This is a genomic window from Campylobacter concisus (assembly GCF_002165775.1).
Lineage (GTDB): Bacteria > Campylobacterota > Campylobacteria > Campylobacterales > Campylobacteraceae > Campylobacter_A > Campylobacter_A concisus_E.
Map to the genome: position 1 here is coordinate 57,672 of NZ_NDYP01000003.1, position 57,671 is coordinate 115,342.

The 57,671-nt window shown below is 37.8% G+C and carries 58 protein-coding genes and 3 pseudogenes (2 of these 61 cut by a window edge); 47 read left to right on the top strand and 14 right to left on the bottom strand.

Going from position 1 to position 57,671, the window contains the following annotated elements; translation table 11 throughout:
• Positions 1-129 carry the 5' portion of a uracil-DNA glycosylase family protein gene (locus B9N66_RS03585; protein ID WP_087579924.1) on the bottom strand. The gene continues 525 nt to the left of window position 1, outside the view, so only the first 129 of its 654 coding nucleotides appear in the window; its start codon is at positions 127-129; its stop codon lies off the left edge, out of view.
• Positions 130-251: 122 nt separating this feature from the next.
• Here B9N66_RS03585 and rpmH point away from each other — a divergent pair, with 122 nt between their 5' ends.
• From rpmH to B9N66_RS03680, 19 genes are all read left to right on the top strand, one after another.
• Entirely contained in the window at positions 252-386 is a 135-nt protein-coding gene (rpmH, locus tag B9N66_RS03590; protein ID WP_002940373.1) for a 50S ribosomal protein L34, read from the top strand.
• The gene (rnpA, locus tag B9N66_RS03595; RefSeq protein ID WP_072594909.1) at positions 374-709 is read left to right on the top strand and encodes a ribonuclease P protein component; all 336 of its coding nucleotides are present in this window, start codon (positions 374-376) and stop codon (positions 707-709) included. Before rpmH ends, rnpA begins: the two co-directional genes overlap by 13 nt.
• Complete coding sequence (gene yidD / locus B9N66_RS03600; RefSeq protein WP_087579925.1) at positions 706-1,047, top strand: membrane protein insertion efficiency factor YidD; 342 nt, start codon at positions 706-708, stop codon at positions 1,045-1,047. Before rnpA ends, yidD begins: the two co-directional genes overlap by 4 nt.
• Before the next feature lies 1 nt (position 1,048).
• On the top strand, positions 1,049-2,602 hold the full coding sequence (gene yidC, locus B9N66_RS03605) for a membrane protein insertase YidC (RefSeq protein ID WP_087579926.1): 1,554 nt from the start codon (positions 1,049-1,051) through the stop codon (positions 2,600-2,602).
• Positions 2,602-3,663, top strand: a complete 1,062-nt coding sequence (locus B9N66_RS03610; RefSeq protein WP_087579927.1) for a Jag N-terminal domain-containing protein — start codon at positions 2,602-2,604, stop codon at positions 3,661-3,663. Before yidC ends, B9N66_RS03610 begins: the two co-directional genes overlap by 1 nt.
• Positions 3,660-4,985, top strand: a complete 1,326-nt coding sequence (gene mnmE / locus B9N66_RS03615) for a tRNA uridine-5-carboxymethylaminomethyl(34) synthesis GTPase MnmE (protein WP_087579928.1) — start codon at positions 3,660-3,662, stop codon at positions 4,983-4,985. Before B9N66_RS03610 ends, mnmE begins: the two co-directional genes overlap by 4 nt.
• Positions 4,986-5,016: 31 nt before the next feature.
• A complete protein-coding gene (locus B9N66_RS03620) occupies positions 5,017-5,754 on the top strand; it encodes a hypothetical protein (protein ID WP_257639764.1) in 738 nt (245 codons plus the stop codon).
• 32 nt (positions 5,755-5,786) lie between these two features.
• On the top strand, positions 5,787-6,524 hold the full coding sequence (locus tag B9N66_RS03625; RefSeq protein WP_087579929.1) for a hypothetical protein: 738 nt from the start codon (positions 5,787-5,789) through the stop codon (positions 6,522-6,524).
• An 11-nt stretch (positions 6,525-6,535) separates the two neighbouring features.
• Positions 6,536-7,288 carry a hypothetical protein gene (locus B9N66_RS03630; RefSeq protein ID WP_087579930.1) on the top strand — a complete coding sequence of 251 codons (753 nt, stop codon included), beginning with the start codon at positions 6,536-6,538 and terminating at the stop codon, positions 7,286-7,288.
• Between the two features lie 343 nt (positions 7,289-7,631).
• Complete coding sequence (purL, locus tag B9N66_RS03635) at positions 7,632-9,821, top strand: phosphoribosylformylglycinamidine synthase subunit PurL (protein WP_087579931.1); 2,190 nt, start codon at positions 7,632-7,634, stop codon at positions 9,819-9,821.
• Positions 9,822-9,824: 3 nt separating this feature from the next.
• A complete protein-coding gene (locus tag B9N66_RS03640; RefSeq protein WP_087579932.1) occupies positions 9,825-10,886 on the top strand; it encodes an SDH family Clp fold serine proteinase in 1,062 nt (353 codons plus the stop codon).
• A gap of 1 nt (position 10,887) precedes the next feature.
• A complete protein-coding gene (locus B9N66_RS03645; protein WP_087579933.1) occupies positions 10,888-11,622 on the top strand; it encodes a TerB family tellurite resistance protein in 735 nt (244 codons plus the stop codon).
• A complete protein-coding gene (locus B9N66_RS03650) occupies positions 11,623-12,189 on the top strand; it encodes a hypothetical protein (protein ID WP_087579934.1) in 567 nt (188 codons plus the stop codon).
• A 30-nt stretch (positions 12,190-12,219) separates the two neighbouring features.
• Positions 12,220-12,822 (top strand): hypothetical protein, encoded by a 603-nt coding sequence (locus B9N66_RS03655; protein WP_087579935.1) that lies wholly within the window; start codon positions 12,220-12,222, stop codon positions 12,820-12,822.
• Positions 12,823-12,845: 23 nt separating this feature from the next.
• Positions 12,846-14,378, top strand: coding sequence for a bifunctional phosphoribosylaminoimidazolecarboxamide formyltransferase/IMP cyclohydrolase (purH, locus tag B9N66_RS03660; RefSeq protein ID WP_087580187.1), 1,533 nt, complete (start codon positions 12,846-12,848; stop codon positions 14,376-14,378).
• 80 nt (positions 14,379-14,458) lie between these two features.
• Positions 14,459-15,499: a peptide-methionine (R)-S-oxide reductase MsrB gene (gene msrB / locus B9N66_RS03665; RefSeq protein ID WP_087579936.1), complete on the top strand. Its 1,041-nt coding sequence runs from the start codon at positions 14,459-14,461 to the stop codon at positions 15,497-15,499.
• A 72-nt stretch (positions 15,500-15,571) separates the two neighbouring features.
• Positions 15,572-15,910, top strand: coding sequence for a hypothetical protein (locus B9N66_RS03670; protein WP_087576898.1), 339 nt, complete (start codon positions 15,572-15,574; stop codon positions 15,908-15,910).
• A 1-nt stretch (position 15,911) separates the two neighbouring features.
• Complete coding sequence (locus B9N66_RS03675) at positions 15,912-17,102, top strand: peptidase M50 (RefSeq protein ID WP_087579937.1); 1,191 nt, start codon at positions 15,912-15,914, stop codon at positions 17,100-17,102.
• 3 nt (positions 17,103-17,105) lie between these two features.
• Positions 17,106-17,399 (top strand): metal-sulfur cluster assembly factor, encoded by a 294-nt coding sequence (locus tag B9N66_RS03680; protein WP_021091019.1) that lies wholly within the window; start codon positions 17,106-17,108, stop codon positions 17,397-17,399.
• A gap of 90 nt (positions 17,400-17,489) precedes the next feature.
• Here the strand turns inward: B9N66_RS03680 and ftsZ are convergent, their stop codons facing one another.
• The 4 genes from ftsZ to B9N66_RS03700 form a co-directional block, all read right to left on the bottom strand.
• On the bottom strand, positions 17,490-18,629 hold the full coding sequence (ftsZ, locus tag B9N66_RS03685; protein ID WP_087579938.1) for a cell division protein FtsZ: 1,140 nt from the start codon (positions 18,627-18,629) through the stop codon (positions 17,490-17,492).
• Positions 18,630-18,643: 14 nt separating this feature from the next.
• On the bottom strand, positions 18,644-20,071 hold the full coding sequence (gene ftsA, locus B9N66_RS03690) for a cell division protein FtsA (protein WP_087579939.1): 1,428 nt from the start codon (positions 20,069-20,071) through the stop codon (positions 18,644-18,646).
• Between the two features lie 6 nt (positions 20,072-20,077).
• Positions 20,078-21,535 carry a peptidylprolyl isomerase gene (locus B9N66_RS03695; protein WP_087579940.1) on the bottom strand — a complete coding sequence of 486 codons (1,458 nt, stop codon included), beginning with the start codon at positions 21,533-21,535 and terminating at the stop codon, positions 20,078-20,080.
• Between the two features lie 139 nt (positions 21,536-21,674).
• The gene (locus B9N66_RS03700; RefSeq protein ID WP_084108231.1) at positions 21,675-22,262 is read right to left on the bottom strand and encodes a class II aldolase and adducin N-terminal domain-containing protein; all 588 of its coding nucleotides are present in this window, start codon (positions 22,260-22,262) and stop codon (positions 21,675-21,677) included.
• A gap of 127 nt (positions 22,263-22,389) precedes the next feature.
• Here B9N66_RS03700 and rsmH point away from each other — a divergent pair, with 127 nt between their 5' ends.
• Complete coding sequence (rsmH, locus tag B9N66_RS03705; RefSeq protein WP_087579941.1) at positions 22,390-23,313, top strand: 16S rRNA (cytosine(1402)-N(4))-methyltransferase RsmH; 924 nt, start codon at positions 22,390-22,392, stop codon at positions 23,311-23,313.
• 2 nt (positions 23,314-23,315) lie between these two features.
• The gene (locus B9N66_RS03710; protein ID WP_087579942.1) at positions 23,316-23,609 is read left to right on the top strand and encodes a hypothetical protein; all 294 of its coding nucleotides are present in this window, start codon (positions 23,316-23,318) and stop codon (positions 23,607-23,609) included.
• A 134-nt stretch (positions 23,610-23,743) separates the two neighbouring features.
• On the opposite strand, the gene B9N66_RS03715 is transcribed toward B9N66_RS03710, so the two are convergent.
• Positions 23,744-24,247, bottom strand: a complete 504-nt coding sequence (locus tag B9N66_RS03715; protein WP_021090515.1) for a hypothetical protein — start codon at positions 24,245-24,247, stop codon at positions 23,744-23,746.
• Positions 24,248-24,351: 104 nt separating this feature from the next.
• Here B9N66_RS03715 and B9N66_RS03720 point away from each other — a divergent pair, with 104 nt between their 5' ends.
• Genes B9N66_RS03720 through B9N66_RS03745 form a run of 6 tightly spaced genes read left to right on the top strand, consistent with a single transcriptional unit; the run spans position 24,352 to position 30,010 of the window.
• The gene (locus tag B9N66_RS03720) at positions 24,352-25,218 is read left to right on the top strand and encodes a D-amino-acid transaminase (RefSeq protein ID WP_087579943.1); all 867 of its coding nucleotides are present in this window, start codon (positions 24,352-24,354) and stop codon (positions 25,216-25,218) included.
• Positions 25,215-25,661 carry a DUF523 domain-containing protein gene (locus tag B9N66_RS03725; protein ID WP_087579944.1) on the top strand — a complete coding sequence of 149 codons (447 nt, stop codon included), beginning with the start codon at positions 25,215-25,217 and terminating at the stop codon, positions 25,659-25,661. The genes B9N66_RS03720 and B9N66_RS03725 overlap by 4 nt, the downstream gene beginning before the upstream one ends.
• Complete coding sequence (locus B9N66_RS03730) at positions 25,654-26,148, top strand: chemotaxis protein (protein ID WP_087579945.1); 495 nt, start codon at positions 25,654-25,656, stop codon at positions 26,146-26,148. Before B9N66_RS03725 ends, B9N66_RS03730 begins: the two co-directional genes overlap by 8 nt.
• Positions 26,145-28,154 (top strand): bifunctional C40 family peptidase/M15 family metallopeptidase, encoded by a 2,010-nt coding sequence (locus B9N66_RS03735; protein WP_087579946.1) that lies wholly within the window; start codon positions 26,145-26,147, stop codon positions 28,152-28,154. Before B9N66_RS03730 ends, B9N66_RS03735 begins: the two co-directional genes overlap by 4 nt.
• The gene (locus tag B9N66_RS03740) at positions 28,155-29,474 is read left to right on the top strand and encodes an ATP-dependent DNA helicase (RefSeq protein WP_087579947.1); all 1,320 of its coding nucleotides are present in this window, start codon (positions 28,155-28,157) and stop codon (positions 29,472-29,474) included.
• Complete coding sequence (locus B9N66_RS03745; RefSeq protein WP_087579948.1) at positions 29,471-30,010, top strand: hypothetical protein; 540 nt, start codon at positions 29,471-29,473, stop codon at positions 30,008-30,010. The genes B9N66_RS03740 and B9N66_RS03745 overlap by 4 nt, the downstream gene beginning before the upstream one ends.
• 26 nt (positions 30,011-30,036) lie before the next feature.
• On the opposite strand, the gene lolA is transcribed toward B9N66_RS03745, so the two are convergent.
• Complete coding sequence (gene lolA, locus B9N66_RS03750) at positions 30,037-30,549, bottom strand: LolA-like outer membrane lipoprotein chaperone (protein ID WP_054196481.1); 513 nt, start codon at positions 30,547-30,549, stop codon at positions 30,037-30,039.
• A gap of 97 nt (positions 30,550-30,646) precedes the next feature.
• On the opposite strand from lolA, the pseudogene secA reads away from it, so the two are divergent.
• From secA to B9N66_RS03760, 3 genes and pseudogenes are all read left to right on the top strand, one after another.
• Positions 30,647-33,043: pseudogene (gene secA, locus B9N66_RS03755) on the top strand (preprotein translocase subunit SecA); the annotation flags it as partial.
• A gap of 102 nt (positions 33,044-33,145) precedes the next feature.
• Positions 33,146-33,247, top strand: a pseudogene (locus B9N66_RS10080) (SEC-C metal-binding domain-containing protein); the annotation flags it as partial.
• A 55-nt stretch (positions 33,248-33,302) separates the two neighbouring features.
• Positions 33,303-34,502: an ABC transporter permease gene (locus tag B9N66_RS03760; protein ID WP_087579950.1), complete on the top strand. Its 1,200-nt coding sequence runs from the start codon at positions 33,303-33,305 to the stop codon at positions 34,500-34,502.
• Positions 34,503-34,604: 102 nt separating this feature from the next.
• Here the strand turns inward: B9N66_RS03760 and B9N66_RS03765 are convergent, their stop codons facing one another.
• Genes B9N66_RS03765 through B9N66_RS03775 form a run of 3 tightly spaced genes read right to left on the bottom strand, consistent with a single transcriptional unit; the run spans position 34,605 to position 37,508 of the window.
• Complete coding sequence (locus tag B9N66_RS03765; RefSeq protein WP_087579951.1) at positions 34,605-36,230, bottom strand: cation:proton antiporter; 1,626 nt, start codon at positions 36,228-36,230, stop codon at positions 34,605-34,607.
• A gap of 3 nt (positions 36,231-36,233) precedes the next feature.
• Positions 36,234-36,608: a heat shock protein transcriptional repressor HspR gene (locus B9N66_RS03770; protein WP_084041465.1), complete on the bottom strand. Its 375-nt coding sequence runs from the start codon at positions 36,606-36,608 to the stop codon at positions 36,234-36,236.
• A gap of 3 nt (positions 36,609-36,611) precedes the next feature.
• The gene (locus B9N66_RS03775) at positions 36,612-37,508 is read right to left on the bottom strand and encodes a DnaJ C-terminal domain-containing protein (protein ID WP_087579952.1); all 897 of its coding nucleotides are present in this window, start codon (positions 37,506-37,508) and stop codon (positions 36,612-36,614) included.
• 155 nt (positions 37,509-37,663) lie between these two features.
• Here B9N66_RS03775 and B9N66_RS03780 point away from each other — a divergent pair, with 155 nt between their 5' ends.
• From B9N66_RS03780 to B9N66_RS03800, 5 genes are all read left to right on the top strand, one after another.
• On the top strand, positions 37,664-39,067 hold the full coding sequence (locus B9N66_RS03780; RefSeq protein WP_087579953.1) for a Do family serine endopeptidase: 1,404 nt from the start codon (positions 37,664-37,666) through the stop codon (positions 39,065-39,067).
• A gap of 97 nt (positions 39,068-39,164) precedes the next feature.
• The gene (locus tag B9N66_RS03785) at positions 39,165-39,842 is read left to right on the top strand and encodes a response regulator transcription factor (protein WP_087578684.1); all 678 of its coding nucleotides are present in this window, start codon (positions 39,165-39,167) and stop codon (positions 39,840-39,842) included.
• A complete protein-coding gene (locus B9N66_RS03790; protein WP_087579954.1) occupies positions 39,842-41,083 on the top strand; it encodes an ArsS family sensor histidine kinase in 1,242 nt (413 codons plus the stop codon). The genes B9N66_RS03785 and B9N66_RS03790 overlap by 1 nt, the downstream gene beginning before the upstream one ends.
• 31 nt (positions 41,084-41,114) lie before the next feature.
• Positions 41,115-41,552, top strand: a complete 438-nt coding sequence (locus tag B9N66_RS03795) for a pyridoxal-5'-phosphate-dependent protein (RefSeq protein WP_087579955.1) — start codon at positions 41,115-41,117, stop codon at positions 41,550-41,552.
• 20 nt (positions 41,553-41,572) lie between these two features.
• Positions 41,573-43,015 carry a potassium/proton antiporter gene (locus tag B9N66_RS03800; protein WP_087579956.1) on the top strand — a complete coding sequence of 481 codons (1,443 nt, stop codon included), beginning with the start codon at positions 41,573-41,575 and terminating at the stop codon, positions 43,013-43,015.
• Positions 43,016-43,258: 243 nt separating this feature from the next.
• Here the strand turns inward: B9N66_RS03800 and B9N66_RS03805 are convergent, their stop codons facing one another.
• A complete protein-coding gene (locus tag B9N66_RS03805) occupies positions 43,259-44,530 on the bottom strand; it encodes an O-acetylhomoserine aminocarboxypropyltransferase/cysteine synthase family protein (protein ID WP_087579957.1) in 1,272 nt (423 codons plus the stop codon).
• A gap of 105 nt (positions 44,531-44,635) precedes the next feature.
• Here B9N66_RS03805 and B9N66_RS03810 point away from each other — a divergent pair, with 105 nt between their 5' ends.
• The 12 genes from B9N66_RS03810 to B9N66_RS03860 all read left to right on the top strand — a co-directional run bounded on the left by B9N66_RS03810 (position 44,636) and on the right by B9N66_RS03860 (position 54,066).
• Positions 44,636-44,968: a hypothetical protein gene (locus tag B9N66_RS03810; RefSeq protein WP_002940272.1), complete on the top strand. Its 333-nt coding sequence runs from the start codon at positions 44,636-44,638 to the stop codon at positions 44,966-44,968.
• Entirely contained in the window at positions 44,965-45,588 is a 624-nt protein-coding gene (locus B9N66_RS03815; RefSeq protein WP_087579958.1) for an HAD family hydrolase, read from the top strand. Before B9N66_RS03810 ends, B9N66_RS03815 begins: the two co-directional genes overlap by 4 nt.
• 48 nt (positions 45,589-45,636) lie before the next feature.
• A complete protein-coding gene (locus tag B9N66_RS03820) occupies positions 45,637-45,891 on the top strand; it encodes a DUF2018 family protein (protein ID WP_087579959.1) in 255 nt (84 codons plus the stop codon).
• Entirely contained in the window at positions 45,884-46,315 is a 432-nt protein-coding gene (locus tag B9N66_RS03825; protein ID WP_087579960.1) for a hypothetical protein, read from the top strand. The genes B9N66_RS03820 and B9N66_RS03825 overlap by 8 nt, the downstream gene beginning before the upstream one ends.
• 10 nt (positions 46,316-46,325) lie before the next feature.
• Entirely contained in the window at positions 46,326-47,219 is an 894-nt protein-coding gene (locus B9N66_RS03830; RefSeq protein ID WP_087579961.1) for a polyprenyl synthetase family protein, read from the top strand.
• The gene (hemA, locus tag B9N66_RS03835) at positions 47,219-48,502 is read left to right on the top strand and encodes a glutamyl-tRNA reductase (protein WP_087579962.1); all 1,284 of its coding nucleotides are present in this window, start codon (positions 47,219-47,221) and stop codon (positions 48,500-48,502) included. Before B9N66_RS03830 ends, hemA begins: the two co-directional genes overlap by 1 nt.
• On the top strand, positions 48,492-50,192 hold the full coding sequence (locus B9N66_RS03840) for a proline--tRNA ligase (protein ID WP_087579963.1): 1,701 nt from the start codon (positions 48,492-48,494) through the stop codon (positions 50,190-50,192). The genes hemA and B9N66_RS03840 overlap by 11 nt, the downstream gene beginning before the upstream one ends.
• Complete coding sequence (locus tag B9N66_RS03845; RefSeq protein WP_087579964.1) at positions 50,189-50,620, top strand: FxsA family protein; 432 nt, start codon at positions 50,189-50,191, stop codon at positions 50,618-50,620. The genes B9N66_RS03840 and B9N66_RS03845 overlap by 4 nt, the downstream gene beginning before the upstream one ends.
• An 8-nt stretch (positions 50,621-50,628) precedes the next feature.
• Positions 50,629-51,558, top strand: a complete 930-nt coding sequence (hemC, locus tag B9N66_RS03850; protein ID WP_087579965.1) for a hydroxymethylbilane synthase — start codon at positions 50,629-50,631, stop codon at positions 51,556-51,558.
• 2 nt (positions 51,559-51,560) lie between these two features.
• Positions 51,561-51,926: an Imm10 family immunity protein gene (locus B9N66_RS03855; protein WP_084108151.1), complete on the top strand. Its 366-nt coding sequence runs from the start codon at positions 51,561-51,563 to the stop codon at positions 51,924-51,926.
• A gap of 77 nt (positions 51,927-52,003) precedes the next feature.
• Positions 52,004-52,144: a hypothetical protein gene (locus B9N66_RS09665; RefSeq protein WP_180382062.1), complete on the top strand. Its 141-nt coding sequence runs from the start codon at positions 52,004-52,006 to the stop codon at positions 52,142-52,144.
• A gap of 113 nt (positions 52,145-52,257) precedes the next feature.
• Positions 52,258-54,066, top strand: a complete 1,809-nt coding sequence (locus tag B9N66_RS03860) for a menaquinone biosynthesis decarboxylase (protein ID WP_087579966.1) — start codon at positions 52,258-52,260, stop codon at positions 54,064-54,066.
• Positions 54,067-54,212: 146 nt separating this feature from the next.
• Here B9N66_RS03860 and B9N66_RS03865 read toward each other — a convergent pair.
• The 3 genes and pseudogenes from B9N66_RS03865 to mgtE all read right to left on the bottom strand — a co-directional run.
• Positions 54,213-56,318 (bottom strand): annotated as a pseudogene (locus B9N66_RS03865) (RNA degradosome polyphosphate kinase); the annotation flags it as partial.
• A gap of 178 nt (positions 56,319-56,496) precedes the next feature.
• Positions 56,497-57,081, bottom strand: coding sequence for an NUDIX domain-containing protein (locus B9N66_RS03870; RefSeq protein WP_087579968.1), 585 nt, complete (start codon positions 57,079-57,081; stop codon positions 56,497-56,499).
• Positions 57,066-57,671 carry the 3' portion of a magnesium transporter gene (mgtE, locus tag B9N66_RS03875; protein ID WP_087579969.1) on the bottom strand. 762 nt of this gene lie beyond the right edge of the window, so 606 of the gene's 1,368 nt are visible here — the last part of the coding sequence; its start codon lies beyond the right edge, outside the window; it ends in the stop codon at positions 57,066-57,068. Before mgtE ends, B9N66_RS03870 begins: the two co-directional genes overlap by 16 nt.

Below are 57,671 nucleotides of genomic sequence, written 5' to 3' on the forward strand. Positions count from 1 at the left end.
TAGCTCATCAATATTGTTGTAATCATGATAATTGCTTAGACTAAGAAAATTTTTATCAATAAACTTATAGCCAATTAGTTTTAAGAAAAATAATTTTTTTAAAAGCCTATTGTCTTTATTAAAATTCATTTTTGGATTATAACTTGATTTGCTTAAAGTTTTAGTTGTGGCTTTTTAAGCTAAGTTATTCAAAGGAATTTAAGTATTGCTTTGATAAAATCCCACTTTTTATATTAACTTTAAGGATAGAAATGAAAAGGACTTATCAACCTCATAAAACCCCTAAAAAACGCACTCATGGCTTTCGCTTAAGAATGAAAACTAAAAATGGCCGAAAGGTAATAAACGCTAGACGTGCCAAAGGTAGAAAAAGATTGGCTGCTTAGCTGGTTTTGAGTCGTTAAGCGGCTCAAAAGAATTCTCTCAAGTTTATAAAGAGGCTAGCAAGTGGCATTGTGATGCTTGCATTGTTTTTTATAAACCAACAAATGAAAAAAAAATAGCAGTAGTTGCTAGTAAAAAAGTAGGAAAAGCGGTAGTTAGAAATAGAGCTAAAAGACTTTTGAGAGCCGCTTTTTTTAACATTTCTAGTGAATTAAAAGATGGCACATATATTATGATCGCAAAAAATGGAATTACAGAAATTTCATTTGAAAAAATTTGTAAAAATTTAAGTTGGTCTACAAAAAAAATGGGATGTTTAAAATGAAAAAAATTGCGATTAAAACTATCGCTTTTTATCAAAAATATATTTCCATACTTCTACCAAAAAGCTGTCGTTATTATCCGACTTGCTCACAATACGCGATTTGGGAATTTCAAACAAATAGTTTTTTTTCTGCTTTTTTTGCAACCTTCATGCGAATTTTAAAATGTAATCAGCTTTTTAAAGGCGGTATCAACTACCCAATCATCTACAAAAAATTTAACTTATGTTTTATATCTCAAAAAAGTGATACCAGAAATGTAAATTTTTGGTTTGTCCCTTGTCAGAATAGTAAATTTTATGTCGTAAAAGTATTAGATAAATTAAAGGAAAAAAATTAAAATGGAACAGATGTCTATGCAAAAAAGGTTGCTTCTTGCAGCGCTTTTATCTATTGTTTTTTTTATAGTGTATGATTTTTTTATGCCAAAAAGAGTGATACCTGAGCAAAACCAAACTACAATGTCTCAAACAATAGATCAAAATAAAGCTCCAAATATAAATCAAAATACACCAAAATCAAATGAAAATTTGGCTTCAAATGAGATAATTGCTACGATCAAAGGCCAAAGCTACGAAGCGAAGATAGATAAACTAGGAAGAATTTCAAAATTCTATCTAACTGAAGATAAGTATAAAACAGAAGATGGCAACAAAATCGAGCTTGTTTCACAAAATCCATTGCCACTTGAGCTTAGATTTAACGATAATACGCTAAATGCCGATGCTTTTAAGGTTGCATATAGCAGTGACGCTAGAGAGATAGATTCCAGCAGCGAGCCTAAAACTATAAAACTTACTCAAAGCTTAGACGGCGTTATAGTCACAAAAAATATCAAATTTTATCCAAATGGTCGTTATGAGGTTGAAGTAAATTTAAGTAAAAGCGTTGATTATTTTATCACTCCTGGCTTTAGGCCAAACATCGCAGTAGATAGCTACACAGTTCATGGCGTGATGCTTAGAAATACAGATGATAGCCTAAACATCATAGAAGATGGTGACGCCAAAGAGGTTAAAAACTATGCAAATACTACAATAGCAGCCGCATCTGATAGATACTATACAACGCTATTTTACTCATTTGAAAAGCCATTTGAAGTAGCCGTAGATAAAGATTCTAACAACAATCCTATTCTTTTTGTAAAGGCAAATGATAATTTAAAATTAGGTGCATATATCGGACCAAAAGAGCATAAAATTTTAAGTTCGATGGATGAGAGACTAAACGACGTTATTGAGTATGGTTGGTTTACATTTATAGCAAAACCGATGTTTGCATTTTTAAATTTCTTGCATAACTACATTGGCAACTGGGGCTGGGCAATAGTTGTGCTAACGCTTGTTATAAGGATAGTTTTATTCCCGCTTACATATAAGGGTATGCTGTCTATGAATAAGCTTAAAGAGCTTGCTCCAAAGGTAAAAGAGCTTCAGGCAAAATATAAAGATGATAAGCAAAAAATGCAAGTTCATATGATGGAGCTTTATAAAAAGCATGGTGCAAATCCTATGGGTGGCTGCTTGCCGATCTTGCTTCAAATTCCAGTATTTTTTGCGATCTACCGTGTCTTACTAAATGCGATCGAGCTAAAAGGTGCTCCTTGGGTACTTTGGATACACGATCTTTCAGTAATGGATCCATATTTTGTGTTACCTATCTTGATGGGGCTAACGATGTTTTTACAGCAAAAGCTTACACCAACGACATTTACTGATCCTATGCAAGAAAAGGTGATGAAATTCTTACCTCTTATATTTACATTTTTCTTCGTGACATTCCCAGCTGGTCTTACACTTTACTGGTTTGTAAATAACGTTTGCTCAGTTGTTCAGCAAGTATTTGTAAATAAACTTTTTGAAAAACATAAAAAAGCTACGGAGGTAAAGGCTTAATGAAAATAGAAGCAAATACCCTTCAAGAGGCGTTTCAAAAGGCAGCTGAGCAGCTTAACTGCTCAGTAACTCAGCTTGATATAAAAGTTTTACAGCATCCAAGCAGTGGTTTTTTTGGATTTTTTAAAAGAAGTGCGATCATCGAAGCAAATTTAGAAAATCAGTCAAAACCACAACACAAGTCAAAAAATGATAAAAATTTTGTTAAAAAAAATGATGAGAACGAGGCCGTAAAAGAAGATAAAAAGCAAGCTAAAAAACACGATCATAGTGATAAAAAGCGAGGCCCTAAAAAACATAGAGATGAAAAATGTGAAACTAAATTTGAGCAAAAAGAGCATAAAAATGAAAAGTCAAATTTAAGTGAAAAAAATGAAGCTCTAGCTAAAGATGCGTTTGCTCAAAAGAGTGAAGAAGAAGCTGAACCGAGATATGTGATAAAGAGACTTGACGAGCCAAAAGAAATAAAGGAGCCACAAGCTAGCAAAAATGCTCCTAAAAATATTTTAGATAATTCTATTATTGAAAATTTTAACCAAACTGATGAAGAGAGTGCAACTCAAGCTTTACAAAAAGAAAAAAAAGAAAAAGCAGCAATCGACTTTGATAAAATTTTACCTGAGATCAAAGATGGCATGAACCGTCTTTTTAAGGCAAGTTGTTTTGATATTAGTAAAATTGAAGTTAGCAAATTTGACGATGAAACGGTGCTTATAGAGCTTGACGGAGCTGATGCAGCGCTACTTATCGGCAAAGAGGGCTATAGATATAAAGCGATCTCTTACATGCTTTATAACTGGCTAAATTCAAAATACAACCTCGCTATCCGCCTAGAGATCGCGCAATTTTTGCAAAATCAAGAAGCGATGATGGATCAATATCTAAATGGCGTGATCGAGCGTGTGCAAAATAGCGGTAGAGCTCAAACTAAGCCACTTGATGGGGTTTTGGTTAAGATCGCGCTTGAAAAGCTTCGCGAGAAATTCCCAGATAAATATGTCGGCATAAAAAGTGGCAATGACGGCAAATTTGTCGTCGTAAATGACTTTTTTAAAAAATGAGTGAAACTATCGTAGCCCTTGCCACAGCTTATGGCATCGGCTCAGTTTCTATTGTAAGGCTTAGTGGCAAGGACGCTCTAAGTATTGCCTTGAGACTTCTTAAACTACAAAAATTAGAACCAAGATACGCAAAATTAGCAAAAATTTATTCACTTGATAATGAAATTTTAGACGAAAGTATTGTTATTTATTTTAAGGCTCCAGCAAGTTTTACGGGTGAAGATATAGTCGAGTTTCAAACACACGGCGGTATCGTAGTTAGTGAAAGAATTTTAAACGAACTAATTAAAGCAGGTGCAAGACTTGCCGCCCCAGGAGAGTTTAGCAAACGCGCCTTTTTAAATGGCAAAATGGATCTTTCTCGTATCGAAGCAATGCAAGGTTTAATTACTTCAAAAAGTGAGATCGCTGCTAAAATTTTGACCCGTCAAATGCAAGGTGATCTTAGTAAATTTGTAGGAGAGATAAGGGGCGAAGTGGTCAAAACTCTTGCTTTTGTTGAGACGATGATCGATTATGCTGATGATGATCTGCCCACAAATTTGCTAGATCAAACCAAAGATATGCTTTTAAAAAATAGCGAAAAGTTAGAGCATATAGCCACTCTTAGTGAGCAAAGAAGAGGACTAATAGATGGCTTTAAGATCGCTATCGTTGGTAAGCCAAATGTTGGCAAAAGCTCCATTTTAAACTCGTTTTTGGCATACGAGAGAGCGATCGTTAGCGACGAGGCTGGCACGACCAGAGATAGGATAGAAGAAAATTTCAAGATCGGCTCGCATCTAGTTCGTATAATAGACACCGCAGGCATCAGAAAAGATGCTGGAAGGATCGAGCAAATTGGCATAAACTACTCGATTTCTGCCATAAATGAAGCTGACATCATCCTAGCTATCTTTGATGGCTCAAATATAAGCGACGAGCAAGACAAAGAGATAATTAGACTCGTTTCTAACTCAAGTAAAAAAGCCTTTTTTATCCTAAACAAAAGTGATCTGGCGTTTAAATTTGACATAGAGCTAGAGAGCGCTATCAAAATTTCAGCAAAAACCGATACGAGTGTAGTTTTAAAAGAGCTTGAGGGTTACCTCAAGACGCAAGACACCGACGAGATCATGCTAAGCTCAAACCGCCAAATTTTAAGCTGCAAAGAGGCGAGTGAAGCTTTAAAAAGAGCGTTAAATTTGCTTGTCGAGTCTGAGCTTGAGCTTTTTGCTTATGAGCTAAATGTGGCGATAGAGCAAATCTCGTCGATCACAAAGCCGTTTGAGAGAAGCGAAATTTTAGACGAAATGTTTAGCAACTTTTGCCTCGGCAAATAACGAAATTTACTCTATAAAAAAGGAAAAAATAGTGAAAAAAATCTTATCTATAGCCGCTCTAGCTGCGTTGCTGGGCGGTTGCATGCCTTCACAGGATCATATAGCGGCTAACGTAGTATCGCCTGCGCCGGACTGGATCAAATATCTAGAAAATGACGGCAGCGTCGGCAATATAGCATTTTTCTCGGAAAATTTGGGCGCAACTTATGCGCAAAAAAACGGCGATATCATCGGTATGGCGCTCATAAAAAAAGATGGTCAAAACTTGAAGCTTGGCGATATGTACGCGCAAAACGGAACTTCTTTTATAGTTTTGGAGCTTAACGATAAAGAGCAATTCGGTTACCAGTACATAAATATGCGCGATAAAAACGAGCTTACGACTCTAAGAGGGGCTAGAAAGGTCAAATTTTATCAGTTTGGCGGCGGCATATTAGAGAGCGTGGTTTTTAGCTCGGACTCGGGTGCGGTGTGCGAGAGTTTTGCGGCGGGTAAGGCGGTAAAAGCTCGTGCGGTGACTAATTATTACGATAAAGAAAGCGCCGACAATAGCGAGTTTTTCGCGACTTTGATGGATATCGGAGTGAAAAAGGGCAAAAGCGCCGAGATCAAAAATCTAGACTTTAAATTTTTCGTTAGCGACGGTAAGCTGGCCAGCACTCAGACGCGGGCTCGATCTGTGGAATTTAGGAGTAAAGTCATAGACGCCGACGCTAAAAAACAGGAGCGAATCCTATCAAACATCGTTTGCGCCGCTCCTAAAAACTGATCTTTTTTATCAAATTTAAACGCGAGCGCGAGATGAAAAAATTATTTCTAGCAGCCGTCGCAGCCTTGGCATTTAGCGGTTGCGCGAGCATTACTAGCAGCGCAAACAAAGCCGAGCGCGACGTCTCAAATATCGACGTTCCGGAGGATGGCTGGACGAGATATCTGGGTACTGATGGTACCGTTAGGGAGGTCGCCTTTTTGACGGCGTTTTTCTCGCGCGATTTTCGTACTCAGCCTGAAGACGGCGAGACTACAGGCTTTGCTCTTACTAAAAAAGAGGGCAGCAGGCTGCCTTTTAGGCTCGGGGCCGTCCATAAAAGCGGAGATAGAGCGTTTATGCTAAAAGATGCCGATACCGAGGCGGAGTTTGATCTAAAGGACGAAGCGAGCGTGACCGAGCTTTGGGACGCTCGGCGGATCAAATTTTATGAATTTAGCTCAAATTTGACGACGGTAGCGGTTTTTGAGGCGCCGATTTCGGTTTGCGAGGCATTTAAAAAAGGCGGCGACGTTAGCGTGAAATCCGTATCTAGCTACTATGATACGCAAAATTTAGAAAAACGGTATTTTACGGCCGTTATAACGCAGGCAAAAATTTCGTCCAAAGGCGGCGCGCTACTTTTAAAATCTCATATAGAAAATTTTACAAATCCAGACAGTCCGCGAGAAGTAGCCGAAAAAACGCCTAAATTTGAGGAAAAAATCCAAAACGAGTTGCGCGGGTATGAGCCGAGGCTTAATCAAATTTGCTCTTTGAGCGAGAAGTAAGGAGGATAAAAATGAAAAATACGATGATTTTTAAGACGGCGGCAGCGGCTGCTATGGCATTAGCGTTTAGCGGTTGCGCGGCCATTACAGGCGAGATGGGCGGCGAGAGAGCGTGGCGTACATATATGGAAAACGACGCTAGCATACAGCAGATCGGATTTATAACCGAGACTACGGTCTACGAGATGAGCGGCGGCAAAAAAGAGGAAAAATTCGGCGACTACATGGGTAGGGCCGAGGTGAAATCGCCGGGCGAGAGCGACTTGGCGAGCCAAAATCTAGGCTGGGTTTATGCAAGCGGCGACGGCGTAAAAACTCTGATAGTGATTGATCTGGATAGTGGTAAAAATGTAGATTTGAGTGATAAAGACGAGATAAAAAAGCTACAAAACTCAAAGAAATTTAAGTTTTACGAATTTGGCGGCGGGATCCTTGAGAGCGTGGTTTATAGTGCGCAAAAATCTCCCGTTTGCAAGGCGTTTTTTAGCGGCGAACCTATAAGCGCTAGAAGCGTGACAAACTACTACGTGGGCGCGTTTGACGAGTTTTTTGCCACTGTGATCGACGCGAAGATAGTCGGAAACAAAGGCTTTGAGATAAAAAATTTAGACTTTAAATTTCACCTGCCCGGCAGCAAGTTAGCCCAGACTAAAGAGCAGGCGACCTCTGCTAAATTTAGACAAGACGTCATCGAGCAAGACCTCAAAAAGCAAGGACGCATCCTGCTAAACATACTTTGCTACGATAGCATGCCGAGCAAGTAGGCATTTGCGGCGGGTAATCGCCTGCTGAATTTGACGGAGTATCGGACTTTCTTGCGTCAAATTTAGGGTTCTAGTATGCTTAAATTTTTATTTTCCACAGCTAGTTCAAATTTGGCATTTGTCTAAAATTTGAGCCGTTCACCAAGACCCGTACCGCAAAAATGCTAATTTTTCGGTTGAATTTATAGCCGAATCAATAACTACAAATATAACATTTTAGCTTGCTATATGAAGTTTAGACTCTTATTTTATTCGTCAAATTTGTTCTGTTTTCGCTCCTTTGGTTTATCATCTTTTTATGCAAATTTAAGTAAAATCAACCAAAATTTTTTAAAGGCTAAAAATGGACAAAGCTACCGTAAAAGCGCACAAGATCAGCGACGACGAATACGAAAATATACTTAAAATCCTAGGCAGAGAGCCCAATTTGCTCGAGCTTGGGATATTTTCCGCGATGTGGAGCGAGCACTGCAGCTACAAGTCGAGTAAAAAGTACCTAAACGGCTTTCCGACAAAGGCACCGTGGGTCATCCAAGGACCTGGCGAAAACGCTGGTGTCATCGACGTTGGCGATGGGATCGCAGCTGTGTTTAAGATGGAGAGTCACAATCACCCAAGCTTTATCGAGCCATTTCAGGGTGCTGCCACTGGCGTTGGTGGAATTTTAAGAGATGTCTTTACGATGGGTGCAAGAGTCGTTGCAAACATGAACTCGCTTCGTTTTGGTGAGATAAGAGGCGATGGCGAGCTAGCCAAAAAGCATAGATATCTACTAAAAGGAAGCGTCGCTGGCATAGGACACTATGGCAACTGCATGGGTATTCCAACAGTTGGCGGCGAAACTACGTTTGATCCTAGCTTTAATGGCAATATCCTAATCAATGCTTTTGCGCTTGGCCTTTGCAAAAGTGATGAAATTTTCTATGGTAAGGCTGAAGGTGTGGGCAACCCAGTCATTTACGTGGGCTCAAAGACCGGTAGAGACGGACTTGGAGGCGCTGTGATGGCGAGTGATAGCTTTAACGACGAGAACAAATCGCTTCGTCCAACGGTGCAAGTGGGCGACCCATTTGCTGAGAAGCTACTTATGGAAGCTTGCTTAGAGCTCTTTAAAAAAGACTATATCATCGGCATCCAAGATATGGGTGCAGCAGGGCTAACAAGCTCTAGCTTTGAGATGGCTGGCAGAAGTGGCAGTGGCATGAAGATGTATCTAGACCGCGTGCCTATGCGCGAAGTTGGCATGACGCCTTATGAGCTAATGCTAAGCGAGTCTCAAGAGCGTATGTTAATATGCGCAAAAAAAGGTTATGAACAAAAAGTGCTTGAAATTTTTAGAAAATGGGATCTTGATGCTGAGATCATCGGCGAGGTCACAAGTAGTGGCGTGATGCAGCTTTACTGGCATGGTGAGCTTTCAGGTGAAATCCCTATCGGCCCACTTAGCGAGGCAGCTCCAGTGCTTGATCGCCCAGTTGCACGTCCAAAATACCTTGATGAGATAGCAAATTTAAAAATCCCAAATAATGTTGATAACAAAACCGCATTTTTCAAGCTTTTAAAAGAGCCAGAAGTGCTAAATAAAAGCTTTATCTACGACCAATACGACGCAAATATCCAGACAAATACTATAAAACAGCCTGGTCACTTAGGTGCCGCAAGTATCAGAGTAAAGGGCACTAAAAAGGCCGTCTCTATGGCCGCACAGTGCGATCCTAGAGCAAATTTTGTTGATCCTAAAATTGGTGCTGCAAGAGCCGTTGCTGCAGCTGGTAGAAAGGTGGCTATGAGCGGCGCTGTGCCACTTGCGATCACTGACTGCCTAAACTACGGCAATCCACAAAATCCAGAGGTAATGTGGCAGTTTAAAGAGGGGTGCGAAGGCATAAAAGAGGCTTGTCGTGAGCTAAATACACCAGTAGTTAGCGGTAACGTGAGCCTTTATAACGACACAGATGGCGTGAGCGTCTATCCAACGCCAGCCATCGTCACAGTTGGCGTAAATGAAGATGCAAATTTAAACCTAAAAAGCACATTTTTAAGCGAGGACAGGGCGATTTACCTGCTTGGTGAGACAAGCGGGGAATTTGCTGCCTCACTTTACGCAAAGGCGCTATTTGATGTGGTCGGCGGCAAGCTAAAAGAGGTTGATTATAAAGCTGAGCGAGCTCTTTGGGACCTAGTGATCGAGGCAAATAAAGAGCAAATTTTAGAATTTGCTAATAGCGTAGGCGTAGGCGGTCTTGCTATTACGCTAGTAAAAATGGCTAGCATATCAAACATCGGCATAAACTGCGAAGCGAAATTTAAAGAGTCAAATTTTATCTTTGATGAAAGCTTTTCAAGAGCAGTTGTGGGTGTGAAAGACGAGGCTAAATTTGAAGCGCTTGCTGCTAAATTTGGTGTGAAATTTGAAAAGATCGGCGTTAGTGGCGGCAGGAGATTTAAGCTAAATGATATTGATGAGAACATGGACGAGATAAGAGAAATTTATCTAAATGAGTTTGCAAAAATCGTTAGAAAAGAGGATTAAAAAATGGCTTTGAAAAAGGGCAAGGTCACTGAGGCTGAAAATGAGCAAAAGGAAGCAGAACAAGTTGAAAAACGAGGCGTAGCAAAGCCGCCAGTACTTTTTAGTAAGACACAAAATTTAATAAAATCAATCGAAAAAAGACTAAACGCTACCTTGATAACTTACTATAATTCAAACGCTGGTAGTGTTTGCGGCAATGATGCAAGTGCTATGTATGAAATTTTAAAGGGTAAAAAGATAGATACTGCTTATCTTTTTATAAAAAGCGACGGCGGAAGCGGTATCGCCGCTCTTAGGATTATCACTACACTTAGAAATTACTGCAAAAATTTAATAGCTCTAATACCTGCAAACTGCGCCTCAGCTGCTACCATGATGGCACTTGGCGCAAATGAGATCGTCATGGGCCCACTTGCCTATCTAACGCCTGTTGATACCTCACTAAAACACGAGCTTAGCCCGACAAATAAAGGCAATGAGCTTGTGAGCGTTTCGATGGACGAACTTAGTCGTGTTGTTAAGCTTTGGAAAGAGCAAGACAAAGATAGGCCAAACGATACAAACCCTTATAATTCGCTTTATGAGTATATTCATCCGCTAGTCTTTGGTGCGGTTGATCGTGCTAGCTCGCTATCGCTTAAGATTTGCACCGAGCTTCTTAGGTACCACATCGATGATGATAAAAAGATCGCAGAAATTTCTGAAAGGCTAAATGGCGACTACCCAGCTCACGAATATCCGATCCTCTTTAGAGAGGCGCACGAGATCGGTCTTCATGTAAAAAAGATGGATGATGATCTAAATGAAATGCTTCAAGAGTTAACGCTGCTTTACTCTGAGATGGGACAGCGAGCTTTTACTGACTATGATGAAAATAGCTACCACGATAACAATATCGCAAACATCATCGAGACAAACGGCAAACAAATTTACTATCAGATCGATAAAGACTGGTTTTATCGCCCTGAGGAGCGCCGCTGGAACGTGATGAACGACGAGAGCTCATGGCGCAAAAACGAGCTAGTAAATGGCAAGATAAAAAATACGATCTATCACTTGTGGTAATATGTCTGGAGTTTTGTTTTTACTGATATTAGGCGGTGCGATATTTTTCTTTATGAGCGTGCAAATAGGCAACAACCGCAAGAAACAAGCAAATGTAGATGAGGCTAAATTTCTAGTCTCACTGCTTGCAAAAGTCGCTAAAAGTGACGGCAGGGTTAGCGAGCTAGAGGCTAGGCTGATCACTCAAGTGCTAGATGATCTAAGCCAGAAAGTTAGCGGCGTTAGTGGCGTGCGTGAGTATCTAAAAGAGGTCTATAAGAGCCAAAAAGAAAATGTAGATAATGCCCATGAAACCGCCAGAAACTACAAGCACGCGTTTAATCTAAACTACGATACCTGCGTAGCTAGGCTCACTTTTTTTCTAAATTTAGCCTATATAGATGGAGAATTTAACAAAAGCGAGCAAGATGTTATAAGAAACATTGCTTATGGATTTGGCATAGATAAAGAGACGCTTGATGAGATTATCTTAAAATTTGATAATTTTTATAGTTCAAGATTTAAGACAAATTCCAATGCCAGCATAGTAAAAAATGATCCATTTGAGGTTTTAGGACTTAGCAAGAGTGCAAATTTTGATGAGATAAAGCTTCGATATAAAGAGCTTGTTAGGCAGTATCATCCTGATATTTTGATGGGTAGGGGAGAGAGTAAAGAGGTTATAGAGAGTTCAACCAAAAAGCTTCAAGAGATAAATGAGGCTTATGGGCGTTTGAAAGAGAAATTTGGAGCTTAGATGAAGAAAATTGCTATTTTGCTTTTGGCGGCGGTTGCCTTTTGTAAAGAGCTAAGCGTGACCGATCTTAATGGCAATGAGATCAAATTTGAACTAAAAGATAACGCACTTTTTGAAAATAGTAAAAAAATAGGCGACTACAACAAAACAAGTAGTGTTAGTATTATTCTCGCCAGCTATAGTGGCATGGAGAGTAGTTTTAAGGCTGTAAAGACTAAAAATTTAAATGAATTTAAAGAGTATATATTTTCAGATGAAGGTGGCATAAAGGTCGTCAAATTTAGCTCAAAAAGCCCTATATGTGAGGCTTTTAGCAAAGGTGAAGCGATAAATTTAAGCGTGCTAAATTCTAGCTACTTTAATGGCAGACAAATTTCAAGATATGTTTTTAGTGTTGATATCGTTGATGGCAAGCTAGAAAATTTAAATAAAAATAGTCATTTTGCAATAAAATCAAGCGATGAAAATTTAAAAAAACTTGAAAGTATAACGGAACAAAATATCAAAAAAGATACAGCTATGGGGCTACTTGTGCTTGAAAAGGCGATGTGTTTGGCGGAGAAATAAAATAAATTTAATCAATCTAAAGGAGAAAAAATGAGAGAAATTTTGCTAGCAGTTATTATAGCGATAGGATTAAGTGGGTGTTTTGCTCCTCCAGAACCTATGTATTTTAAGACGCAAGACAAGGTTGTCGAATATAGTTTTGACGACAAAGGTAAATTATATGAAGATGGAAAATTACTCGGAGACTACACTGATGTCTCACGGGAAACACAGGTGTTACTTAGAGATGATAGTGGCAAATCCTATGTAAATTTCAATATTTATAAAACAAAAGGCGTGAAGTCGGCAACTATATATCTGTTTCAGCGAGAATCGGAATTTGCTGCTATCACAACAAAGGGTAGTGGTGATAGCATTTGTTACGCTTATATGGCAGGAGAGAATTTAGATATTAGTGGATTTGCAAGTGTTTATAACAAAGAAGATATACTTTTTTCATACACTTTTGAGGGCACGTTAGACAAAAAAGAGTCCAAAATGCAAAAAATTAATGAATTGTATGTTAGTAGAAGTTTCTTGGATGCTAATGGTGGCGAGGAAAAATCAAAAGTGATTAGTGGAGAGATAATCAAGCTATATGGTTCTCATAAGCTAAAATTTATAAGAGATATTTTGAGTAAAGAGTGTAGATGATAAAATTTAATAAAGGAGAAAAAATGAGAGCGTTGCTTAGCGTTAGCGATAAAGAGGGCATTGTAGAGTTTGCAAAGGGGCTGGAAGAGCTTGGCTGGCAGATACTTTCAACCGGTGGCACATTTAAGCTTTTAAAAGAAAATGGCATAAAAGCGACTGAGGTTAGTGAATTTACAGCTTCACCGGAGATGTTTGAGGGCAGGGTAAAGACGCTTCATCCAAAGATACATGGCGGTATCTTACACAAACGTGACGACGCTACACATGTGGCTCAGGCAAAAGAGCATGGCATCGAGGGTATTGACCTAGTTTGCGTAAATTTATATCCATTTAAAGAGACTACCATCAGGACTGATGACTTTGCTGAGATCATCGAAAATATCGATATCGGCGGCCCAGCTATGGTAAGAAGTGCTGCTAAAAACTTTAAAGACGTACTTATCGTTACAAGTGTGCTTGATTATGACGAAATTTTAAAGCGCCTAAGAGAAAAAAGTGATGATTTTGAGTTTAGAAGATCGCTGATGATAAAGGCTTACGAGCACACAGCGGCCTATGACAGCACGATCGCAAACTATATGAATGATAGATTTAATAGCGGTTTTGGCGATGCTAGATTTATTGTTGGCAACAAGGTTTTTGATACAAGATACGGCGAAAACCCTCACCAAAAAGGTGCGCTTTATGAGTTTAACTACTTCTTTTCAAACAACTTTAGAGCCCTAAAAGGCGAAGCTAGCTTTAACAACATGACTGATATAAATGGCGCTTTAATGCTTGCAACTAGTTTTGAAGACGCGCCAGCAGTGGCTATCATCAAGCACGCGAATCCTTGCGGCTTTGCGGTAAAAGATACTCTGCTTGAAAGCTACGTGGCAGCGCTTAAATGTGATCCGATATCAGCATATGGCGGTGTGGTAGCGATAAATGGTACGCTTGATGAGGAGCTAGCTAAAAAGATAAATGAAATTTACGTTGAAGTAATCATCGCTGCAAATGTTGATGAAGCAGCGCTTAAAGTCTTTGAGAGCAAAAAACGTATCAAAATTTTCACTCAAGATAATAAATTTTTAGTACGTGCAGATGATAAATTTGACTTTAAACATATTGATGGTGGCTTTGTATTTCAAGAAAGAGACTTCGTAAAAGACGAAGAGCTTGAAAATATGAAGCAAATGAGTAAAAAACATGCAAGTGGCAGCGAGCTAAAAGACGCTCAGATCGCGTGGAAAGTCGCTGCACTAACAAAGAGCAACTGCGTAGTTTATGTAAAAGATGGTGCGATGGTGGCTATTGGTATGGGTATGACAAGCCGTGTGGATGCTGCACGTGCAGCCGTGGCAAAGGCAAAAGAGCTCGAGATCGACCTAAATGGTTGCGTACTTGCGAGTGAGGCATTCTTTCCATTTAGAGATAGTATCGACATCGCTAGTAAGGTCGGTGTAAAATGCGTCATTGAACCAGGTGGTAGCATCAGAGATGATGAGGTGATAGAGGCCGCTGATGAGCATGGCATGTCGCTATATTTCACTGGCGTTAGACACTTCTTACACTAAAATTTAGGGGCGTTTGCCCCTTACTTCACACTTTATAACTTTAATTTTCGTATAATCTTTCAAAAGCGAAAGGAGATAGAATGAAAAAGATCTTAAAATTTATCTTAATGGCGGCAGTGTTTTTTGGTCTAAATTTGATGGCAAAAGATGAGCTTATAAAGGAGCAGACGATGGCAGGACAAAATTTAAAAGAAATTTATCTAGCGGGTGGTTGCTTTTGGGGTATGCAAGGATATTTTAAAAAGATATTTGGTGTAGTGGATACAAAGGTAGGCTACGCAAATGGCAAGAGCAAAAATACTAGCTACCGCGAGCTTCATGAGAGCGATCATGCTGAGACACTTTATATAAAATATGATGAAAACAGAGTCGCTTTGGCTGAAATTTTGGCTCACTTTTTTAGAGTGATCGATCCGACCTCATTAAACAAACAAGGCAATGACGTAGGTAGGCAGTATAGAAGCGGGATTTACTATGTTAGCAAGGACGATCTGTCAGTCATTGAGAGCTTTATAAAGATAGAGCAAAAGAAATTTAAAGACAAGATCGTGGTTGAGGTAGCGCCGCTTAAAAATTTCGTCATAGGCGAGGAGTATCACCAAGACTATCTTGATAAAAATCCTTTTGGATACTGCCATATCGATCTAGGTTTAGCCGATAAACCGCTTTACGATGAGACAAAATTTAAGCCACTTAGTAAAGATGAGCTAAAGAAAAATTTAAGTAGCGAGCAGTATGCCGTGACGCAAGAAGCAGCGACTGAGAGGCCATTTAGCAGTGAGTATGATAAATTTGATCAAAAAGGCATTTATGTAGATATAACGAGTGGAAAGCCACTTTTCTCAAGTGCAGATAAATTTGATGCAGGATGTGGCTGGCCAAGCTTTACAAAGCCTATAACGACAACAGCTCTTTCATATAAGGAGGACAACTCGTTTATGATGAAAAGAGTCGAAGTTAAGTCGCAAAATAGCGATGCGCACCTTGGGCATGTTTTTGACGATGGCCCAAGCGATAAGGGTGGGCTAAGATATTGTATAAACGGTGCGAGCCTTAAATTTATACCGCTTGAAGATATGGCTAGGCTTGGATACGAGGAATTTATACCTTACGTAAAATAGCTTTTGTTGAAGCAAATCAATAGTTTAAAAAGTTTAATCAGAGTATAATTCTCCAAAATCAAAGGAGAAAAAATGAGTGATTTTTTCAAAAATGCGGAGCAATTTAGTGTTGATGGTGCAACTGTACCATTTTATAAATTTAATGAAAATGGTGTAAATTTTGTTGGCTTTGACTCACGTCCTTGCGTGCCGCCAGAGCCAATGGTTAATGCATTAATCGCTATTAAATTTGCTGATAAAAATACAAAAATTATGATGCTAAATCATAAATTTCCAGCTGGTCTTATACCAAAGATAGATAAGAGCTTTGACATAGAGCGTGAAGATATAGATGGTGGGGCTGTAAAGATGATTTTTAGCCTAAAAGACGGTGCAAACATAGAAGACGTAGATACGAGTCTTTGCCACTAAGATGCTTTTAAATACTTATGCACCACCATTTAAGCTAGTCGGTGGATATTTTATTGCTGGAATTTTGTTTTTGGCATTAAGTGTGCCGGCATTCTTTTATGCAGATTTTGATGCGATTAGCTCACTAAACACAGCTGGTTTTTTGCATATATTTTTTGTTGGCTTTGTTATGAGCATTATCATCGGAGCGCTCTATCAGCTAACCTCAGTCATCTTAGAAAAGCCGTTTTTTACTGCAAAAGGTGCTATTTTAAATTTGGCTATTTTTTGTCTATCATTGTTGGGCATGTGCTACGGGATGTTATTTGCTGAGGCTAAAATTTTACAAATTAGTGGAGTTTTGCTTTTTTGCTCGCTCGCTTTTTTTGCTACGACTTATGCATTAAGCTTTATGGATAATGAAAAAAGGAGCTTTGCAGCCTTTGCACTTTTTGTTTCAGCTATCTTTTTGATAATTGGAATAACGCTTGGTTTTTGCTTGCTTATGATACTTAGTGGCACGCTGATGCTTGATTTTGAGATGACACTAAAATTTCACGTTTATTTTGTGCTGGGATTTGTGTTTCTTGTGATACTTGGAGCTGCTAGTGTACTCTTACCTATGTTTGCACTAGCTCATGATCTAAAATTTACACTTAGTAAAGCCTCACTAGCATGCTATATTTTGGGTGGTATCTTACTAGGTTTTAATGAAAATTTGTCTGTTTTGTCAATATGTGTGGCAGCTTTACTTTTTATAGCTCAAGCATTTTATATTTTAAAAAAACGCGTTAGAAAGGCGTATGATTACTGGAATGTAAATATCGTACTTTCGTTGGTGGCTTTGCTTGGTGCTACTGTTTTTATAGCTTTAGACAAATTAAATTTAGCTGCGTATTTTTTAATATATGGCTTTTTGTTTGCTTTTATCGTAGCTCATCTTTACAAGATCGCACCATTTCTAATATGGTATCACTACGTAGCACCTTTTGTCGGAAAGGTAAAAGTGCCACTTCTTGATGCCATGATACTAAAAAAGATAGCTTATTTTGGTATAGCTTTTAATGCTATCTCGCTTCTTTGCTATCTTCTCTCAACTTGCTTTGAACTAGAAATTTTAGTGCAAGCTAGTATGATGTTTATAGCTCTTAGTATAGTTTTGCTATCGATAAATATAATAAATATTTTTAGATTTACTGGTTTTAAAGGATAAAAAATGAAAGAAAAAATTTATAACGCACTGTCAAATATCGTTGATCCAGAAGTTGGCTTTGATATCGTTTCGCTCGGACTTATATATGATGCGAGCTGCGATGAGAATGGCAAAGCAAAAGTTACTATGACGCTTTCAACCAAATCTTGCCCACTGCACGAAATGATACTTGGCTGGGTAGAAACTGCCGTGCTTGATATAGAAGGTGTCAAAGAGTGTGAGATCGATCTTGTCTGGGAGCCTGAGTGGAATATACAAATGGCAAGCGATTTTGTAAAAGCACAACTTGGAGTTTAAATTTTAAGTTTTTAGATTTGAAAGTTTGTAGATTTTTAATAAGCTAGAGAGCAAAGGCTCTCTAGAAATTTTAAGGAGTTTGTTTTTTTATTAATCCATTTGATGGCGCATAAATGATGGCACATCAAGCTGTGACATATAGTCTTCGTCATATCCACCACTAACTTTTTTAAGTCTTAATATACGCTCTTTTTTTATGATATCGCTTGCATTAGAAGTTTGTACTTCATCTTTTTTTTCAGCTTCTTTTTGTGAGCTTTGAAAACCTGTTGCTATTATTGTAACTTCAACTTTATTGTCTTCTATTTTGTCATCAGTTGTTGTACCAAATATAATTTCAGCATCTTCATCCGCTGCCTCATGAATAATACTCATCGCATTATTGATATCAGCTAGTGGGCAACTAGGGCTTATTCTAAAATGAACTAAAATACCAAATGCACCATTTATTGTCATGTTATCAAGAAGTGGTGATTGTATAGCATTTTTTATAGCTTCTTGCGCTGCATCCTCGCCACTTGCTTCGCCAACACCCATTAAAGCTAGTCCTCTATGGCTCATAATCGTTCTAACATCTGCAAAGTCTAGATTTATGTCGCTTTTTCCTGAGTCAAGTACGATCGTACTCATACCATTGACGGCTCTTGCAAGTACTTCATCAACCATTTCAAAGCTTTCTTTTATGCCAGCATTTTTATCAATTAATGTTAGGAGTTTATCGTTTGGAATGACAACAATAGAATCGCTTTCTTTCCTGAGTTCTTCAAGGCCACAATCAGCCAATTTTCTACGTTTTTTTCCTTCAAACATAAAAGGCATAGTAACAACCGCAACTGTTAGTGCACCAATATCTTTTGCAGCTTGAGCAACTACTGGAGCTGCACCTGTACCAGTTCCACCACCAAGTCCTGTACCGATAAAAACTATATCTGATGTCTCAAGTGCGCTTTTTACTTCATCGTAGCTCTCTTCAGCAGCAGCTTTTCCTATTTCAGGTCTCATGCCTGCACCTAGACCTTTTGTTGTTTTCTCGCCTAGTTGAATTTTCGTATGTGCAAGAGAATTTTCAAGAGCCTTAGCATCTGTATTAGCAACAATAAGATCTATATTTAAATTTGGATTAACTCTTATTATATGGTTGACCATATTGCCACCACCTCCACCTACACCTACGACCTTTATCTTTGCACCATAGATGCTTTTATTTTCTTCTACTGTGAAGCTACTCATTTTTGAAATTCTCCTTAAAATAATTGTGTAATACTATACCAAAATTTTGCAAAAGCATTTGGCTTTTTTTCTTGTTTGCTAATATCTGCAATATTGGCAAGCTCTTCTTTATTTTTTGATTTATTTGCTACCTCTAATTCAAAATCTTTATCAGAAAAACTATCCTCTTTTTCATTTGGATCCTGCACCTCTTGTCCAAAATTTTGTACGTTTTCTTCTTCTGCAAAAACATTTCTAAAATTTGCTTTCGGTTTTGAGGCTATTTCCCCTTGGTATCTCATTTTTTTCTCAGAATCAATTTCGTATGGGCTAAAGTTGCCAGCACCATATAAACAAAGTCCTATAGCACAAGAATTTGCTGGATCTCTTAAAATTTCAAATAATCCATCCATTTCTTTTGGTTTTGCTATACGAACTGGCATTTTATCAAATATCGCAGATGCAAGATCTCTAATGCCTTCTAACTTAGTCATACCGCCAGTAAGTATTATTCCAGCACCAATGCTATCTTTATAGCCACTATCTTCTAGCATCTTAGCAAGTACCATAAGGGTTTCTTCTGCTCTGGCATATATAACATTTGATATTATGTCTAGTGAAACTTCGTGGCTTTTTGTTTCATCTCCAAGGATCGGGAGCTCTATTAGATCAACTGACTTATTTATTAAAGCGCCATAGCCTAATTTTATCTCTTCTGCCTTTGGAAGTGGTGTATGCAGAGCCATAGAAAGATCATTTGTAATGTTTGCTGAGCCAACAGGTAAAAATTCATTGTATCTTATAGAATTTCCAGAATGCACTACAAGATTACAAGTAGCACCACCCATATCAACAAGTGCGGCACCAAGCTCTTTCTCATCTTTTGTTAATGTTGCTATCGCAGAAGCATATCCTGAAAGCACTATGTTATCTAGTTGAACGCCTGCTAAATTTACGGCTTTTCTTAGGTTGCTAATAGATGATTTTTGTACTGTAACAATATGTGTTTGCACTTCCAGTCTACTACCATTCATGCCTATTGGATCTTCAATGTGTTCTTGCCCATCTACTTTAAAATTATAAGGAAGAACATGTAATTTTTCATATTCATGAGGTATATCAGCTGTATGATCGGCCATTTGCATAGCACGTTCGATCTCTTTTATACCTATTTCATGATTTGGTATATTCACTACACCACTACTGTCAACGCTTTTCGTATACGCACCAGAAATAGAAACTATGACTTTTTCATAGCGTGTTCCTGCAACTCTTTGTGCTTCTATTAATGCATTTTTTATCGACTTTGCAGCTTGTTCAATATTAGTTATAACACCTTTTCTTATTCCCTGCGTTTTTTCAGTTCCAATTCCAATTATCTTAATACCATTTTCATCATGTTGTGCTATTACTGCACAAATCTGGAAAGAGCCGATATCTATACCTAAAATTTTTGTACTCAAGATAAATTACCTTTTGATATATTCTTTAATTTCATAGTATTTTTTTAGTTTGTTTGTTAAATCTTTTATTAACTCATTATTTTTAAGCATTGTAACGTTTTGCTGTGTTATTTGCTTATAGTTATTATCTATATTATCTACAAGCAACCTTTGTTCCAAAATATCGTATATAACGGCCTTATCTTCTAATATAACATAATCTTTTTTGTTGTTAGTTTCAAAAAGTTGAGAAACAAAAGCTCTAGTTTCACTTTCATTTAGTCCCAAGATAGAGCCATTTATATCTCTACTGATAAAGCCTATATCAGTTCCTTTGAAATTTTGTAAAGACTCTTTTGCTATGGTTATTAGGTTTTCTTTTTTCTTTTTATCTTTGTAAATTTCAAGCACCATTGCTCTTGCTTGTTCAAAACTCATAGGTTGTGGAGGAGTTATACTTTTTACTCTAACTATCAAATATCCATCTTTATATGTAAACGGTTTTATCACCTCACCAACTTTTGCCCCTTTTATTTCATCGAGCGAGAATGTCGCATTATCTTCATTTATACTAACAAATTCATTTGTTGCAAGCTCAGCTTTTTTGATAGAGGTATATTTTTTTAAAGCATCGGTCTTACTTTTCTCAATATTGTAGTCTTTGACAACTTCAGTCTTTACTTCGTCAAATGATTTGATTTTATCATCAGAGCCTTTGTATCTCTCCTTGTTATCGTTATAGTAGTCACTCAAAGTAGTTTGATTTACATCATTTTTATTTGACTCTATAAAGTATGTTTCTAGACCGTATATAGTCTTTGTCATATAGTTGTTTTTATCTGTTTCCCAAAGATTCTTTAGTTCTTTTTCATCTATTTTTATATCACTTTGATTAGCATTTATTATCTGTATTGCTAATTTGTCTTGCATAAAAAAGCTTGCTTCCATCATTGCAATGTCTTCTTTGCTAGCTGGTAAATTTAAAATAGTTCTAAGCTTATCAAGTAGTATTGTTAGTTTTAAATTTTCTTCAAAATCAGTTGGATTTATTCTAGCTCTTCTTAAAATATCGTAGTATAAATTTTTATCAAAAGTACCATCTTTTTGAAATGTTGGATCAGCGATTATATATTTTAAAATATCATCTTTGCTAACACTAAGACCTATATCGTCTGCAAAATTTAATAGTAAATTCTCTTGAATTGTAGCCTGAAGTGCAGCATTTTGTAAGCCTAACTCATTAGCCTTTTCTTGTGTTAATTTGCCATCGAAAAGATTGTTATAGTATTGATATAAGCTATCGTATTTTTGTTGTAGTTCTTGAATGCTTATATTTCTGTGTCCTACTTTTGCTACTGAGGTGGCTCGATTGCTGTTTAAATCATATGCTCCCCAGCCTACAAAGCCTGCTCCAACAAAGGCTATTGTACTTACCCAAATGGTAACAACTAGGTATTTTTTATGTTTTTGCATCCAAGACAACATTAAATTTTCCTTTAAAAGACTAACGAAATTTGTATGATATATTATATAAAATTGCCTTAAATAAGCTTAAAATAGGGGCTTTAAAAATACCTTTGTGAAGAATTTTGCTAACAATTTTTTAGCATTGTTAGCAAAATTCTTAAATACTATAATCGCTATAACCACTAGTTAAATGAAGCAATTTGCAGCTATTTTCTAGCAAAGCTATCTCTTTTGCAAGAAGCTGAGGGCTTCTACTGTATGCGTAAATGCCATATCCTTTAACGATAATAATGTTTGTGTTTTTTTCTAGCATATATCTATAAATTTCAGTTTCTGCACGTTCATACCAGTCATCATATTGTTTTGGATCATAAACAGAAATTTTATCAAATCTCATATACCCAAAATAATCTTTCGGTACAATTTTTTCATGTTTCATCGCGTAGGCAGTTGCGTATGGTGGCATCGCGTAGCAAACAAATCTTGCCTCATTTATATTTTTATAAATATTTAAGTGTATATCAGCATCAAGACTAGCTTCATTCCAACGATAGTCTTTTTTTGATGAAAGAAGTGTCAAATCATCATCTTTTAAATTATCAAAAATGGCATTTTGTTTATTGATTATAAATTGATTTTTTTCGACTCTTGCCGAAATCGAGCCGTGAAAGACGCCAAAAAAATTCTTTCTAAACATAGAAAGTGATATCGTTTTTATCTCATTTATTGAGTGTTCTAGCTCCATTTTTTCTCCTACGTTTAAGCGATTATATTTAAGCTATCTTAAAATTTATGTAAAATTTTGTGTAATGATAGCTTTTTAAGTAAAATTTCGATAAATTTTCCACACTATTTACTATAAAGAGGCAGCGTTGCAAAGTCCACATATCAGTGTTTTACTTGATGAAGTTCTATCTTTTTTTAAAAATTTAAATGGAAATTTTATAGATTGTACGCTTGGATATGCCGGACATTCTAGTGCCATTTTATCTCAAAACGAAAATTTAAATTTAATTGCCTGTGATAGAGATAACGAAGCTATAAATTTTTCACTAAAAAAACTTGAGCCATTTGGTAGTAGGGTTAAAATTTATAAAAGTAACTTCTCTGAATTGACTAGCAAGCTAAGTCAAGAAGAAATTTTAAATGTTAGAGGAATTTTGGCTGACATTGGTGTTAGCTCGCTTCAGATAGATAAAGATGATAGGGGCTTTAGTCTTGGCTCAAGTACGCTTGATATGCGCATGGACAAAGAGCGAAATTTTAGCGCATTTGACGTTGTAAATGATTACTCTTTTGACGAGTTGGTTAGAATTTTTAGAGATTATGGCGAGATAAAAAATGCTGCCGGGATTGCGAACAAGATTATAAATGCTAGAAATTTTGGCAAGATAACAAGTGCAAAAGAGCTTGCAAATTTAATAGGTACAGCCCAGATAAAAGGGCGCGGAGTTAGCCCTGCGATACTCGCCTTTCAAGCGATTAGGATAGAGGTAAATGGTGAGCTAGATGAGCTAACAAATTTACTTGATAGTATAGAAAAATGTGGGTTTAAAGATTGTCTTGTGGCGATTATTACATTTCACTCGCTTGAAGATAGGATCGTAAAAGAGCGCTTTAAAAGATGGGCGAATAGCTGTATCTGTTTACCTGGTGTTTATAGATGTGAATGCGGAAACAATCACGAACTAGGAGAAATTTTAACCAAAAAGCCACTAACAGCAAGTAGCAGTGAGCTAAAGATAAACTCGCGAAGTAAGAGCGCAAAACTTCGAATTTTTAAGATAAAAGGATAAAGATGCAAGAAAAAGAAGAGCTGTTGACGCTTCACGACGAGGAGCAAAAACGTGAGGTAAATTTAAGCTTTAAGACATTAGTGATGGTCTATTTAGCTGTTTTTATAGCTCTAGCTATATTTTTGCCAAAAATTTACATAGCAAATCAAATTTATTATATAAGTAGAGATATAGCGGATGTTAGCGGTAAGCGAGATATGCTTTTAGAGGAAAATAGAGCTCTTAATATAAAGCTCGAAAATTTACGTTATAAAAATCAAATTTTAAACACTATGCAAGAGCGCCAATGGAAATAACGAAACATTTAAAGCTTTATTTATTCTCATCTAAATTTTGGCGATTCAATTATATTGGCAAATAATATAGCCATTTTGTATATAACTACACAAAAATAAAATTAGCTCAATAAACAAAGCCTATTTTTAACTTGCTAATTACTTTCTTTTTGAGAGATTAGCTTTTCATATATATATTGTTCTAAATCTTTTTTTGATATGTCATTTTTTATAGCAGTATTATAAATTTCTTCGACCTTGCTTGAATACTTTTCATAGCTAAAATAGGGAAAATGCACACTCCAGGCTTTCTTGATAAGATCGTGACTTATCTCTCTTCTTGCCCAAACTTTAAACATATCAAAGCCAATGAAAACGGCCGAAGTGACGACAGCAGTCGCTATTATCGATATGTGCGCATCAGTTTTTGCTAAAAAATGATGCGTGATGATTAACAATGGAAATAAAATGACAAAACAGATAAGTGCGTAAATCTGATAGAGCTTGATGTGATTAAATCTAAAATTTAACTTTGCTCCGTCTATTAGCATACCTTCGTTAAAAAGGGCATTCGCTTCAAGTAGATCCCTAAATAAAACTGGCTGTTTTGAAACAAAAAAAACGTTTTTTATGATTCTATCTTTTAAAGTTTCTTGCATTTTTTATAGACTTTTTACCTTTGAAATTTTGTCTCATTATATCTAAGAATCTATAAATTCAAACAAAATTAGATACAATTTGCCCAAAATTTAAGGAGCTAAAAATGGCAGATCAAGCTTTACAAACCGTTTTTTTAAACGGAGAATTTTTGCAAAAAGATGAGGCAAAAGTTAGTGCTTTTGATAGAGGATTTATATTTGGTGATGGAATTTATGAGGTTGTGCCTGTGATAAATTCAAAAATGGTTGATAAAGATGGATTTTGGGCGAGGTTTGAAAGAAGTTTAAATGAAATAGATATAAGCTTGCCCTATGAAAAGGAAAAATTTGAAGCGATCTTAAACGAGATAATCTCCAAAAATGCCTTAAAAGAGGGCGGAATTTACATGCAAGTAACAAGAGGCGTGGCGTTTAGAAATTTCTATTTCATAGAAAATTTAACACCAAGTGTCTTTATTTTCTGTTACGAGGGTGAAATTTTAAACAATCCTGCTGCAAAAACTGGCATAAAAGTCGTGAGCGTCGAGGATATCAGGTGGAAAAGGCGTGACATCAAGTCTATCTCACTTCTGGCTCAGTGCTACGCTAAAAATAAAGCTCACAAAAAAGGTGCAGATGAGGGCTTTATGGTAGAAAATGGCTTTGTTACAGAGGGCTGTAGCTCGAGTGCTTTTATCATCAAGGATAAAACTTTAATTACAAAACCACTTTCAAATGAAATTTTGCCAGGAATTCGCCGAATGAGACTTTTAAAGATTGCTAAAGATATCGGCCTTAAGATAGAGGAGCGAAAATTTAGCATGGATGAAGTTTATGGCGCTGATGAAGTCTTTATCTCGGCTGCAACACTCATACTCTTACCAGTCGTTTATGCTGATGGCAAGGCAATAAATGGCGCAAAAGTGGGAGAAATTTCAAGCAAACTTCGTGAAATTTATGCTGGTGAACTTTTAAAAGAAGCTGGACTTTGAGAGAAAAAATCTTAATAAGTGCTTGCCTAGTCGGCATAAATTGTAAATTTAACGGCGAAAATAATCTCTTAAATAAAGATGTTTTGGATGAAATTTCAAAGAGATATCATCTGCTTTTTGTTTGTCCAGAGGTTTACGGTGGGCTTAGTACGCCAAGGGAGCCAGCTGAGATGAAAAATGGTGCAGTTATTTGTAAATTTTCAGGTAAAGATGTGAGCGAAAATTTTAAAAAAGGAGCAGAAATTTGCCTGAGAATAGCCAAACTAAATGGTTGCAAAAAGGCTATTTTAAAATCAAAAAGTCCAAGTTGTGGAAGTGGACAAATTTATGACGGAAGTTTTAGTAAGAGGCTTATTTTAGGCGATGGCATCACAGCAAAACTGCTAAAAGAAAATGAAATTTTAGTTTACGTCGAAGATGAGATAGTAGGGTTTGATGTTTGATAGGCTAAAAGACAACATTATACTTGAGGTGATTTTTAAGTACATCATCTTGTTGTTGCTTTTTATCTGTGTGATCGGTCTTTTTATGAGCGGCGTTCTTTTCTTGAATGGGGAGATGAGTGAAAATTCGCTGAATTTACACATTTTCTTTGGCTTTAGTTTGGTTGTCTTGACGATTGTTCATAGTTATGTTAAGAAAAAAAAGTTAAAGAAGCTAAGCCTTGAGTTTAAAAACATCTTAAATCACAAGCCAGTGCAGATGGATTGTAACACTACTAGATTTTTAAACGCTCTAAATGATGTAAAAGTGGGCGAGCTTTCAAAGAAATTTGGCTCGGATATTGTAAAAATTTTGAGATCAAATGACATAAAAGTAAAAAGCGAGAATGAGACGATGAAACAAATTTGTAAAAACAACGATGAAAAGATGTTTTATGTTTTTGTTTTGATTGTAGAAGCTATTTTTAAGGATAAGGAAAAAAGTTGAAAAAGGGCATATTTTTAGCATTTAGTGTTGCTTTGTTTTTGGGATGTTCGCAGACCCAGCCAAAGCCAAGTGTGCAAAATTCTTTACCGGATGAAAATGTATATAAGCCAAATGAACGCATTAGTTTGCTTGATTTTGAAATGAAGCAAGATGCCTCGTCGCTACCGAAAAATATGCAAAGTGCAAGCTTTGACCAAGAAGAAATTTTAAAAAGAAGGTTTAAGGTTTTTACATTAAGGGGCGTAAAATTTAATCCAAACGATGTCTTTTGGGCATTTAATATATATAAGCCAAGCGAAAAGAGAAAGTATTTTGGCTCAAATTTTAGACAGATACCTCAAAGCTGGTTTGACGCACAAAAGGACAATGCAAATTTTTCAGCTCTTTCAAGCATATCTGCTTATGCTTTAACTTCGGCAAACACAGCTTTGAGAAATTTTCCAACCGATGAGCCGATATTTTTAAATCCGCAAACTCCAGGAGAGGGCTATCCGTTTGATTATCTGCAAGAATCAACCCTAAGCATCGCTCACCCACTTTTTGTCTCACATCTTTCTAAAGACAGGGCATGGGCATTTGTTAGCGATGATGCGGTTTGGGGTTGGGTAAAGGTCGAGGATATTAAATTTATAAGCGACGATGAGGCAAATGCCTATCAAAAATCAAGTTTTGTGACTATAAAAACGGATAAAATGCCAGTTTATGATAAGGCCGGAAATTTCTTGTTTTATTCAAGAGTTGGAGCGATACTGCCAGTTTTAACTCAGGATAGTAAAAATTACTACGGTAAAATTTATGTAAGAAATCTCTTGAGAGAATTTGTGTTGCCAAAGTCTGTTGGCGCTCTTTTTCCTCTTAAATTTAATGACTCAAATCTAAAAACACTTATTAGTTCCCTTCTTACTCAGCCTTATGGTTGGGGTGGGGTCGATAAGCTAAGGGATTGCTCGCTTTTTACCAAAGATCTGCTAGCAAGTTTTGGCGTGTGGTTACCCAGAAACTCAAGAGCTCAAGCAAATATGGGGCAAAAATTTGATCTAAAAGGACTTAGTAACGCCGCTAAGACAAAAGAGATAAAAGAAAAAGGTGTGCCATATCTTACACTCGTGCATCTGCCAGGGCATATCATGCTTTATGCTGGATACAAGGGCGATGATATATATGTGGTGCATGATGCTTGGGGGTTAAAAACCGAAAATAACGGCAGGGCGTTAATCGGTGCTACGGCAGTCACTACATTAAACATCGGACAAAACAGAAGCGATATACAAAACTCAAATTTGCTTATTTCAAAGGTCGATTCTATAAATGTGATAAAGCCCGAAAATGTAATAAGTGATAAAGCTAGAAAAATTTTAGCTTTACAAAGGGCTTATGATGTTAAGGTTGAGGATAATTTGGTCAAATTCGGTGATGGAACAATATTTGTCTATGATGACTTTAAACAAAAAGATGATGAGTGTAGTATTGGTGCTGATATAGAGGATATGAATGCGCTTGATTACGCTGCATTTTCGCCGCTTAGCACTGCACTAAGTGATGCTGGCAGATGTAGAAACTACGAGCTTTTAGGCAAAATTTATGGCTCAAGCGAGAGCGAGGTAAAAGCAAATTTGGTAGATGTCGTTTGGCTAAAAGATAGCTTTGCGATGAAACTACCATTTAACTCTAAAAATGGAGCCGCAGCTGCTTTACAAGATGTAAGTAATGAGCTAAATGAGATGGTAAAACATGATATGAGTTTGCTCGAGTATTTAAAAGATCCAGGCGGGACATTTAAGTGGCGCATCATCGCTGGCACAAACCGCTTGAGTCCGCACAGCTACGGCATTGCGATCGATATAAATGTGAAAAAGAGCCACTACTGGCAGTGGAGCAATGGCTATCAAAACCTCATCCCTGAAAAGATAGTGCGTGTTTTTGAAAAACATAAATTTATCTGGGGTGGACGCTGGAAGCACTTTGATACGATGCATTTTGAGTATCGCCCAGAGATGTTTGAGTAGATGAAAGATCAAATTTTAGAAATTTTATCTCGCTCAAACGTCTTTTTAACAGGCGGTGGCGGTGTTGGCAAGAGCTATCTAACTGCCTCTGTCATCAGATACTACAAAGAAAATTTTAAAAACGTCATAATCCTTGGCTCAACTGGTATAAGTGCCGTTAGCCTTGGAGGAGTTAGCTTGCATAGTTTTTTTAAATTTGGCTACTGTAAGGACTATGAGGAGCTAAGGCGCTTTGACTATCATCAAAAAGACAAACTAAGCAAGCTAAGAAATATGCTAGATGCATGTGATCTGCTTGTAATTGATGAAATTTCAATGGTGAGCTCAGATTTAATGGAGATGATAAGATACCGCTTACTTACTTCCAAATTTAAAGGTAGGGTGCTTATAGTGGGTGATTTTTATCAGCTTCCGCCAGTGCAAAAGGAGCAAAACGAAAATAGGCTTTTTAATTTTTTATACGCTTTTAACTCCAGTGCGTGGGAGGATATGAAATTTACAAATGTCGAGCTACTGGTCTCAAAGCGTACAAACGATCTTAAATTTTATGAGATTCTCTCTCGTCTTAGAGTTGGCGAGCTAGATGATGAAATAATTAGCTATATAGAGAGTTTAAGAGTGACCAAGATAGAGCCAGATGATGATACAAGTGTACTTTTTGGCAGAAATGCCGAGGCTGAAATGCTAAATCAAAAAAGGCTCTCAGAGCTTAGCACGCCACTTGAAATTTCAAACTCAGATGTGAGCATTTTGGATGAAAATTTAGATAAAAAAGAGTTTGAAAAATGGGCAAATACGCTAAATATCTCAAGGGATTTGGAGATGAAGATAGGCGCTAAGATCATCTTTACGTCAAATAAATGGGGTGAGTACTATAACGGTGAGCAAGGCAAGATCATGCAAATCTTAAAAGAAAACGGAGTCATCTCAAGCGTGATCGTGAAAAAAGATAGCGGCGAAATTTGCGAGATAGAAAAAGCCGCTTATATATTTAGTTCGTTAAATTTAAACGAAGATGAGATCGAAGAAAATGTACAGGCATCGCTCTATCAGTTTCCATTTAAGCTTGCTTACGCTCTAACTATCCACAAATCTCAAGGAATGAGCATAAACTCGCTCATTTGTAATATCAACCATATTTTTGCCAAAGGACAACTCTATGTCGCACTTTCTCGTGCAGTAAGTCCTAAAAATTTAAAACTTTTTTATGATAAAAAAAGTGATTTTAGGCAGCATTTAAGAAAAGTGGTTAAAATTGACGACGAAGTTAAGAAATTTTACCAAGAAAACGTATTTTTGCATATTAAGGAGAATTTATGAGAAAGCTATTTTTAAGCCTTGCTTTTTGTGTTTTTGCATTTGCAGACGTGCTAAAAGTAAGAGATTTTCAAACAGATATTTATTCAAAAGCTGGACAAAATTTAACAAAAAAGATAAATATGAACCTTGAAGTTGTCGGACGTGATGTTGAAGAAAATGAAGCGTATGTGCTTGATGCTTTAAACATAATAGTTGGTAGCTTTTACGTGGAAGATATTTTAACCTCAATGGGAAAAGAGAAATTTAAAGAGCTTTTCATAAAATACGCAGCCAAAAAGCACTCTCTTGATATCGATGATGTGCTTATCTTAAATATAAAAGTGATAAATAATCTTGAGCTAAGCGAGATCATAAAAGCAATAAAAAGCCAAAATTTATGCTCCGATCCAAGTGTTAATGAAGAGATTATAACAAAACCAGAAAAGAAGAAAAAAGGCAATGAGATCATCATCTCGCCAGATCCAAATGACGTAGTTCAAAAGCCTATTGATCTAAATAATGTTCAAGAATTTGGAAAAGATTTTGGAGAAAAGTGAGTAAATTTGGCTAAAGCTAGCCAAATTTATTGATTTACAATGTCATAACCTTGAGGAATGACAGGAGTTAGCGTCTCTTGTGGTATGAGCGCGTCTTTTACTGGGTTGCTTAGAGTTATTTTTATCTTATTTGAAAGCTTGTCTTTATAGTCAATCGTCGTTGGAAGCGTGTTTTTAATAGTTATAAAGTACTCAACTCCGTCGTATATTGCTTTGTAAAGTGTTGGTTGAATTTGCTCCGCATGAGCCAAGATTTGTGTCAAATTTGGCGTATCATCAAGCTTTGAAATGATGGCTTGCTCGAGCTCGTCCTCAATCACGATCACACGCTCTTTGTTAAAATAAATTCTTTTTGGCGTTGGACTTTCATATATCCAAAGTGCAGTATTGTCGTTTTTTGCGTAAAATCTACCCTTATAATTTATGCTTTTGCCTTCGCTAAATACAGTTTGCGTAAAGTCACTTTGAAGGCTTTTGAAATTTAAGCCAGCACCAAATGAGCAAACTGCAACGAGAGATGCAACTAGAAATTTTCTCATTTTTTATCCTTTTTTGGCGTATTCTAGCCCAGTTTAATTAAATAAATAGTTAAACTATGCTAAGATCCAAAGTTTAAAAATTTAGGAAGGTAAAATAATGATTTCATCGGTATTTAGAAAGATATTTGGCACCAAAAACGATAGAGAAGTCAAAAAGTATATAAGACGCGTTGCACAGATAAATGCACTCGAGCCAACTTATGAAAAGATGAGCGACGATGAGCTTAAGATCAAATTTAATGAACTAAAAGCCCAAGTAGTAGAAGAAAAAGTCACTTTAGATGAAATTTTAAATGATGTTTTTGCGATCGTTAGAGAGGCTAGCAAAAGGGTGCTTAAGATGCGCCATTTTGACGTACAGCTAATAGGCGGAATGGTACTAAACGAGGGTAGGATCGCTGAGATGAAAACGGGCGAGGGTAAGACCTTGGTGGCGACTTTGCCAGTTATATTAAATGCGATGAGTGGCAAGGGCGTGCATGTAGTGACCGTAAACGACTACCTTGCAAAGCGTGACTCTACGCAAATGGGCGAGCTTTATAACTTTTTAGGCTTAAGTGTCGATGTGATACTAAGCGGTGGATACGATGATAACGTAAGACAAGCTGCTTATAACGCCGATATAACATATGGCACAAACTCAGAATTTGGCTTTGACTATTTACGTGACAATATGAAATTTGAAGCTGGTCAAAAGGTGCAAAGAGGCCATAACTTTGTTATCGTGGACGAGGTCGATAGCATCTTGATAGACGAGGCTAGAACTCCGCTTATAATCTCTGGCCCAACAAACCGCACGCTTGATGGCTATATAAGAGCTGATCAAGTCGCAAAACAGCTTACTAGAGGTGCTCCAGCTGATCCAAACGTGCCAGGTTCAAAGCCAACGGGAGACTTTATAGTAGATGAAAAAAATAGAACGATAATGATCACAGAAGCTGGCATAAGCAAGGCTGAAAAATTATTTGGTGTTGAAAATTTATATAACCTTGAAAATGCTATACTAAGCCACCACTTAGATCAAGCTCTAAAAGCTCACAATCTCTTTGAAAAAGACGTTCACTACGTTGTAAAAGAGGGCGAAGTTGTTATAGTTGATGAATTCACCGGACGTCTAAGCGAGGGTAGACGCTTTAGTGAGGGACTTCACCAAGCACTTGAAGCAAAAGAGGGTGTAAAAATCCAAGAAGAGAGCCAAACGCTAGCTGATACAACATATCAAAACTACTTTAGGATGTATAAAAAGCTTGCAGGTATGACTGGTACGGCTCAGACTGAGGCCACTGAGTTTTCTCAAATTTACAACCTTGATGTTATCTCGATCCCTACAAATGTGCCAGTTATCAGGATCGACTCAAATGACCTTATCTATAAAACCCAAAACGAGAAATTTAAGGCTGTTATCGACGAGATCAAAAAAGCTCACGAAAAGGGCCAGCCAGTGCTCGTAGGAACCGCAAGTATCGAGCGAAGTGAAGTGCTTCACGAGATGCTCAAAAAAGTTGGCATCCCACACTCTGTGCTAAATGCTAAAAACCACGAAAAAGAGGCTGAGATCATCGCACAAGCTGGTGTAAAAGGCGCTGTAACTATCGCTACAAATATGGCCGGACGTGGTGTTGATATCAGGATCAACGACGAGGTTAGAGACCTTGGCGGTCTATATATCATAGGCACCGAAAGGCACGAAAGTAGAAGGATAGATAATCAGCTGCGTGGTCGTGCTGGACGTCAAGGGGATCCTGGTATGAGTAGATTTTACCTAAGTCTTGAAGATAATCTTTTAAGAATTTTTGGTAGTGACCGCATAAAAGCGATCATGGATAGGCTTGGTATCGACGAGGGCGAGAGTATCGAGAGTCGCATGGTAACAAGAGCTGTTGAAAATGCTCAAAAGAAAGTTGAGAGCTTGCACTTTGAGGCTAGAAAGCACTTGCTTGAGTATGACGACGTGGCAAACGAGCAAAGAAAGACTATCTACAAATACCGCGATGAACTACTTGATAAAAACTACGATATGAGCGAAAAGATAGCTCAAAATAGAAAAGAGTACGCTGCAAATTTACTTGATACAGCTGAAATTTTCCATGGCGGCTTGAAAGATGACTTTGATATTAAAAATTTATGCTCTATCATCCTTGCAGATTGTGGCGAAGAGATAGACGAGAGCGAGCTAAAAGGCCTAGAGTATGATGAACTAATAGAAAAGATTGCGCAAATTTTTGAAGTAAGATATAACGAAAAAATGAGCGTGCTAAATGAAGATCAAAGAAAAGAGATAGAGAAAATTTTATACCTTCAAGTACTTGATAATGCGTGGAGAGAGCACCTCTATCAAATGGATATCTTAAAAACTGGTATCGGCCTTAGAGGGTATAATCAAAAAGATCCGCTTGTCGAATACAAAAAAGAGAGCTATAACCTCTTTATGGAGCTAGTTAGCAGGCTAAAAAGTGAGAGTGTTAAGACACTTCAAGTGGTGAGATTTAAGAGCCGTGAGGAGCAAGAAGAGCAAGCTAGAATGATGCTTGAAGCTAGTCAAAATTCTGAAAATGAGCATTTAAGCTACAACAACCAGGACGAGAAATTTACACCAGAGAAAAAGATACCAAGAAACGCTCCATGCCCTTGTGGAAGCGGTAAAAAATATAAAGATTGCCACGGCAAAAGTGGCCCTAAAAAAGGCATATTTGCTTAAAATTTCTACTTTTAATAAGGCGCCAAAAGCGCCTTAATCTTTTAAAGGCTATTTGATGACAAGCTTACCAAAGTACCTATTTTTTAAATATTTAAGATTTGATAAAACTCAGCCATTTATCACTCTAAGTGCCTTGCTCGCCTTTCTTGGCGTTAGCATCGGACTTATGGTCTTAATCGTTGCGATGGCGATTATGAATGGATTTGATAAAGAATTTGAGCGTAAACTTTTTACGATGAACTATCCAATAACCGTTCAAAGTGCCTTTAAAGGCTCTATTGATGATGACTTTGTTGATGAGCTAAAGGCTAGATTTAGCGACCTAAAATTTAGTCCATTTATAAGCACACAGGTCATTTACCGCTCGGCAAATGCACTTGAGGGCGGACTGGTTTATGGCGTAAATTTTAAAGATGAAAAACAGATAAACTCAGTCGTAAATGAAGCCTTAAAAGATAAAGAGCTAGATGGTTTTGAGATACTTGTGGGAAGTGGCATAACGAGCGAGTTTAGACTAAGAGATGATGAGAAACTAACGCTTATCTTTACAAAGGCTGATCCTGCTGGCTTTTCACTAACGCCAAAGATGAAGCGCTTTGGTATCGGTGGCTCATTTACATCTGGGCTAATCGCCTACGATAAGGCGTTTTCATATACTTCAGTTGATGCTTTGAGGAAAATTTTAGACTATCCAAAAGGCGTTTATGATGGAATTCATATTTTTTCAAGTAAGCCATTTGATGATATAAAAAGGGTGCGTGAGGGACTTCCAGCTGGCGCTGTTGCCATTGGTTGGTGGGAGCAAAATGGCAATTTTTTCTCAGCGCTCGCACTTGAAAAACGAGCACTTTTTATCGTTTTGATGCTAATTATACTTGTGGCGTCGCTAAATATCATAAGCTCGCTGCTAATGACAGTGATGAACCGCAGGCAGGAGATCGCCTTGCTTTTAGCGCTTGGTGCTAGTAAAAGTGAGATAAAAAGAAGCTTTTTCTATCAAGGGCTAGTAATAGGGGGCGGTGGCATTATATTTGGCTTAGTGCTTGGCTTTTTAGGGCTATTTTTGCTTGGAAATTTCAACATTATAGACTTGCCGGCTGACGTTTATGGCTCAAGCAAACTACCACTCGAGCTTTCAACCATCGATCTTGTGCTTATTGTAGTTGGAGCTGTATTTATCGTGGCTATCTCGTCTTATTATCCAGCTAAAAAAGCCACAGAAGTAAATGTGCTTCAAACTTTAAGAAATGAGTAGAGCCTAGAGACTTAGGCTTGCTCATTGCTTGTAAAAGTTATTTTTAAAAGATTATTTTAAAACTGGAATAAACTCGTAAAATTCTAGGATAAATTTATACTTTTACGCTCTTATATCATGATCGATTTTGCATTGAAGAGCCTCGTGTACGAGTGTTTTTGCCATGACGCGCTCTTCGCTTATAAGGTGGAAATTCTCGCCTAGCTCGCCAAAGATATCTTTGTTGCCCTCGCCATTTGCTTTGATGATCGTTTGGATATTTGCGCCGTAGTCTTTGATCTTTTGCGCGATTAGCTCAACTCTTTGCTCGTTATTTACAGTTATGATGACAGCGGCTGCATCGTCTAAGCAAGCGTTTTCAAGAGTGTTGCTTTGAAGCACATTTCCTAAAAATACATTTTCCCCGCGGCTCCTACCAAGCTCGACTAGGCTGATATCATTATCAAGCACGATGTATAAAAGCTTTGTCTCTTTTAGTCTTAAAACTACCTCTTGACCGAGCCTATCATAGCCAAAGACTACGATGTGATTTTTTAGTTTTTGTGGTTTTAAGGTCTCGTTTGACTCAACTACCATCTCACGCTCTACAAGATCAGCTAAGACATCAAGCTTTTTAAGTATAAAAGGTGTTGCAAACATCGATATAACAGAGGCTGCGATGAAAATTTGAGCTGTTTGTATATCAAGTAAATTTCTAGTAGTCATTAGTCCAAAAACAGCTAGTGCAAATTCGCCTATTTGACAAACACTAAGTGCGGTTTTTGCAGCAACTCTTCGCTTCAAATAGATATTTAAGATAGCAAAAACAACAACCGCTTTTATAACCATGACACTAAATACTAGGCCAAGAACAAGCCAGATGTTTGAGATGACGACAGCAAAATTTATCTGCATACCAACGGTTATAAAAAATAGCCCTAAGAGCAAATCTCTAAAAGGTATGAGATCAACTTCGATTTGGTGTTTATACTGTGTCTCAGCCATCATCATACCGGCCAAAAATGCACCCAAAGAGTATGAGAAGCCAAAGAAGTGAGCCAAAGTGCTAGAGCCAACGACCATAAATAAAATCGTAGCTATAAAAACCTCTTGCGAATTTGTTTGAATAACTTTATAAAATATCCAGTTGATGACATATTTACCAAGTAAAAATAGCACAACAATAAGAATAATCGCACTTGTAAATGTCTTTAGTAAAAGCTCATTTATTGAAGCATCTTGCGAGCTAAACATATCTATCATAAGCAAAATAGGGATGACGGCAATATCTTGGAATAGTAAAATTCCAAGTGCTTTTCTACCGTAAATTTTACTCACATCGCCACTATCGTTTAGCGTTTTTAGCACGATCGCAGTTGATGAGAGTGCAAGCGCAAGACCTGCAATAAGTGCCGTTTCGTCTTTTAAGTGAAGGGCATAATAAAGCATAACGCCCATTATAAAGCCACTTAAACAAACCTGTAAGCCACCGTTTAAAAAAACCTCTTTTTTCATGCCCATTAAGTGTTTAAAGCTAAACTCAAGCCCAATGGTAAACATCAAAAATGCGATACCAAATTCCGCGATATGAGAAATTTCATCATTGCTTTTTAGGTTGAAAAATTCTGATATAAGCGTACCAGTTACGATGTAACCGATGATGGTTGGTATCTGAAATTTCTTAAAAATGACGTTTAACGCGACTGAGATCGCTGCAACAAGCAAGAAACCTTCTAAAATTTGTTCCATATATTATTTTTTGCCTTCATAAAATACAAGATCAAAGCTACTTTTTCTCTTTACAAGCGATCTTTTGGTGCTTGTTTGACTGGTAGCTTCGTGTAATTTTTTATTTAGCTCATCAATAGTTGATTCTAAATCGTCAATTTTTTCTTTCAACTGAAGTATCACATCAACGCCGGCTAAATTTACACCTAGTTCACGGGTTAAATTTAGTATAGTTTTTACGCGATCAACGTCTTTTTGTGAGTAGAGCCTCATCTTGCCATCTGTTCTTGATGGCTCGATAAGTCCCTCTCTTTCATATTGTCTTAAAGTTTGTGGATGTATGCTTAAAACCTTTGCAACAACGCTTATTAAAAAAAGTGGTTCTTCATAATTTTGCATTTTTTACTCCGGTAATTTTTCTTTTAACTCTTTTACTAAGCCCTCATCAAGCTCACTGATATTTGGAAGTTTTACCCTGGCTTTTAGGTAAAGATCTCCGTAAATTCCGCTCTTTCTGTTTTGCACGCCATATCCTTTTAAACGGATCTTTGTACCTGTTTTTGAGTTCTCAGCGATCTTGATCGTGACATCTTTTTTATAAGTATGTACATCGACTTTTCCGCCAAAAAGCATAGTTTTTAGTGGAATTTCTATATCTTTATAAAGATCGTCTCCGACTCTTTCATATTCGTCGCTTGGCTCAACGCTAATAGCAAGTATAAGATCGCCTTTTTGACCACCAGCGCTCTTGCCTTTGCCTTTTACGCGAAGCTTCTCGCCACCTTCTATGCCACTTGGAATTTTTATCTTAATGCTTTCGCCATTAAAATTTATCTTATGTTCGCCACCAGTTACAGCTACGTCAAATGGTATAGAAATTTTTGCATTTACGTCTAGACCAGCTCCGCCAAAGCCAAATCCACCACTGCTAAACCCATCAAAGCCTCCAAAATTACTACCAAATCCGCTGCTAAATTTGGCTCCACCGCCACCAAAGCTACCTGAGAAGATATTCTTTAAAATTTCGTTTAGATCGCCCATATCGGCTGAGCTACTGGCAAAGTCGTGGAAATTTTGACCGCCAAACATAGTATCGCCGTACTGGTCGTATTGAGCTCGTTTTTTATCGTCACTTAAAATTTCATAAGCAGCATTTATCTCTTTAAATTTATCTTCTGCTCCAGGGTCTTTATTGATGTCTGGGTGATATTTTCTGGCAAGTTTTCTATAAGCTTTTTTTATCTCGTCGCTTGAGGCACCCTTTGAAACCCCTAAAGTCTCATATAAGCTTTCACTCATATATTCTCCTTATATTTTTTTGATACGAATTATATCACAAAGCTTTAGTCTATGCAAGTCAAGTTTATTTTTGTTTAATAACAAGAAAAAGTGTTAAGATTTTATTTTTTCACTATATTTATAATTTGCAAAAATTTTTAGATTAAAGGAAAAAAATGAAAAAGATTGTGCTAATTTCATTAGTAGCAGCTTCTTTTTTAGTGGGGGCTGATATTAAATTTAATGAAGCTAACTCTAATATCACGAGAGTCTCGCCACTTAGCGATAAAAATAGCGTACTTTCTTATTATGACTCGATCGCTCAGGCAAAGCTTTCAGTTGTAAATATCTCAACTACAAAAACGGTAAATAACGCTGGTATTGAGCAGATGTTTAATGACCCTTTCTTCAATGAATTTTTTGGATTTAACTTTGCAAAACCAAAAGAAAAAGAAAAAACTACTTCGCTTGGTTCTGGCGTTATTATCTCAAATGATGGATATATCGTTACAAATAACCACGTTATTGAAGATAGCGACCAAATAGTCGTAACCCTTGCAAATGGTGGCAAAGAGTATAAAGCAAAGCTAATAGGAAGTGATCCAAAAACCGATCTAGCCGTCGTAAAGATAGAAGTAAACGGACTAAATGCTATCACTTTTGCAGACTCATCAAAGCTGCTTGATGCAGATGTCGTATTTGCAATAGGTAATCCATTTGGCGTTGGTGAAAGTATCACTCAAGGTATCATTTCAGGGCTAAATAAAGATAATATCGGCCTTAATCAATATGAAAATTTCATCCAAACAGACGCCTCGATAAATCCTGGCAACTCAGGCGGCGCTTTAGTTGATAGCAGGGGATATTTAGTCGGAATAAACTCAGCCATACTTTCAAAAAGTGGTGGCAATAACGGCATTGGCTTTGCGATCCCATCAAATATGGTAAAAGATATCGCTAAAAAGCTGATAACTGACGGCAAGATCGAGCGTGGCTTTATCGGCGTTACGATTGCAAATTTAACAGATGAGCAAAAAGAGCTTTATACAAATAAAGAGGGTGCTTTAATAAGTGGCGTAGAGCAAGGCATGCCAGCAGATGAGGCTGGACTAAAAAGAGGTGATTTGGTCATATCAGCTAACGACAAAGCTATAAAAAACGCAAATGATCTTAAAAATTTCATCGGTTCACTAACTCCAAATAGCAGCGTTGATATAACTTACGAGCGATCAAATAAAGTGATGAATGCAAAAATCAAGCTTGCAAACGCTGATCACAATTCAAAAGACATAGCAAAAAGCATTATAATCGAAGGACTTAGTGTTAGCAATCTAAGCGATGAGATAAGATATAAATACAAAATCAGCCCAGATACTCAAGGCGTGCTAGTAACTGACGTAAAATCAGGCTCAAAAGCTGAAGACTTTGGCTTTGAAAGAGGTGATGTGATCGTGCAAGTTGGTGAAGAGAGTATAAAAGATCTTCAAACATTTGCAAATACAATCAAAAATACAAAAGGTAAAAAGACACTAGTGTGGATAAATCGCGGTGGTATCATACAAGGCCTTGTTATAAAATAATCATTTAAGAGCTGAAATTTCAGCTCTTAACCCTTTTAAATTTTTAAAATCTTAATCTGCTATAATCCTTAAAAATAAATTTACAACAGGAAAGATCATGACTAGAATTTTAATGATAGAAGATGATATGGAGCTTGCTGAAATTTTAACCGAATATCTAGAAAACTATGATATTGAAGTAGTAACTGCTGAAGAGCCATATATCGGACTTTCTACGCTAAATACAAGTAAATTTGACCTAGTGATACTAGATCTTACATTGCCTGGTATGGATGGATTAGAAGTTTGTAAAGAGATCAGGAAAAATCACAATATCCCTATTATCATATCAAGTGCAAGGCATGATATAACAGATAAGGTAAATGCTCTTGATAACGGAGCAGATGATTATTTGCCAAAGCCATATGACCCACAAGAGCTTTTGGCTCGTATCAAAAGTCATCTAAGAAGGCAGAGCATCACCCCAGCAAGTGAGGCGAGAAATTTAAATAAAGACCTGGTTTTAAAAGAATTTGAACATGAAATTTTATTTAAAGGCAGTGTCTTAAATTTAACTGCCGCAGAATACGACATCTTAAAATACCTACTTTTAAAAGAGGGCGGAGCGGTTACTAGAGAGGAGCTTATCTATAACTGCGAGAGCATAAATGAAGATAGCTCAAACAAAAGTATTGACGTCATCATCGGCAGGATTCGCCAAAAACTAAATGAAAATCCAAAAGAGCCAAAATACATCCACGCGATCCGCGGTATCGGCTATAAATTGGTTCTTTGATGCCAAGATCGTCTATATTTATCACGATAACGTTTATCTTTGGACTCGCGCTCGTTTCGATATTTCTAGCCTTTTTGTGGCTCATGGGCTTTGATAAGCAAAACTATACAAGAGAACTAAATAACAAATACTCAAACGTCGCTAGGACAAATTTATTTTATATGGGTGGCATCATAAATAAAGCTCAGTACGACCGTCAGCTTTCAAATATCGATATGCCAGAGATCAAAGACGAGAAGAAAAAGGATGAAATTTTAAAACAAGCGACTGTTTTAGAAGAAATTTCAAGCGATTTAGGCTCAAGCGCGATCTTGCTTTATGATAAGCACCACTACTTAAGGATTGAGCATTTAGACGAGCTAAAGCTTTTAATGGATAAGGAATTTCAGCCTTATAGATACGAGGTGATAAAGGCTGTTTTTCTGGTGGTTGCGGTCATCTTGCTAGGTGCTTACATTTTTGTTATCTATAAAATAAAACCGCTTAGAAAGCTAAAGCGTCAGATCGTAAAATTTGCAAATGGTGAGCTTGATGGCGTACAAAATGTTGGCAACGGCAAGGATGAAATTTCTGAAGTTTCTGAAGCATTTTATGAGGCGGTTTGTCAGATCAAGGCGCTTAATGACTCAAGGCACCTTTTCTTAAGAAACATAATGCACGAGCTAAAAACTCCTATCACAAAAGGGCTAATCGCCGCTCAAATGATAGAAAAAAGTAAAAATCAAGAAAGGCTAATCTCGGTCTTTCACAAGCTTGAAAATTTGATAAACGAACTTGCGGCGATCGAGCAGATAACATCAAAAATAGGACTTAGTAATAAAACGCCATGTTTCATGAGAGATCTCATCGATGAGGCTATCGATATAGCCATGGTAGAAAAAGAGTGTGTTGGTGTCAGTGAGCTTGATGAGGTTAGGGTGCTCGTTGATTTCAAGCTATTTTCAGTTGCTATAAAAAATATGATAGATAATGGCATAAAGTACTCAACTGATAAGCACGTAAATATCGTTGTTAGCAAGGATCATATGAAATTTATAACCCAAGGCGAGAAGCTAAAAAATGATCTTGACTTTTATATCCAGCCATTTATTAAAGGAGAGGATGCGCAAAAAAGTTTTGGACTAGGTTTATATATAGTTAGCAATATACTTGATGCTCATGGACTCAAATTTAGATACGAATACAAAAACGGAATGAATGTTTTTGTTTTTGAAAATTTACAAGATATAATAGTGACTTAAATAAAACATAATAAACAAAAGAGGGCTAAAAATGGCAGCAAAAATTTTCTCACCAGATGATATCTTATCAATAATAGATCTTGAAATAGCTTTTATAAATCGTTATAAAAATGTAAAAGATTATGCAAAAAATTTATCTTTGATATATTTTTCTTTGCCAAGTACTAAAGAGTATAGTGAGCTCTTTGAAAAATTTTTAAGACAAACTGACGTCGTTGTAAGAGAGAATGAACATTATGTGGTCGTGCTTCATGGAACAAATGAAAGAGGAGCTAGCGAACTATTATCAGGTATTCAGGAGTTTTTAAACGCTGAGCCAATTGATTTGATTGTAAGCTATCCAAAAGATGGAAGAAATGCTAAAGAGCTTACTACTAAGCTTCAAGATGAGATAAAAGATAATTACGGCGTATTGCTTGAAATGCTTTCAAATCAAGAAAAATTTGAAGCTTTTGAAAGCATGATTTAATATAATTTTGTGGAGTTTGTTTGGAGAATTTACTACTATTTTTTGCAGTTTTGCTTATAACCAGTATTCTTCTTAGCAAGATCTCTGATAAATTTGGAATTCCATCTTTAATAATATTTTTAGGCGTTGGTATGCTAGCTGGCTCAGATGGGCTGCTTGGTGTAAATTTTGATGATCAAATGATCGCTCAAAATGTCGGCATGCTAGCACTTATGTTTATACTTTACGCTGGTGGGCTAGATACTGATTTTGCAGCGATTAAGCCTATTTTTGGCAGAGGTTTAGCGCTTGCTACACTTGGTGTTTTTTTAACCGCACTAGCTATTGCTCCAGTTGCAAAATATCTGCTTGATTTTACCTGGGCAGAGGCCTTTTTGCTAGGCTCCATCATCTCTTCAACAGATGCAGCAGCTGTTTTTGCCATACTAAGAGCTAAGAAAATTTCACTTAAAAATAGCATTGCACCATTGCTTGAGCTTGAATCTGGCTCAAACGATCCAATGGCGATATTTTTAACTATGACGATCATTCAAATGATCTCACTAAATAGCACTCCAACAGCGACTGAGTGGGCGATTACACTGGTTAAGCAGTTTGGCATAGGTATCGCTATGGGCTATTTATTTGGCGTTGCTTTGCCGGCCATTTTTAATAGACTTCGCCTAAAAAACTGGGGTCTTTATCCAGTTTTTTCTATCGCTTGGATATTGCTTTTATACACACTTTGCTTTAAGGTTGGTGGCAATGGCTATTTAGCTGTTTATATAGCTGGAATTTTTATAAACAAAAAAGAGTTTTCTCATAAGAAAAATTTAGTCGGTTTTCACGACGGTATCGCTTGGACGATGCAGATAGTTGTCTTTTTGACGCTTGGTCTTTTAGTAAATCCTTCCGAGCTTCCAGCAACGGCACTAATGGCGCTTGTTTTGACCTTGTGGCTTATGTTTTTTGCAAGGCCACTTGGTGTTTTTGCATCGCTTGCATTTTCAAAATTTAAGATAAATGAGCAAATTTTTATCTCTTGGGTTGGATTAAGAGGTGTTGTGCCAGTGGTGCTAGCTACCTATGTTTATGTCGATGGTGTGCGTGATGCGGATATGATTTTTAACATTATATTTTTTATGGTTTTGATTTCGATTTTGATACAGGGTATGTCACTTGGCTTTGCGGCTGATAAATTTAAAGTCAAAGAGAGTGAGCAAGAGGATACTAAGCTGGTAGAAAACTCTCCGATTCTAAGCTATACACTTCGTCAGCATACCATACACTATGGCTCAAAATTAATTGGCAAAGATTTGGCTCAGCTTGAGCTTCCAAGCGAATTTTTAATAATCCTAATAAAACGTAAAAATGAGTACCAAAAGCCAACTGGCTCAACAATCTTTGAAGAAAATGACTTGCTACTGATACAATGCGAAAATCAAGTGCTTTATCAAGATACGATTAAGTATTTGACTTATTAAAATTTTTGATAAAACTTGCCACATTTCATTTCTCTTTGTAAATTTTTAAAACTTTACTCGCTTGCCTTAGCAGACTACTAAATTTAACTCTCGCAAGCTTTTTTACTAAATTTAGAGTCGTGATATACTCGCTCGTAAATTTTTAAAATTTTTCTAACATAAACACATACAGTGTGTTAGCATAATTGCATGCTGTCTATAACGTAAGTTAAATTTCTAGCCCAAAATGAGCTAGAAATTTCTTTATTCTAGGGCTTGAGCCAGATCAGCTATCAGATCCTCGGCGTTTTCAAGGCCTATACTAACTCTTATCAGCTCTTTTGTGATGCCAGCTTTGATTAGCTCTTCACTGCTTAGCTGTTGGTGTGTAGTTGAAGCCGGGTGCGTGATGAGCGACTTTGTATCGCCGATATTTACCACGATCTTAAAGAGTTTTACGCGCTCTAACATCTTTTTTGCGCGCTCAAAGCTATCAGTCTCAAAGCAAAATAGCCCATTTGTCATGCCATCTTTAAAGTATTTTTGCGCCTTTGCGTGATCTACGTTGTCGGCAAGTCCTGGGTATGCTACGCTTTTTATATGCTTGTGAGAGTTTAGAAATTTAGCCACTTTTAGGGCATTTTGTGAGTGCCTCTCAACTCTAACAGCAAGCGTTTCGAGACCTTGTATGAGCTGCCAAGAGTTAAACGGAGAGATTACAGCGCCGATGTCACGCACGATAGCAAGCCTCATTCTTAGCGTGTAGATGTCAAAACGATCCGTCATATCAGCATAGACGATGTCGTGATAGCTCGCATCTGGCACATTAAAATGCTCATATCTCTTGTTGCCTTTTAGCTTTTCGTTTAGGTGATTTGCACTTATGACCACACCTGCTAGGCTAAGACCCTGACCGCTCATATATTTGCTAGCACTATGCACGCAAACATCGACGCCATGGCGAAGTGGCTGAAAGATGATAGGCGTTGGCACGGTGTTATCGGTGATGCTAATGATGCCATATTTGTTTGAAATTTCTACGATTTTTTCTATATTTGGGATAGAAATTTGCGGATTTGAGAGCGTTTCAAAAAATATAGCCCTCGTTTTATCATCTATCAAGTCCTCCAGATCATCAGCCGTATCGCTGTCAAAGACTCTGGCCTCTATGCCAAATCTTTTTAGTGTGTGCGTAAAAAGTACTGTCGTGCCGCCATAAATTTTTTTGGCGATGATGATGTTATCACCTGCCTGGGCTAAATTTATGATGCTGTAAAACAAAGCTGACTGACCGCTTGCAGTCGCTATCGCAGCGGCTCCGCCCTCAAGCGCAGCGACCCTCTTTTCAAAGATATCTGTCGTTGGATTGCCAAGCCTTGTGTAGATGTGGCCGCCATCTTTTAGATCAAACCTAGCTGCGGCTGTCTCGGCACTTCCAAAGTCGTAAGCCGTGCTTTGAAAAATAGGCACAGCCATCGTGCCAAAGCCCTCATGTGTGTCGTAGCCTACGTGGATCGCAGCGGTTTCTTGCCTCATTTTTGCTCCTTTTAAGGTGATTTTGGCGTAAATTATACATTAGCAAAGCCAAAATTTAGGGGATAAAATCAAATTTTGATATAATTTGCCAAAAAAAGGAAAAATTTGAACCAAGTTACGGACAAATTTAAACGTGTAAAATATCTTCGTGCGCTAGAAAAATTTGCAAAATCAGCGATAAATGGGCTAAAAAGAGATGACTTTGATGAGACTGAATTTCGCCAAAGAGTGGAGAAAAACGCGAAAGTCATCGAAAAAGTCGAAGCTGTCTATCTTGATCAGCCATACTCAAAGGCACTAGAAAATTTTATAAATTTGCTTATCAAAAACGCCCCAAAAGAGGAGCTTTTGAAGGCGGCAAACCTGCTTGATAAGCTAAAAAATCAAAAGACATATAAAAAAGAGAAACATAAAAATAAATTTAAGGATGAGGATTGAAAGTAGTTATTTTCGATATGGATGGCACTGTAATCGATAGTGGCGAGGCGATATATAAAACGGTAAATGAAGTAAGAAATGAGCTAAATTTATCGCCACTTGAAAAAGAATTTATCATAAAAGCGATCAACGAGCCAGGTAGAAATTTACCCCTTGAGTTTTACGGCATCGACACGCCAAGTAGGAGCTTAAAAGAGGGCTTTGAAGAGAAATTTAAGAAATTTTACGATGAGTGCGCGACTATATATGAGGGTGTAAAAGAGCTTTTGCAAAAGTGCAAAGAGGCTCATTACAAAGTCGTTTTGGCAAGCAACGCACCACACGATACGCTAGAGAAAATTTTAAAGAAAAATGAAATTTACGAGCTATTTGACGAGGTCATAGGCGCTAGCAAGGAGATACCACAAAAGCCTGATCCTGCGATGCTTCACCTAGCTGTTAGTAAAACTAAAGCTAGTAAGGCGATCTTTGTTGGAGATAGCCTAAAAGACGAGCTAGCAGCCAAAAATGCAAATATGCCTTTCTTGCAAGTTAGCTGGGGATTTGGCGAGGAGAGCAAAACTGCCACATATAACGCTAAAAATGTCAGCGAGGCGTGGGAGATAATATTAAATTTTTAACTTAGTTTTAATTGGCTATAATCTTAAGAAATTTTCAAAGAAACAACGATGATAGATATATTTGAGGGCAGTGCGAGAGATAAATTTTATGACATTTTGTTTAACGCAAATGCCGTTTTGGTTAAAAACGAGATAGATAAAATTTTTGAAAAATTTGTGGCTATGAGTGAGCTTTGTGAAAAGCATGGCGTTAGTGAAGATGAGATCAGAAATTTTATAGCCTCAGAGCAAGATAAAATTTATAACGGAGTAAATGACCTATATATCGAGCTTAGTGGAGAAATTTTAAGCCAAAATGAGTAAGATTTTTGCACTCATTGCTTTGCTAACCGCTCTTGTTTTTGCAAAAGAGCCAAATTTTGACCCAAGCTCAGTGCATACATTTGAGCTTAAAAAAGATGAGTGGGCAAGAGTTTTTATAACTGAGAAGCGAACTCAAAGGGTTGAGACGTTTGACTTTCGTTGGACGCTATTTGATAGCACAAATATCACCGTGCAAAGCTTTTTTAGGCGCTATCCAAGGCAGATGGTCTTTTCGCTAAGGCAAGGACAAAATACCTACATGCAGCGAGTTTTGCCTGATTTTACGATGCCGCCAAATGAGAGCGTGAGTCTTTATATATCATTTATTGATTTTAAGGATAAAAAGGCGCATTTTAGGGTGGCTTTGCTAGATGAAAGCAAGCGTGTGGATGTGGGTTTTAGAGATCCAGATGAGGCTAAATAGAAGGATAAAAATGGATAAAATCGATGAAATAATGGGTAAATTTATAAGCGAGCTTGGCTACAAAGAGGCTTTTGAGATGTTTTTAAAGATAAGCTCTGGCAAAAAGCTGCGCTCAAGACTTCTTTTAAAGATCGCAGGCGAGAGCGAAATTTCTCTTAAGCTTTGCGCTATCATCGAGCTTATTCACCTTGCAAGCTTACTGCACGACGACGTCATAGATGAAGCGAATATAAGACGCGGCAAGCCAAGCATAAACGCGCTTTTTGGTAGTAAAAACTCGGTTATGTTGGGCGACATCCTCTACTCAAAGGCTTATTTTGAGCTTACAAAGTTTGATTCAAGCATCGCAGCTATCATCTCAGATGCAGTCAGCAAGCTAAGTATCGGCGAGATGATGGATGTAAAAATGGCTGAAAATTTTAATGAAAACGAGCAAGAATACTTAAAAATGATCTACTATAAAACAGCCGTTTTGATAGAAGCCACGGCTATTTGTGGGGCAAAGCTAGCTGGCAAAGATAGTGAGAAATTTGGAATTTACGGCAAAAATTTAGGCCTTGCGTTTCAGATCGTTGATGATATATTAGACATAACTCAAGATGAGAAAACACTTGGCAAACCAGCGCTCAACGACTTTGTCGAAGGCAAAACGACACTTCCTTACATTTATCTTTATAAGAGCTTAGATGAAGCTGGCAAAGCAAAGCTTAGATCGCTTTGGTCAAAGAAGCTAAACGCGGGCGAAATTTCATGGCTAAAAGAGGAATTTGTTAAGACAAATTCGCTTCAAAAAGCAGTAAATGAAGCAAAAAGGCTTGGGACTGAAGCGATAGAAGCGATAAAAGAGTATAAAAATGCCGAGCTTGAAGGGATCATAAAAAGCATGATAGATAGGGAATTTTAATGCACTATTTAGATATAAGTTTTACATATAAAAATACTGATATTTCGGTTAGAGAAAAGCTTGCATTTGATAGCGATGAGAAAAAAGAGCAAATTTTAAAACTACTAAGATCAAACAAAAGTATAAACGAATGTATGGTTTTAAATACATGCAACCGCGTCGAGATAATTGCAAGCGTTAGTGATCTAGAAAGTGCAACGACGCATGCATTTAGGTGTATGTCTGTATTTTCAGGTGTTTTTGAAGATGAGCTTTATGAGAGGGCTGATATTTATGAAGATAGCGGAGCCGTGCACCACCTCTTTGCCGTGGCAAGCTCACTTGATAGCCTAGTCGTCGGCGAAACGCAGATCGTTGGCCAGATAAAAAATGCCTTTAAATTTGCTTACGATAGCTCAGCTTGCGGCGAACAAATCAGTAAAATCATCCACTATGCATGTAAATGTGCTGCTAAAGTTAGAAATGAAACTCAAATTTCTAAAAACCCGATCTCTGTTTCAAGTGTGGCTGTGGCAAAAGCAAAAGAAATTTTTGGCACGCTTGAAGGAAAAACTGCTATCGTCGTAGGTGCTGGCGAGATGGGCGAGCTAGCAGCAAAACACCTAATCTCAAGTGGCGCAGAAGTCATCATCATAAACAGAAGCTCCGAGCGTGTTGAGCAGCTAGTTGATAGCCTTGGCGATAACGCGAGCTGGGATAGCATTTTAAAATTAAAAGAGTATGTAAATAATTACGATCTAATATTTTCAAGCACCGCAGCCCCGCACGCTATCATCACAAACGCCATAATCGAACCAAGAGAATTTCACAGATACTTTTTTGATATTGCCGTACCAAGGGATATTGATCTTATAAATACAGAATTTATTAGTGTCTATACGGTCGATAGTTTAGAGGAGATAGTAAGGAAAAATTTAGCCCTAAGAGAGGAGCAAGCGCAAAAAGCTTATTCGATCGTAGGTCAAGGCACAAGCGAATTTTTAAAAATTTTAAAAGAAGATATGAGTGTGCCACTAATAAAATCTATCCGCAAACAAGCCGAAATTTGCGCTAAAAATGAGCTAGAAAAAGCGATAAAAAAAGGATATTTAAAGCATAGTGATTATGAGGAGGCGCAAAAGCTCATCCATCAGGTCTTTAAGGCATTTTTGCATCAGCCAACGATGAAGCTAAAAGGGCTTGCAGACGAGGAGAGATCTAGCGAGCTCTCAAATGGAGTTAGATTTTTATTTGATATAAAAGAAGAGCAAAATTTTCAAGTGGGAGATATAGATGAGATTTAGTAAATTTTATGCACCAACGACCAAAGAAGCACCAAAAGACGCCTCTTTACCAAGTCATAAATTTTTAATAAGAGGTGGATTTGTCGAGCAGATAGGCTCTGGTCTTTATAACTATCTACCGCTTGGAAAGATCATGCATGAGAAAATTTCTCGCATCGCGCGAGAGGAGATGGATGAGGCTGGTGCGCTAGAGGTGAGCTTTAGCGTGGTTACTTCAGGCGAGCTTTGGAAGCAAAGTGGACGTTACAATGTCTTTGGCAAGGAGCTTTTACGCTTTAAAGATAGAAAAGAAAATGACTTTGTTATAAGCCCTACAAACGAAGAGGCAGCCGTTGCTTTGGTACGCGGCAAGGTGACTAGCTACAAGCAGCTGCCACTAAATTTATACCAGATAAATACTAAATTTCGTGACGAAGCAAGACCACGCTTTGGCTTGCTAAGAGGACGAGAATTCACAATGAAAGATGCTTATAGCTTTCACTCTAGCAAAGAGGATCTAAAGCGTGAGTTTGACCTTATGGAGGCAACTTATAGCAAAATTTTTACTCGCTTGGGGCTAAATTTTAGAGCTGTTGAAGCTGATAGTGGAGCTATCGGTGGTAGTGGCAGTAAAGAATTTATGGTGCTTGCAAGTAATGGCGAAGATGATATCCTTTGCTGTGAGGCTTGCAAATACGCTGCAAATATAGAGGCTGCTAGAAGAAAAGCTAGAACAACCGATGCTGAAGTGCCAGAGGCTGACGCGGCTAAATTTAAAACGCCAGATACAAAGACTATAAAAGGTGTGGCAGAATTTTTCAAAGTTAGCGAGTTTTATTGTATAAAAGCTGTTATTAAAAAAGCTATTTATGAAGACAGAGAAGAAGTTGTGGTCTTTTTTGTAAGGGGCGATGATGAGCTTCAAGAGACAAAGGCACAAAATGCTTGCAAGGCACTTGAGCTTGTCGATGCTAGTGAAGAAGAGATTATAAAAGCTGGGCTTGTGGCTGGATTTTGCGGACCGGTTGGGCTAAAGGATGTAAAATTTTACATAGACAACGAGCTAAAAGGCGCAAATAATATGATATGTGGTGCCAACGAAAAGGATTACCACTTTGTTGGCGTTAGTGTTAGCGGATTTAACGAAGAGAGATTTAAAGACCTTGTAAAGGTAAAAGAGGGCGATAAATGTCCAGAGTGTGGTGAAAATTTAAAACTTAGTAAGGGTATAGAAGTCGGTCATATTTTTCAACTAGGCGATAAATATTCAGCTGCGATGAATGCGACATATCTTGATGAAAACGGTAAGGCAAAGCCATTTTTGATGGGCTGCTACGGTATTGGTATCAGTAGGCTGATCGCTGTGATGATAGAGGCTAGCCACGATGAGAAGGGCTGCATCTGGAAAAAAGAGTGCGCGCCGTTTGACGTGGAGATCATCATTTCAAATTTAAAAGATGAAGAGGGCGTAAAATTTGCATTTGAGCTTTATGAGAGCCTTAAAAAAGCTGGCGTTAGCGTCATCATCGATGATAGAAACGAGAGATTTGGCGTTAAGATGAATGACTTTGAACTCATCGGCTTCCCTTTTGCGCTACTTGTAGGTAAAGAATTTGCAAATGGTAAGGTTGAGTTCATAACAAGAGATGGTTTAAGCAAAGAAACGATTGGTGCAAACGAAGCCTTTAAAAAGATAAAAGAAAGCTTATGAGATTTTTTGCATTTTTGTTTTTTTTGATAGAAGCGATATTTATCTATCTTTTTGTTGATAAATTTGGCTTTTTAAACTATTTTCTCGAGGTGCTAGTCTCTGGGTTTGTAGGCATTGCGCTTCTTTTAAATGCTGGATTTTCTAGCTTAAATTCGCCTCAAGTGGCGTTTAAAAGCTTTCTTGGCGGAAATTTATTTAGTCAGTTAGGGCTTAGCTTTGGCGGAATGCTTTTGTTTTTGCCAGGAATTTTAACAGATATTTTTGGTATAGCCGTAGTCGTTTTTTCTTTGATATTTAAGAAAAATGTAGCAAAAAACGAGAGCTATCAGGAGTTTAAATTTCAAAATTTTAGCGAACAAAGTACTAAAAAAGATGATGGCGAGATTATCGACGTTGAGGTCATAGAAGAGCCAAAAAGAGTAAATTAGGAGAGATGATGAAAGAGATAAAAATAGCAACTAGAAAGAGTATCTTAGCCCTTTGGCAAAGCGAGCATATCAAAGCTAGAATAGAATCAAAACATAACGATATAAAAGTTGAGCTTATTGGCATGAAGACAAAGGGCGATGTGATCCTTGATACGCCACTTGCGAAGATCGGCGGTAAGGGGCTTTTTACAAAAGAGCTTGAAGATAGCATGCTAAAAGGCGAGACTGACATCGCGGTGCATAGCCTAAAGGATGTGCCAGTAGTCTTTCCAGAAGGGCTTAAGCTAGCTGCGATTTGCTCACGCGAGGATACAAGAGATGCGATGATAAGTGAGAAATTTGCTAAATTTAGCGACCTGCCGTACGGCGCAAAGGTTGGCACAACGAGCCTACGCCGCAAGATGCAGCTACTTATCATGAGGCCTGATCTTGAGATCATCTCGCTTAGAGGCAACGTGCAAACTAGACTTAGAAAGCTAAAAGAGGGCGAATTTGACGCGATAATTTTGGCGATGGCTGGCATAAACCGCCTAAATTTAAAGGCTGAAGTGGCGCACATCTACACATTTGGCTTTGACGAGATGATACCTGCGATGGGTCAGGGTGCTCTTGGTGTCGAGGCTAGAGATGAGAAGCAAATTTTAGATGAGATCTCTTTTCTAAACGACGAAAATGCAGTCATAGAAACGACTATCGAGCGTGATTTTGTAAGCGTTTTAGAGGGTGGCTGCCAGGTGCCAATAGGCATAAGTGCAAGGCTAAAAGGTGATGAAATTTCTATCGATGCGATCGTTGGCCTGCCTGATGGAAGCGAGTATATAAAAGATAGCTTAAAGACTAGCAAAGATAAATTTCAAAGCATCGGCAAAGAGCTAGCGCATAAATTTATAGAAAAAGGGGCGAGAGAGCTTTTAAAGCGCGCTGAAGAGATGGCGTAAGCGTGTTTTTGCTAAATTTTAAAGCAAAAGCCATAAGTGCTACAAAAAATAGCAAAGACAACTACTATATGATCGGTCTTGCAGACGACAAATATGACTACAAAAACTACATAATCTTTCAAAGACCGATCAAACTAAAAAAGGGCGACGACGAAAACGCCGAGATAAACGGCCTATACGCCGAGTGCAATGGCGACATTTGCTACAACGCTTGCAATCGGGTGAAGATCACTGATAAGAGTATCATTTTTGAGGTACAAGATAGTCTTATTTGCGTAGATGTCGAGGGCGTAAAGCTTAATGAGCGCTTTATGAAATACTGCAAAGAGATATTTGGCGAACTACTAAAATGTAGCATATCGAAGTAATTAAAAAAATTACTGCCGTTTTCAAAACTGCGATGGCATTAGTGTTTAACCTAACAAAAAATTTGCAATGAATTACTTTGAAAAGACGTAAGTATGCCGGCGATGTGTGGCTGTGCGTTGAGTACCAGTTTGCGGACGTTATGACAATGGAGTATAAATTTAGTACTTGCATCTATTTAAACGGCGAGATAATACCGCAAAGACTGCGTCTGAAATAGCGATAGATACTCTGATAGCTATCGGTGCATGCAACAAATAATAAATACCCGCTTTGCTTCGCCTTTTTCAGCTATTTTTGGCTAAAATCGCCCAAAAATCAAAAAGGCGAAATATGGACTACATCAAGCTTTTAAAAGAAAATAATCTACTTCGTGTTATCGACGAGCCAACAGATATTGATCTTGAGATCGCGCACGCTAGCTATATCGAGGTCAAGCGTGAGGGCTCGCAAGCGCTACTTTTTACAAATCCTATCTGCAAAAAAACTGGGCGTAAATTTGCCCCAGTGCTTACAAATATCTATGGCTCAAAACACGCACTTGAGCTTATCTTTGGGCTAAATCCTGATGAGATCGCGGCTGAGATAGAAAAGCTTTTAAAGCCCAAAAAACCTGAAAATTTCAAAGAAAAGCTTGATTTTTTAGCCTATCTTTTTAGCATGAGAAAAATTTTTACTAAAAGGCTAAAAGGCGAGGGCGAGTGCCAGCAAGTAAAATTTATAGGCGAGGATGCTGACCTTTTGAGCCTACCTGCACTAAAGACATGGCCACATGATGGTGGCGCTTTTATTACGATGGGGCAGGTTTATACGCAAAGCTTGGATGGAAATTTGCAAAATTTAGGTATGTACCGCCTACAAATTTATGATAAAAACCGCCTTGGCATGCACTGGCAGATCCACAAAGACGGTGCAAATTTCTTTCACGAGTATAAGCGTGCAGGCAAAAAGATGCCAGTCTCTGTGGCGATTGGTGGCGATCCACTCTACATCTGGTGTGGGCAAGCGCCGCTCCCAAAGGGAGTTTTTGAACTTTTGCTTTATGGTTTTATCCGTAAAGAGCCAGCCAAACTTGTAAAATCCTTAACGAATGAAATTTACGTCCCGCACGATGCAGACTACGTAATAGAGGGCTTTGTGGATACGACTAAGAGCGAGCTTGAGGGGCCATTTGGCGATCATACTGGCTTTTATACTCCTATCGAGCCTTTTCCGGTAATGGATGTAACGGCGATAACTAGCAAGCGTGAGCCTATATTTCATGCGACTGTGGTTGGAAAGCCGCCACTTGAGGATAAATATATGGGCTGGGCGACCGAGCGCATTTTCTTGCCGCTTTTGCGAACGACCGTGCCTGAACTGCTGGACTACAATATGCCTGAAAATGGCGTTTTTCACAATCTAATCTTAGCTAAGATAAATACGCTCTATCCAGCTCATGCAAAGCAGGCTATGCACGCATTTTGGGGCGTTGGGCAGATGAGCTTTGTAAAACATGCTATTTTTGTTGGAGCCGATGCGCCTAAGCTTAAAGATTATGATGAATTTACTAGCTTTGTTTTAAATCGTTTTGGTAGCCAGAGTGTGCTAATAAGCCAAGGTGTGTGCGACCAGCTCGATCACGCCAGCCCAAACTCGTGCTTTGGCGGTAAGCTTGGCATCGATGCGACGCAAGACTTTTGTAAATTTAGCCCTGTTATTTTAAGCGACAGCGAGCTTTTGGCTAAATTTCAAAGCGTTACGCCAAATGTAAAAGAGCTTAAGCAGTTTAAAACGAATACTAAAACGCCTATTTGTGTGGTAAAATTTGAAAAAGACTGTGTAGTAAAAGAGCTTTTTGACAAGCTTTTGACATTTAGAGAATTTTTCAAACTCCTTATCGTTGTGGATATGCAAAATCACCTTGAAAACTCATATATGCTACTTTGGCGTGTGACAAACAATATCGATGCTTTGCGTGATATTTTCATAGATGGTGAAAATTTCTGCGTAGATGCCACTAGCAAAGATGAGCGTGAGGGATATACGCGTGGCTGGCCGCTACAAACGGATTGTGGCCGCGAAGTAGTTACTGATCTAGTTAAGCGCGGCATAGTAAAAGACGAGCCAGAGTTATTTAAAAAATTTGAAATATTTGGCTAGCTTTGAGGGGCTCAAGTAAATTTATAAATTTTACTTTTTGCTGCGGATTTGAAATTTTTAATAAGACTTGCTTAATCAAACGCTAGTGTTTTTTTATGCTGATTAAAAAATAGCTTTTAGACTAGGTCTAAAAGCTTAATTTATTTTTAGCTCTCTTTTAAGAGTTTGCTTGCGAGCATATCGGCTTTTGCTTTATCTGTATCTTTTTTTACGGATTTATAAATTTTAGATATATAATTTTCCAAAACTTCGTGGCAAGATATTACTTTTTCGTTTTCGCTTCTTGCTACTTTTACGTATTCACCGCTATTTTGTAGCTCAAAAGCTAGGTCATTATCGCTTAGCTGAAGCTCTAAAATTTCAAGCAACCTCTCTTGAAGTCTTGGCTCAAAAATAGGCGTCATAAGCTCCAAGCGACGCTCTAGATTTCTTGGCATCCAGTCAGCACTTGAGATATAAATTTTTGGCTGAGCATGTTTAAAGTATAAAATTCTAGCGTGCTCTAAGTATTTGCCAATGATCGAGCGAACTTTGATGTTTTCGCTTTTGCCTTTTATGCCAGGCCTTAGTCCGCATACACCACGAACTATAAGATCGATCTTTACACCTGCGTTTGATGCGCGGCTAAGCTCATTTATCACGTCTTCATCGATTAGGGCGTTCATTTTGGCGATGATCCTACCCTCGCTTCCTTTGCTTGCTTCTACTCTTATCTTTTCGATGATGCGCTCTTTTATCTGAAAAGGCGACATGCTAAGAGCGTTTAGACGGCGATTTTTATTATATCCTGAGAGGATGTGAAAAAACGAAGTCGTGTCTTGACTAAATTCTTCTTTGCTCGTAAATAGACTAATGTCAGTATAAATTTTAGCCGAACTGCCATTGTAGTTGCCTGTGCCAAAGTGCATATAAAATTTAAGCTTATCGCCGATTTGGCGGATGACCTGGCTAACTTTTGCATGCACCTTAAAGCCTGTGATGCCGTATATCACATGTGCTCCAGCATCTTCAAGCGCCTTTGCCCAGTGCAGGTTGTTTTCCTCATCAAACCTTGCTTTTAGCTCAACCATCACAGTTACTTGCTTGCCGTCACTTGCGGCGTCTATTAGACTTTGAATTATTGGCGAACTTTTATCGACTCTATAAAGTGTCATTCGAATAGATATTACTTTTGGATCTTTGCTGGCTTCTTTGATAAAGCTTACAACTGGATCAAAACTCTCAAATGGATGCACTAAGAGCACGTCTTCTTTATCTATGGCATCAAACACCGAGATGCCATTGCCAAATGGTGGTAGTGTCTTTGGAACGTAAGGCGCATTTGCTAGGTGGGTAAAATTTTTGCTTCCAGCTATCTCCCAAAGCGAGCTAAGAGTGAGCGGAATACTTGAAAAATAGACATCTTTATGAAAAATTTTCATATGAAAATTTAAGAATTCCAAGATATCAGCGTCTACGTTTTTATCGATTTGCATACGAACAAAAGCCCCTTTTCTGCGAAGCTTTAGTCCTTGCTCAAGTATCATCATAAAATCATCCGCTTCTTCTTCTTCGATGACGATATCAGCGTTTCTTGTCACTCTAAAAGCAGCCGAGCTAAGTAGTTTATACCCTGGAAAAATTTCTTCTGCGTGGCGATGTACGATCGTTTCAATCGGCACAAAAACATTGCTACTTGGCTGTGTAAAACGTGGCAAGACCCTTGAAATTCTTATCATGCCGTATTTTAAAATTTCTGGATGCTCGATGTCAGCAAGCTTAACTGCAAGCGAGAAGCTAAGGTTGTTTAGGTGCGGAAATGGATGAGTCGCATCGACAGCGATGGGAACGATGACTGGCAAGATATTTGAGAAAAAGTATTCGTCGCACTTTTGTTTCAAACTATCATCAAGCTCGTCATAATTTTTTATAAAAAGCCCCTCTTTGCTAAGAGCATTTACTGTTTTTTTATAGTGATCTTCTACTAAATTTTGCTCATTTTGTAGATATTTTCTAATCTCTCTTAGCTGATCAAGTGGGCTCATGCCATCGCCACTGCTTGTAGTAGCTCCAGCTGCAAAGAGCTGCTTTAAGCCAGCGACTCTGATCATATAAAACTCGTCTAGATTTGTCATATAAATGGCTATAAATTTTAGCTTTTCAAGTAAAGGAATTTCCTTTTCACACTGAGCGAGTACCCTTGAATTAAAGCGTAGCCAGCTTAATTCTCGGTTTATAAAAAGAGTTTCATTTTCGCTCATCATCTTCTCCTTGTGCGTTTTTGAGTTATTTTACGATATGTGTGGTTATAAAGTTCTTACTTTATTTAAAATTTTGGTTACAATAAGCCAAAATTTAAATTTAAAGGCTTGTTATGTCTGATTATGTGATATTAATTGGTATCTTTTTAGTGGCAGTCGTTGTTTTTGCACTTATTAAAAAGATATCGTTTTAGCTTTTAAATTTCTCCCACCACAAATAAGCAAAGATAAGCCCAAAACCCTTGACTTTGCTCTCGTCGAAGGCAAATTTCATCATATCTTCTCGTTTTATGAAAACAAGCTCGATATCTTCGCCGTCGACGCCACCGCCAGAATTTACTTTCATACTCTCATCGATTTTAGCGTAAAACATCGTTTGCATATTGCCTCCAAAGCCAAAAGCACCGTATGTCATCGTGATACGCTCTATCTCTTTTAGCTCATAGCCCACTTCTTCGATCGCTTCTTCTCTGGCTGTTTGCTCTTCGCTAAGCCCTTTATCCATAAGCCCTGCGCAAAGTTCGTAAGTAAAGCCTTGTTCATTTGTTTTGACGCCTTCTTTCTCTTGCGAGTACCAAACAGCCGGGCGAAACTGCTTTACAAACAAAAAGGCATCTTTTTGCTCGTGATATAAAAAAATACTAACGCTATTCATCACCTTGACGCAGTCCCAGTCTCTTTGAGCACCATTTTGCATAAATTTCATCTTAAATGGCTTTAGGTATTTTGACTCGCCAAGAGGCAGAATTTCTAAATTTGTTATAGCAGTATCCATTTTGCAAGTCCTAAAAAGCTAAAAAATCCTATCGCATCAGTAAAAGTAGTAAGAATGACGGCTGAGCCGACTGCAGGATCTATGTTAAAGCGCCTTAGCGTCAAAGGTATGATCGTGCCAAAAAAGCCAGCAAAGAATAAATTTGTAACCATGCTAAGTCCGATAACAATGCCAAGCATACCTTTGTCAAACCAAACAGAGGCGATTATACCCATTACCACACCAAAGATTAGTCCATTTATGAGTGAAATACTAACCTCACGTTTTAAGACATTTTTGGCATCTTTAAACTCTATCTCGCCAAGTGCTAAACGACGAACCGTAACAGCAAGTGCTTGTGTGCCGGTATTTCCACCCATTGACGCAACTATTGGCATTAAAACAGCAAGAGCGACGTAGGCTGCGATTGTCTCGTCAAAAAGTCCGATTATAGATGAGCTAAAAAGAGCTGTTAGTAAATTTACACCAAGCCAAACCGCACGACCACGACCCGCTTTAAATAGCGTATCGTCCTCTTCTGACTCGTCATCAACGCCGGCTAGGTTATAAATTTGCTCAGTTGCACTCTCTTGAATGTAGTCGTGGATGTC

Coding starts and splice junctions, on each gene's coding strand:
- rpmH (WP_002940373.1), top strand. CDS start 252: ATGAAAAGGACTTATCAACCTCATAAAACCCCTAAAAAACGCACTCAT.
- yidD (WP_087579925.1), top strand. CDS start 706: ATGAAAAAAATTGCGATTAAAACTATCGCTTTTTATCAAAAATATATT.
- yidC (WP_087579926.1), top strand. CDS start 1,049: ATGGAACAGATGTCTATGCAAAAAAGGTTGCTTCTTGCAGCGCTTTTA.
- B9N66_RS03610 (WP_087579927.1), top strand. CDS start 2,602: ATGAAAATAGAAGCAAATACCCTTCAAGAGGCGTTTCAAAAGGCAGCT.
- mnmE (WP_087579928.1), top strand. CDS start 3,660: ATGAGTGAAACTATCGTAGCCCTTGCCACAGCTTATGGCATCGGCTCA.
- B9N66_RS03625 (WP_087579929.1), top strand. CDS start 5,787: ATGAAAAAATTATTTCTAGCAGCCGTCGCAGCCTTGGCATTTAGCGGT.
- B9N66_RS03630 (WP_087579930.1), top strand. CDS start 6,536: ATGAAAAATACGATGATTTTTAAGACGGCGGCAGCGGCTGCTATGGCA.
- purL (WP_087579931.1), top strand. CDS start 7,632: ATGGACAAAGCTACCGTAAAAGCGCACAAGATCAGCGACGACGAATAC.
- B9N66_RS03640 (WP_087579932.1), top strand. CDS start 9,825: ATGGCTTTGAAAAAGGGCAAGGTCACTGAGGCTGAAAATGAGCAAAAG.
- B9N66_RS03645 (WP_087579933.1), top strand. CDS start 10,888: ATGTCTGGAGTTTTGTTTTTACTGATATTAGGCGGTGCGATATTTTTC.
- B9N66_RS03650 (WP_087579934.1), top strand. CDS start 11,623: ATGAAGAAAATTGCTATTTTGCTTTTGGCGGCGGTTGCCTTTTGTAAA.
- B9N66_RS03655 (WP_087579935.1), top strand. CDS start 12,220: ATGAGAGAAATTTTGCTAGCAGTTATTATAGCGATAGGATTAAGTGGG.
- purH (WP_087580187.1), top strand. CDS start 12,846: ATGAGAGCGTTGCTTAGCGTTAGCGATAAAGAGGGCATTGTAGAGTTT.
- msrB (WP_087579936.1), top strand. CDS start 14,459: ATGAAAAAGATCTTAAAATTTATCTTAATGGCGGCAGTGTTTTTTGGT.
- B9N66_RS03670 (WP_087576898.1), top strand. CDS start 15,572: ATGAGTGATTTTTTCAAAAATGCGGAGCAATTTAGTGTTGATGGTGCA.
- B9N66_RS03675 (WP_087579937.1), top strand. CDS start 15,912: ATGCTTTTAAATACTTATGCACCACCATTTAAGCTAGTCGGTGGATAT.
- B9N66_RS03680 (WP_021091019.1), top strand. CDS start 17,106: ATGAAAGAAAAAATTTATAACGCACTGTCAAATATCGTTGATCCAGAA.
- ftsZ (WP_087579938.1), bottom strand. CDS start 18,629: ATGAGTAGCTTCACAGTAGAAGAAAATAAAAGCATCTATGGTGCAAAG.
- B9N66_RS03695 (WP_087579940.1), bottom strand. CDS start 21,535: ATGTTGTCTTGGATGCAAAAACATAAAAAATACCTAGTTGTTACCATT.
- B9N66_RS03700 (WP_084108231.1), bottom strand. CDS start 22,262: ATGGAGCTAGAACACTCAATAAATGAGATAAAAACGATATCACTTTCT.
- B9N66_RS03710 (WP_087579942.1), top strand. CDS start 23,316: ATGCAAGAAAAAGAAGAGCTGTTGACGCTTCACGACGAGGAGCAAAAA.
- B9N66_RS03715 (WP_021090515.1), bottom strand. CDS start 24,247: ATGCAAGAAACTTTAAAAGATAGAATCATAAAAAACGTTTTTTTTGTT.
- B9N66_RS03720 (WP_087579943.1), top strand. CDS start 24,352: ATGGCAGATCAAGCTTTACAAACCGTTTTTTTAAACGGAGAATTTTTG.
- B9N66_RS03730 (WP_087579945.1), top strand. CDS start 25,654: ATGTTTGATAGGCTAAAAGACAACATTATACTTGAGGTGATTTTTAAG.
- B9N66_RS03740 (WP_087579947.1), top strand. CDS start 28,155: ATGAAAGATCAAATTTTAGAAATTTTATCTCGCTCAAACGTCTTTTTA.
- B9N66_RS03745 (WP_087579948.1), top strand. CDS start 29,471: ATGAGAAAGCTATTTTTAAGCCTTGCTTTTTGTGTTTTTGCATTTGCA.
- lolA (WP_054196481.1), bottom strand. CDS start 30,549: ATGAGAAAATTTCTAGTTGCATCTCTCGTTGCAGTTTGCTCATTTGGT.
- B9N66_RS03760 (WP_087579950.1), top strand. CDS start 33,303: ATGACAAGCTTACCAAAGTACCTATTTTTTAAATATTTAAGATTTGAT.
- B9N66_RS03765 (WP_087579951.1), bottom strand. CDS start 36,230: ATGGAACAAATTTTAGAAGGTTTCTTGCTTGTTGCAGCGATCTCAGTC.
- B9N66_RS03770 (WP_084041465.1), bottom strand. CDS start 36,608: ATGCAAAATTATGAAGAACCACTTTTTTTAATAAGCGTTGTTGCAAAG.
- B9N66_RS03775 (WP_087579952.1), bottom strand. CDS start 37,508: ATGAGTGAAAGCTTATATGAGACTTTAGGGGTTTCAAAGGGTGCCTCA.
- B9N66_RS03780 (WP_087579953.1), top strand. CDS start 37,664: ATGAAAAAGATTGTGCTAATTTCATTAGTAGCAGCTTCTTTTTTAGTG.
- B9N66_RS03785 (WP_087578684.1), top strand. CDS start 39,165: ATGACTAGAATTTTAATGATAGAAGATGATATGGAGCTTGCTGAAATT.
- B9N66_RS03790 (WP_087579954.1), top strand. CDS start 39,842: ATGCCAAGATCGTCTATATTTATCACGATAACGTTTATCTTTGGACTC.
- B9N66_RS03795 (WP_087579955.1), top strand. CDS start 41,115: ATGGCAGCAAAAATTTTCTCACCAGATGATATCTTATCAATAATAGAT.
- B9N66_RS03805 (WP_087579957.1), bottom strand. CDS start 44,530: ATGAGGCAAGAAACCGCTGCGATCCACGTAGGCTACGACACACATGAG.
- B9N66_RS03820 (WP_087579959.1), top strand. CDS start 45,637: ATGATAGATATATTTGAGGGCAGTGCGAGAGATAAATTTTATGACATT.
- B9N66_RS03825 (WP_087579960.1), top strand. CDS start 45,884: ATGAGTAAGATTTTTGCACTCATTGCTTTGCTAACCGCTCTTGTTTTT.
- B9N66_RS03830 (WP_087579961.1), top strand. CDS start 46,326: ATGGATAAAATCGATGAAATAATGGGTAAATTTATAAGCGAGCTTGGC.
- hemA (WP_087579962.1), top strand. CDS start 47,219: ATGCACTATTTAGATATAAGTTTTACATATAAAAATACTGATATTTCG.
- B9N66_RS03840 (WP_087579963.1), top strand. CDS start 48,492: ATGAGATTTAGTAAATTTTATGCACCAACGACCAAAGAAGCACCAAAA.
- B9N66_RS03845 (WP_087579964.1), top strand. CDS start 50,189: ATGAGATTTTTTGCATTTTTGTTTTTTTTGATAGAAGCGATATTTATC.
- hemC (WP_087579965.1), top strand. CDS start 50,629: ATGAAAGAGATAAAAATAGCAACTAGAAAGAGTATCTTAGCCCTTTGG.
- B9N66_RS03860 (WP_087579966.1), top strand. CDS start 52,258: ATGGACTACATCAAGCTTTTAAAAGAAAATAATCTACTTCGTGTTATC.
- B9N66_RS03870 (WP_087579968.1), bottom strand. CDS start 57,081: ATGGATACTGCTATAACAAATTTAGAAATTCTGCCTCTTGGCGAGTCA.